This window comes from Laspinema palackyanum D2c (assembly GCF_025370875.1).
GTDB classification, from domain to species: Bacteria; Cyanobacteriota; Cyanobacteriia; order Cyanobacteriales; family Laspinemataceae; genus Laspinema; species Laspinema palackyanum.
The window spans coordinates 1-57,344 of record NZ_JAMXFD010000033.1 but is presented as its reverse complement, the minus strand read 5'-3'; the positions used below and the strand labels follow the sequence as shown (position 1 = coordinate 57,344).

Here is a 57,344-nt window from a genome sequence, read left to right as displayed (position 1 = left end):
ATGGATCCTTCAGTTCCTAGGGGCCTCCTGCCAGAAATATTATTTACTGACTTGATTCAACCTGCGGAATGTGGGATATATTCTCGGTCCGGTATGCTTAACCCTTCTAACCCATCCCGCGCTACTGTTCGGGTAACTTCCATCGGTGCATTTAACGCTAAAATTGGCAACTGATGTTCTTTAGCAAATCGCACAATCTCTGCATAATACTCCCAAGGAAATCCCCAGCGTTTCTCGTATTCCGTTTCTGCAATCAGTTCAGTTTCTGTGATTTCTCCCCGTAAATAACGGTCGAGAGCCCCTTGATAGGGACGCTGGAACATTTCCATCGCGATCGCCATATTGGGATTCTGCTGATGCAAGGCGCGGATAATCTCCAACTGCGCTTGATGATCCGCTTCACTATCGTGAGTTTCCCCTAAATAAACCACATGGGCTTTACCTAATTCGGGCAGCACCTGTTCTTGGGGTAATAGTCGAGAAAACAGACTATTAAGTTCAGGGATTCGAGGGGTGATTTCCACCCCTTGGACTGATAAAGTACAAGCTAAAATAATCCCCAACGAGCAAGTACCGAGTTTAATCAGGTCAGATTTTTTCATCAATTACTCAATTCTAGGAACATCGCGACTTTCTGCTGCAAAAAAGGGTTTTTGGTCAAACCCTGTCAAGCCCGCAATCAAAGAATTGGGGAAAGCCCGCACCTTTTGATTGTAGACTTGCACTGCTTGATTGTAACGCATTCGTTCCACAGCAATCCGATTTTCTGTGCCAGCGAGTTCATAACTGAGATTTTGGAATGCCTGAGAGGATTGTAATTGAGGGTTCATCCCGAGAGATTGATTAAATTGATTAATCGCTACATTGATTTCTGCGATCGCCGCCTGTTTTTCTGGTAAATTTTGGGCTTGGAGATAACTTTCTCGCGATCGCATCAACAAGGCGATCGTTTCTTGTTCAGCAGCAGTTTGTGCCTTCGCCACACTAATCAGATTCGGAATTAAATCCGCCCGCCGTTGGAGTTGATTTTCGACTTGTGCCCAACTTGCCTCCACATCAGAGGCGCTGCTTGACAGAGAATTATAGGTAAAAATTCCCCAGAGGGCGATCGCGACTGCCACCCCTGCTGCCACCTTTTTTATCGTTTTTTGCCTTTCCTGTGCCCCTTGTTGCGCCTGCGCCTCAATCCGGCGTTTTTCCCGTACCTCTTGAATCGCTTTATTTATCAACTCTGGTGGAATCTGGACATCGGAACCCGCCTGTTGCAACTGCTCCAAAGAATAACTATTTTGGGACCCAGAATAGTAGCGGGAAGCCAGTTCTAGCACTTCCTGGGCCATATCTTCAGGAATTTGAAAATTAGAATCCTTCATCGTTCCCCCTCTACCCAATTCATAACAAAATGTTAAATTCTCTTCTAATTTATCTCAATCAATGCCAGGATGTAGCGAGGTAATGTAACTCCCCCTCATGAGTCCAGGAGTGATGCAACAAGTCTCCTTGAGTGAGAGGAGGGCGAAGCCCCACTACTTTTTATCATTCCCGGCTAATGTTATGACTGATTTCTGGGGTCCCGAGTCAGGTTTAGTCTAAAAATCCTCTCCATTTTTCTGATTTATGAATTGACATCCTTTAATTTCAGGATATTCCCAGCCGTTGATAAAAATTTGAGGCTCGAAATTATGACCCCATTGCTCAGAATCATCCGGACAAATTTACGGATAAGAGTCACCCAAGGAAGAATGCTCTGGACTATTTTACTCGGCTTATCCCTGATTGGCTTTCCCCTCATCAGTCACGCTTTGTCCGTGCAAGATGTGTCCAATCCCCGGCAACAGTCTGGGGGATGGGTAACCGATATGGCGAATATCCTCAGCGAGAGTACAGAAACTCAACTTAATCAGATGATATCGGAATTGGAGGCAACCACGGGGGCAGAAATTGCCGTGGTAACGGTCCCCACAACCGCCCCCTCTCCCAGTCCGAAAGACTTTACTACGGAACTGTTTAATGAATGGGAAATTGGTAAAGAAGGCGTAGATAATGGCGTTTTGTTTTTAACTTCCGTCGGAGATAGAAGAGTTGAAATCGAAACGGGATATGGCGTAGAGGGACTCTTACCTGATGCCCAAGTGGGTAACATTATTACCAATCAAATCACTCCAAAACTGCGGGTAGGAGATTGGGATGGAGGCATATTAGCGGGAACGGAAGCGTTAGTCACCGAGTTATCGGGAAATCCCCCAGTAAAGGAGTTTTCAGAACCCTCCTCTCCCACGCCATTTTTGGGAATTACTTCTTTGGTTGCCTTTGTCTTCTCTTTCGGGGGCTATAAAAAAGTCCAATCCATGACACAGCAACCGCTATCCCTAAAACCCAAAGGGCGATCGCTGGTCATGGGTAAGTTCGACAACCGCCTCGAAACAGGATTTTCTGCGTGGATTTATTGTACTGTTTTTAGTCTCTCCTTCGGCTTAATTTTGCTTACCCTGATCGCTGATCCATCCGGGATGCTGTGGCGAGGATTCGCCATCATTTCCCTGGGAGGCGGTTCCCTATTTTTTGTAGTCAATTTCTGGCGGGCCATGTATCATCATGTCACCACTAATGTGCTGATAAGTACGCCATTTTTTAATTACAAAATAATTGCAATGGGGGTGACTTTTGTTTTTATAGGTTTCTGGTCGTTATTAATTATTCCTCTGGGAAAACCTATATTTTATGGAATCAGCCAGACTATTTTTCTGCCCTTGTCTAGTTTAACAGAAGTGACCGGATTATTCTTATTCATCTGGGTACTCGTTTCTAGTTTGATAACCTATGTCGTTTCTCCTTGGATTATCGCCTTATTTCGATTCAACCTGCCGGTGAAATGCCAGAAATGTGAAACTCCCTTAATTAAACTGAATCAAAACATTCTCTGCGATCGCTTCACTCCCCCGCAACAAGTCGCCCAACGATTAGGCAGTACCCGATTTGAAGGGTGGCACTGTTCCCAATGCTATCCCGATGATTCATCTACCTTTCATCTCAGGCGCTATCTGCTCAATCAGCATCGCTTTAGTGAATGTCCCCATTGTCAAGAATTCACGATGATTGTCGTAGAACAAAAAACCCTGCAACGAGCCACCTACGAAAAAGGGGGAATTCTCCAGATTATTTATGAATGTCAATCTTGCAATTATCGCGAGGATACTCAGCAAAAAATTCCCCGGTTAACGAACGACAGTAGTAGTGGTTATGGAGGGAGTTATGGCGGCGGTGGTAGTTTTGGTGGTGGAGGTGGTGGCGGAGGTGGTTTTGGCGGCGGCAGCAGTGGTGGTGGCGGTGCTGGAGGAGATTTTTAACGGGTATTATAGTCACCTATTCTCTTGATATTTTCCCCCTTATTTAGAAACGAATTGCCCTAAATTTAGCTTTGTAAACTGGAGTGAAATTAACCAATGTTTACCCGAACTACTGGAATTAAGCAAACATTTTGGGGAATCTTGTTCGGATTTTCCCTGATAATATTTCCCCTGCTCAGTCATGCCTTAACCGTCCAAGAGGTTCCGAATCCCCGACAACAATATGGGGGATGGGTGACGGATATGGCAAATATTCTCAGCAATGAGACTGAAAATCAACTGAATCAGATGATAGCAGAATTGGAGGCAACTACGGGGGCAGAAATTGCCGTGGTGACGGTGCCGACAACGGCTCCATCCTCCAGTTCCAAGGTATTTACAACGGAACTGTTTAATCACTGGAAAGTTGGCAAATCTGGAGCCGATAATGGGCTGTTATTTTTAACCGCTGTGGGTGAGCGACGGGTGGAAATTGAAACCGGATATGCAATGGAAAGCTTGCTGCCGGATGCTGAAGTTGGAAATATACTTAAAACTCAAGTGACACCTCGATTTCGAGAGGGTAATTTTGAGGGTGGAATTTTAGCCGGAACCCAGGCGTTAATCGCGGTAATCGCAGCGGATCCTCCCCCCTTAATCACTGAAATGGAAACAGAAGCTGTTCCCGGGGATTGGATACCTTGGTTGTTAGGGGGAGGGGGCGCATTAGCAACGATCGCCGGAGGAACAGTCTATCGGCAAAAACGGCGAATTTTCATCGAACCCACCGGAAGAACGCGCTCAAACCAGCTCTTTCAAAACCCGCAACGTCTTTATTGTAATCAGTGCAAACACCCTCTAAAACCCTTAGAAGAACCGGAAATAAACTCCCATTTAACTCCACCGGAACGAGTCGCCCAACAACTCGGAAGTGTTGAATTTAAGGGAGCATTCTGTGCAAGGTGCTATCCCAGTCATCCCATCGGTGGGGTTCAAATTCTCAGCTATGAAACTCAGTTATCTAATGTTACGAATTGTCCCACTTGTCAAGAATTAACCGTCACCCGCCAAGTGACAAAAATAGTGGAAGAACCCACCTGGAATCGAACCGGGAAACAGTGGATCACCGAGGATTGCCACTGTTGCGATCGCCACGAAGAACTCCTCGAAGATATACCCTGTCTGCAACCCCCCGTTAATGCCGTATTCCTACCACCCACCGGGCGATCGCGGGTTCAGGACCAACTGAGCTTTATGGGACCTCGGGAGTGCGATCGCCCTGCTCATTGTCTGGTTTGCCGCTATCCCCTCCACAAAATCCAGGGTTACCCCTTGCAATCCTTACTCACAACAGCGGAAACCACTGCTCAAACCCTCGGTAGCGTCAACTTTATCGGGTGGCAATGTACGAATTGTTACCCCCAATCTGGCAATCACCTGGTTCACATTCGCGGTTATATTCAAAACTCCGCCATTTTGGAATGTGCCATCTGCCAGGAATTCACCGTCACTCGCACCGAACAAGTCATCCAGCAACCGACAACCGATTGTACCGGCAGACAGGAAATTCACGATCGCTGCCACTGTTGCGGCAACGAAAGCACCCAATGCGTCATCCTTCCTGCCTTGCCTCCCCCGCCTCCCGTTTATAGTTACAGTAGCGATAGCAGTAGCGACAGTAGTAGCGATAGCAGTGATTTCGGGGGAGGGGAGAGTGGCGGTGGGGGTGCTGGGGAAGATTGGTAGACTGAAGTCCTGCCATCAGTCCCGACGAGAAACCGCCTGTTTTGAAGGTTGACCCAGAATCAGGGAATTGCCCTGAAGGGGTGCTATAATGAAGTGTTTAGCAAAGCAGTACACTCAGGGAATTAATGGGTACGGACAGCACTATCCTCGACGAAGCATGGCAGGTTCTGGAAAAATCGATTATTTATTACAACGGTCATCCCGTCGGTACCGTTGCCGCTTCAGATCCCAGTGCGGAAGCACTCAATTATGACCAGTGTTTTATCCGGGATTTTGTCTCCTGTGCACTGGTCTTTTTAATGAAAGGCCAAACCGAAATTGTTCGCAATTTTCTGGTCCAAACCTTAAAGTTACAAATCAAAGAAAGGCAACTGGATTTTCTGGAAGCGGGTCGAGGATTAATGCCCGCGAGTTTCAAAGTCGTCCACGGCAAACATGAAGAATATTTACTCGCGGACTTTGGCAATCACGCGATCGGGCGAGTCACGCCGGTTGATTCTTGTTTGTGGTGGATTTTCGTCTTACGGAATTATATCAACACCACCGGCGAATTGTCGATCGCCCATCAACCGGAGTTTCAAAAAGGCATCCGGTTAATTATGGAGTTGTGTTTGGTGGCTCGCTTCGATATGTACCCCACCATCTTAGTTCCCGATGGCGCTTGCATGATTGACCGACGGATGGGCATTGATGGTCATCCCTTGGAAATTCAATCTTTATTTTATTATGCATTGCGATCGGCTAAAGAACTCCTGCTCCAAAATGTAGAGAACTCCTACATTAATCAAGCAGTTGAAAAACGATTACAGTCGCTCAAAATTCATTTGCGACAACATTATTGGCTTGACCTCGATCGCGTCAATGCCATTTACCGCTACAAAGGCGAAGAATATGGGGAAACCGCCCTCAATCAATTTAATATTTACTCCGATTCGATTCCCTACGATCGCCTGAGTCGGTGGTTGCCCGAAGGTGGAGGCTATCTCGCCGGAAATCTCGGCCCTTCTCAACTGGATTGTCGGTTTTTTGCCTTGGGTAACTTAATGGCAATTTTATCCGGCTTAACCACCCCAGAACAATCCCTAGAAGTGATGACTTTGATTGAAAAGCGCTGGGAAAATCTAGTGGGACAAATGCCCATGAAAATTTGTTTTCCCGCCTTAGAAGGACGGGATTGGGAAATGATGACCGGATGCGACCCCAAAAATCGGGCTTGGTCCTATCATAATGGGGGAAATTGGCCGGTATTGTTGTGGATGTTAACCGCAGCGGCCCTGCATACGGGAAAACCAGAGATTGCCCGCAAAGCGATTCAAATTGCTGCAAAACGGTTACAAAAAGATGAGTGGCCGGAATATTATGATGGGACCACCGGCAGACTGATTGGGAAAGAAGCCAGAAAATATCAAACCTGGACGATCTCCGCCTTTTTATTGGCCCAAGAAATGATTGAACATCCCGAACATTTATCGATGATGGTCTTTTTAACGGGACAACATCCTGAGAGTCTTGAGGGGACGGGAAAGGATAATGCCTAGAGATTCCCTGGGGGGTCTGTACCCGGAAGATCCACAGGGGTGAAATCGCCCCTAACCCGAATTTCTAAGAAAATGTATCAAGAATACCCCCCAAACCCATAAAATAAGAACTCGGCAGTTTAACAAGCAGGTGTTTTCAAGCAGTGAAGCTCTTTGTCTACCATACTCCCGAACTGACCCCCACCGATAGCGTGCCGGATTGCGCGATCGCCGTGGACGTTTTACGCGCCACCAGCACGATCGCCACCGTACTCAATGCCGGTGCAGAAGCAGTGCAAGTGTTTAGTGATATGGATCAGCTCATGCAACTGAGCGCAGATTGGCCCGCTGAAAAACGCCTGCGTGCTGGGGAACGCGGGGGGGCCAAAGTCGAAGGGTGTGACCTAGGGAACTCCCCCTTGGATTGCACGCCTGAACGAGTCACAGACTGTCGTTTGTTTATCAGTACCACCAACGGGACAAGGGCGCTGCAACGGGTCCAAGCAGCCCCGTCGGTACTTGCAGCCGCGTTAATTAATCGCCAAGCGGTGGTCAATTATCTGCTAGAAACCAATCCAGAAACCGTTTGGATTGTCAGTTCCGGTTGGGAAGGCAGCTATTCCCTAGAAGATACCGTCTGTGCAGGGGCGATCGTGGATGGTTTACTCGCCAGTAGCAGTCTCTCACCCAAGGAACTCGCTGGAAATGACGAGGCGATCGCCGCTCTAGCCCTCTATCGTCACTGGCAAGACGATTTATTAGGCTTAATGCATCACGCCAGTCACGGCCAACGCCTGCTCCGTCTCAACTGTCATGAAGATCTAAAATACTGTGCTAAAACCGATATTTTAGAGGTCGTCCCCCGACAAAAAGAACCCGGGGTTTTGGTTAAATAAACTGTCCATTTTCAATAAATTAACAGGTAGGGTTGGCCTCGCCAACCTTACCTTTTTTAACCGAATCGGGGCGCTTTCAACGCCGTCATAGTAATTTTGGGATAAAACTTTAGGGACTCAATGGGAACCCCCATTCCGCATAAGCAAAAATATTTAGGGAACTCCATAGAATAAAATCTCCAAAAAAGGAGCGCGACTGACGGGTGGGGCTACACAGACTCAGCCCGAAAAGGGCGGGCTGATACCGTTTTGTTAGGTGCTTAACCCTCGAATTTGGATGATTTATTTGTGGGAATACCCTTATGCGGAATGTGGGCTGCAAAGGCGATCGCCTGAGATTAAAGCGATCGCCTACATTAGCTCAAACGCACCGATATCAATTGCCGCACCCAAAATGCGAGCATACCCCTCTCCCCGTTGGTCAAACGGTAGCGAGGAAATATAAGGAGAGGGAAACGTTGCATTCCCCGCATTAATAGCAGGACTACTCCCTTGCAATCGATGAGTTGCCGTGGTGCCGCCATAATTTGCCAGGAGATCTAGCATCGCATTGACATCCCGAATATCAGTTCCCTGCAAACCCATAACACCGGATGAGTTACCAATTAGGTTGTAACCCCCTGACGTCAGAACCCCAGCAAAATCGGGATAAGAAGGATTATCACCATTGTTGGCAATGATCGTGTTTTTCGCACGCACCGTACCGCCAGCAGCATTGGCGATTCCGCCTCCTCTCCCTTCTACGCCAGTAACCCCAGGCTCGGGAGTAACGTACACCGTGTAATTATTGGCAATGGTACTGTTGGAGAGCGTGACTGTACCTGACTCCGAGTTATAAATACCCGCCCCGCTAAGATTTCCGGCCTTAAAGGATGAACGGTTGCCAGAAATTGTGCTATTTGTGAGATTAACGGTACCTGTATTCCAGATGCCGCCCCCTTGACCCCCGACGTTATCAGGGTTCGGTTCGGCGGAATTGCCCGAGATCGTGCTATTGGTTACGTTAAGGATGCCCGCGTTGAAGACTCCACCTCCATTTGCACCATACACCTGGTTGTTTCTCACGATGCTATGGTTGAGGTTAACTGTACCGCGATTGTGGATACCACCGCCGTAATTGGCTCCTGGAGCTCCTGAAGGAAGGGTCAGATTGCCATTGGCGATCGCTAAGTTATTAAAGTTAGCTGTACTACCACTACTGACAGAGAACACTTGATGAGTGTTATTGCCACTGATGGTGAGCAGGTTGGCACCGGGGCCATTGAATGATATACTCATATTATTGTTTATCGGTGGTAGGGGTGAAGCCAAGGTAATGGTTCCCGTCACCGGGGTCAAATCAATCAGATGAGATCCCGGTTGCAGACTGGCATTCTTGAGGGCTTGTCGTAACGAACCATAACCGCTATCGTTGGTATTGAGTACCCGGCCATCATCATCGAGAATTGTAAAGGTCACGGCACCAGGCGTTCCGATCGCGTAGGCACCTGTTGCCAAAGTGAGTGTCACTTTTTCATCCTCTTCGATGGTCGTATCCGAAACCGGCGCGATCGATACAATGGCGGTATCCGAACCACCGGCAAAGGTTACAGTTCCGGTCGTTCCAAAAGTATCCGCACCCGTTGGATTGTAATCGGTGTTTAGTGTTGCCTCTCCTTCCACTATGAAATTCACGGTTAGCGGACTGCTTAACGGTACATTCACGCTATCGGTACGAGTGAAGGTGTATCCTCGGACGACGGTGGGCGATATTATATTATCATCCTCATAAACTGCCGTTGGAGACACCCCCAGAGTCACCGTCGGATCCAGAGGAAGGGGTGAGTTCACATTGAAATTGCCGAGGTGGGTGGCGGGAACGGCATTCCCTGTGGTATCGAGAACCTGAGATGTTTCTACCGCGATCGCATAACTGCCGTTATCCCCACTATCCCAAGTGCCACCGGGAGGGGTAATCTGATAGGTAGCAGTACGCGGTGTTCCATTCTCACTGGTATTAACGCCCACTAATCGGGCTAACTGGTTGAAACCATTGGCACCCGTGACGCGGATATCGGAACTATCCAAACTACTGAAAGCGATCGCCACATTATCGGTATAGTCCACCGTAAAACTATGAGGGGTGTCGCCACTGGTATCTACATCCGTAACGGTCAAATTATTGGCTGTTGGCGCCATCGCATCCACATCCACGGTAAACAGTCCCAGAGTCCCACTGGGGACGGCATTGCCACTGGTATCCCTCACTTGATTGTCTTGAAGCCGTACCGTATAAATCCCGTTATCTCCGATATCCCAAGTACCACCAGGCGCGGCCATCTGATAAGTCACCGTGCGCGGCGTCCCGCTTCCAGGGGGAGTCCCGCTGACAAAGGTAGCCGGAATTGCGGCCCCATTGGGATCGGTAACAACCACATCAGCATTATCCAATGTCCGGATATCGATCGCCACATTGTCCGCATAATCGATGGTAAAAGTGTGAACCGTATCCCCGCCAGAGATCACATTAGACGCCACAAAATTGGACGCGGTGGGGATGTTGATTCCACCATCATCATTGGTGAGGGTATAGAGGTTTGTCTGTTGCGTGCCCAACCTTGCGCCACCGCTGGGATTAACTAACTTTAACGGGATAGTTTCATTCGCCTCATTCAGCATATCCTCAACGATCGCGATCGCCACATCGCGATCGCCACTTTCCCCATCGGCAAAGGTCACCGAAATCGGAAAGGTTGTGGTATAGTCTTCCCCGGGCGTCGCCGTTCCTGCCGGATTATCTAACACCACCTGCACCGTAACTTCCCCATCACTGCCGCCACTGCGTCGGATTTTTCCGACAACTTTATCTACTGCGGTGCCACTGTTGCCTTCTAATCCACTGGAACTGGCACTGATAAATTCTAACTGTCCCGGTTCATGGTCTAATATTTCTAAAATTGCTGTCGAAACTCCCCCTAATACTGCCCCGTTAGAAGGATTAGAAAGGGCAATTTGCACCGCCTCCGTTCCCTCTACTACGTCATCATTTAAAATGGGAATCGTCAGGGTTTTTATAGTTTCTCCGGGATTAAAGGTCAGAGTTCCTTGGGTGGGAATATAATCCGCATCGGCGGTGGTAGCATTATTGCGATTGGGGGTTGAAGTCGCATACTCAACACTGACTGTCCCGATCGCATTGTCCCGGGTAACGGTAATCGTTGCACTACCCCCATCTTCCCGAATGCTGTAGGTAGCGGTGCTAAATTGGAGTTGCGAAGGGCGATCGTTATCGATAATAGCTAAAATTGCTGTATTTTGAACCCCTAATGATGCGCCTCCTGTGGGATTAAACAAGGTTAAATTAACCCCTTCATCCCCTTCTACTACCTCATCATCGACCATCGGAATTGTGACAATTTTCGGTTCATTGTCCCCATCAGCAAAGCTAACTGTAATGGGAGCATTATCATAGTCATCCGGTGCCGTTGCTGTCCCCTCCACAGGAATTACTTGAACCGTCACCGCACCTGTCGTACCACCCCCCCGAGTCACAGTCACTGCCCTCACCGGAGTACCCGCTTCATTCACGGTAAAATTAGCGGCACTAAATTGTAAAGTACCGGGAGTGGGTATTTCATTATCTAAAATGTCTAAATTAGCCGTTTTTTGAGTTCCTAAAATAGCACCACCTGTGGGGTTAATTAGGGTTAAACTAACTGTTCCCGTCCCTTCAATCTGAGGATCATCAATAATCGGAACCTCAATGGTTTTAGGGTTGGTATCCCCATCGGCAAAAGTGACTAAAATAGGTGTATTATCATAGTCATCGGGGGCAGTTGCCGTGCCATCAATGAGGGTAATGCTTGCACCCACTGTACCCGCACTTCCTTCTATCCGTTCTACGGTGATGCTCATGACGGCAGTCCCATCTTCGTTCACTGCAAAGTGACTCGCCGTAAATTGCAGTGTTCCTGGAATCGGATTATCAATGGGCGGATTATCAATGGGCGGATTATCAGTTGGCGGATTATCAGTTGGCGGATTATCAGTTGGCGGATTATCAGTTGGCGGATTATCAATGGGCGGATTATCAGTTGGCGGATTATCAGTTGGCGGATTATCAATGGGCGGATTATCAATGGGCGGATTATCAGTTGGCGGATTATCAGTTGGCGGATTATCAATGGGCGTTCCAGGTTGTGCAATCGGTGAAATGACAACGGAGGGAGTGGCAAATACAACGTTCGGTTGTTCCCTTGCCTCTTCTGCGGGGACTGCTATTTCTGTGGGGGGGATTTCCCCAGTCACCTCTTTGAGCAAGTTAGGGGTTGCCACATTCAGCAAAATCGCTAAATATCGGCCTGTATTCCGGTCCTGGATAATCGTATCTTTGGCATAAAATCCTGTTCCTTGAAAGATATTCAACCCTTCAAAGGTGATTCCCCCGGTGAGTTCCAGTTGATCTTCTAAGGGACTAAAATCCGTAATTATTGCTGCTTCTGCCAAGCTACCACCGCCTAGGGTGGGAAAGAGAATAAAGGTATCTTTGTCCTTGCCTCCGGTGACGGTATCTGCACCCCATTCCAGATAAAAGGTGTCGAATCCGGTATCACCAAACAGGCGATCGCCTCCCAATCCTCCGATTAAGATATCATCTCCGGCCCCGCCATAAAGAATGTCATTACCCGCCTCGCCATTTAAGACATCATTGCCTAGACCCCCGGCAAGTAAATCATTGCCTAGACTCCCAATTAGGGTATCCTCTCCTTGGTCCCCGTAGAGGATTTCGTCTCCTTCTACACCCTGTAGAAAATCGTTACCTTGCCACCCATAAACCACATCGGGATTTGCGGTTCCGAGTAAGGTATCATCGAACGGTGTGCCTTGAATGACTGCCATAGTGTTTGAGTTGCCCCTTTAGACTTGAGAAAGTGTGCTAGTCAATAAGTTGGCGATCGCCCGGATCAAGTTCCATCCCTGAAAGAAGGAAAATCCCACTCTGACTCCTACTTTCTCAGTTATGCCCGATCGCCCCCCTGAATGTCATCGGTATTGTTATCTATGACATGACTCTCGATCTAACGGGTAGGGATTTCGGCTTAAAAATTTCCCGGTATGCCGGTGGCGATCGCCTTGACTTTTTGAATCACTTATGGTTTTGATAGAAGGGATTGTTTTTGAGATGAGTTTTTGAAGCGGTCCAGGGTGGCGATCGCCATCAAAACCCATCCTCTCTCCTGGAGGGACTAGATGACAGTTGGCGCAGGACCAATCGTAATCATGCGGAGGATTTCATCAGTTTTTAACCCCACCGCCATCGGACGGCGCACCCCCGGTAAAACTGCCACGTCATACAACTCTTCAAACAAACTCCCTTCCAAGCGCAACCAGTGAAGGATATCCCCACTCCGCAAGTCTATAATCAGCAACCCGCAGCGTGCCTCTGCGCCTTTGTATTGCAAAGCTGCATCTAAGGGTAAACCGCTAAAGGTCTTATTGTGACGAGGTTTCGAGATGCCAACAACGGCGAAATCTTCGCAAAAGGCTAATCCCCGCAAGTATCCGGGACAAAAGGTAACAGGTTCAAATCGACCCGCTGCCCTATCCACATACCCGAAATACCCGGTTCCGGAATTGAGCAACCAAAGTTTATCCTGGTACAAACGCGGCGAGTGAGGCATAGAGAGATTGTCGAGGACAATGCGATCGCCCTTCACATCGATAACACAACCGCCATTGTGCCGTTTGTCGCGCCACCCATCTGCCACATCACTTTGACTGACTGCCGTCACATAGCTGGGCGTTCCGTTTTCCATTGCCAACCCATTCAGATGACAGCGATCTTCAGCCGCGAGTTTGGAGATAAACGGCGGTTGCCATAAGGGGATAAAACTGTGCGTGTGGCTGACAGTTGCCAAACAGCTAAACAAAGTATTGACAAAAATTGGGGTTTCGGTGCGATCGCAGGCCACATCGTGAATGTCTAAATCGCCAGTGGTGTAGGCGAGTTGGGGAACGTAAAGGCGATCGTATCCTTGATGCACCTGTCCCGGTTCCAGAGCATTTTCAAACCGCCACAACTGATAGAGCGAACTCACATATAACGCATTCGCCGACGCCGATAATCCCATTGCCCGATTGAACGTGCGCTCGAAAATCGATAAGCGCCCGTTGGGTTGCAATCCGATGAGAAACAGCTTCCCCGTTTGGTAGGTAGTAAAAGCCAGACTAACTTGGTGTTGATACAACCATTCCGGGAACTGGCGCGATCCCATAATTTCTAACGACATCGTAATCCCTCGCGAATTCAACGGTTTGGCGCAAATCTTAACACTTGAATTTGGAGCAACAACCGCTATTTCAGTCGGTTAAAAACCGACTCGCAGCTATTAGACGGGGATTTTAATCCCCGTCGGCTGTTGCTGGTGCAAAATCTCGGGAAGAACTAACTAATCACCGGAGTAATATCCGTATCTACCCACAACAGCGCACCATCCAGACTGTAAGTGTTGTAACTGTTCGTCCCAAAAACAGTTGTGCCACCAGCGACCCAGCCGCCCGCCGCACTCACCGAGTTTCCGGCTACCCCATCAACAATTAACCGAGTCAACCTGCCAGAAGTCACATCAGACAGCCCCTTCACATCAAAATGACTCAACCTTAACCCATTGTTATTGCCATTGAGATTAATAACTTCAATCCCGGATAACTTATTGTTAGCAATGGCGATTAAATCCAGATTGAACGCCCCATCCAACCGCAGGGTATCGGTTCCGCGACCCCCTTTAATCCGCTTAAATCCCGCATCGCCAATCCCAATTAAATCGTCTCCGATGCCACCATAAAGCACATCAGCAGCGCCACCGCCGATGAGGGTATCGTCTCCTTGCGCCCCCACCAACAAATCAGCCGCACCAGTTCCCGCCAACCATTCCGAGTTCGTCCCCCCCTGCTGGGTGACAGCGTTGGTAAAATTGCCACCCCAGATGATGTAGGATTCTCCGGCACCGCCGTTAGCACCGGGTGCCCCGACAATCGCATCATCGAAGCCATCACCATTCATATCTCCGGCACTGCTGACTGAGATACCAGAGTAGTAATCCGCCTCAATACCATTGATGATGAAACCTCCAGTCCCAGCAGCTATGTCACTCAAATTCACCGCAGTGCTATCGGTCTTACCAAATACCACGTATGATTCCCCGGCTTCGGCGTTACCCCCAGGGTCGGCATAGGGTGCGCCGACAATCAGATCGTCCAAACCATCACCATTCATGTCTCCGGCACTGCTGACTGAGAAACCAGACTGGTCATTCGCATCAATGCCATTGATAATGAATCCTCCAGTCCCCGCAGCGACATCACTCAAATTGACGGCAGTGCCATCGGTCTTGCCAAACACCACGTATGATTCCCCGGCCTCGGCGTTACCCCCAGGGTCGGCATAGGGTGCGCTGACAATCAGATCGTCCAAGCCATCACCATTCATGTCTCCGGCATTACTGACTGAGCGACCCGAGTTGTCATTCGCATCAATGCCATTAATGATGAACCCTCCCGTCCCCGCAGCTACTGCACTCAAATCAACGGCAGTGCCATCGGTCTTACCAAACACCACGTATGATTCCCCGGCCCCGGCGTTACCCCCAGGGTCGGGATGGAGTGCGCCGACAATCAGATCGTCTAAGCCATCGCCATTCACATCTCCGGCATTGCTGACGGAGGTACCAGACTGGTCATTCGCATCAATGCCATTGATAATGAATCCTCCAGTCCCCGCAGCCACATTACTCAAATTCACCGCAGTGTTATCGGCCTTGCCAAACACCACGTATGATTCCCCCGCCAAGCTGTTACCCCCGGGGCTGCCACCCCATGCCCCGACAATCACATCGTCCAAACCATCGCCATTGACGTCTCCGGCATTGCTGACTGAGCGACCCGAGGTGTCGGCCTCATCAATGCCATTGATGATAAATCCCCCAGTCCCGGCAGCGACATCACTCAAATTCACCGCACTGCTATCGGCCTTGCCAAACACCACGTAGGATTTCCCGGAACTTAAGTTATTCCCGATGGTGGCATAGGGTGCGCCGACAATTAGATCATCCAAGCCATCGCCATTGACGTCCCCCGCACTGCTGACTGAGAAACCAGAGCGGTTATTCATATCAGTGCCATTGATGATGAACCCTCCAGTCCCGGCAGCAACATCACTCAAATTCACCGCAGTGCCATCGGCTTTGCCAAACACCACGTATGATTCCCCGGCCTGGGTATTACCCCCGGGGTTGGCAAGGGGTGCGCCGACAATTAGATCGTCCAAGCCATCGCCATTGACGTCCCCCGCACTGCTGACTGAGAAACCAGCCAGATCCTCTGTATCAATGCCGCTATTCCCAAAGCCGCCAATCCCTGCCATCACGTCACTCAGTTGGATTCCGCCCGGTGGCAGGGGGATGGTGGCCCGATCGCTGGCAATATCATCTTCTGTGGGGATGAAGTTATTCGCCGTGGAATCGGGGTCCGGCTGATCTACTGCGGTGACTTGGGCGGTATTGGCGATCGTGCCGTAACTCTGCACAATGCCACTAATTGTGAGGGTGGCATTACCTGCACTAACTAAATTCGCCAGCGTCCAAATTCCGGTATTCGCGTCGTAGCTGCCACTAGAAGGAGTTGCCGTTATGCCATCCATTCCCCCAGGCAAAATATTGGTGACGGCGATGTTCGTGGCTCCCGCAGGGCCATTATTAATCAGTGCCACCGTAAAGGTGAGGGTTTCCCCGATCGCCGCTGTGGGATTGCTGACGGTATTGGTTAACTGCAAGTCCGCATTGGTATTCAGGGTGAGAGTGGTTGTGGCAATGGTACTCTGTACGCTACCATCATTCACCACAAACTGAATGCTGCGCGGAGTCGTGTTGGGCAGAGAATTGTTGTTATTGTAAGTAACGCTTCGCAGCACTTGCTGGTAGTTCGCCACCGTATCGGTCCCACTCAGGGTTAAAATTCCGCTCACCGAATTGTAACTGGCGGTAATATTCGTGCCTGTAGTCGTTGCCCCTAGGGATTCCGCACTGCCATCAAGCAGGTTGGTAATGGTTGCGGTAGCGGAACTTAATGAGGGATTATTAACATCGGTGACGGTTAAACTGCTGCTGTCTACCACTGCCACTGCACCCATCCCGGCGTTGAATGTCGCCGCATAATCAATGCCTGCTGCACCGCCATTGAGATCCACTGCTGGCGGCGTATTCGGGCCCATATTCAGGGTGGTGGTGGCAACGGGACTAGATGTGCTACCATCGGTGACGGTAAACTCGATGGTACGAGCCAAGGGATTGGGAGAAGCAGCAGTATTGTTATAGGTGAGGCTTCGCAGCACCTGTTGATAGTTAGCCCGGGTATCGGTGCCACTGAGGGTGAGGACGCCATTGCTATAACTGGCGGTGATATTGCCGACGGGGGTGGCACTGAGCACTTCATTGGCACCGTCGAGTAAATTGCGAATGGTAATGGTGGCCCCGGTCATTTCGGTGCTATCCACATCGGTCAAAGTGAGGGCAATTGGGTCTACAATGGGGACTGTCCCAGAATTGCTGATAAAGTTAGTGGAAAAGTTAATATTCCCATTCGGGTCATCGACAGTGCCATCTAGGTCTAAAATGGGGGGTTCCGGGGTATCATTAATGCTGATGATTAAGTCTTTAACAAAGGTCAAGCCTCCAGAATCCTTGCTCTGTACGGTAATGATATGGCTGGTGGCTGTCTCATAGTCTAATAAAGTGCGATCGGTGACGACTAGGCGATCTCCTTCAAGGGCAAAGCGTCCTCCAGCGGTGTTAATTAAGCTATAAGTGTGGGTATCTCCGCCATCGGGGTCAACGGGGGTTACATTTCCCACAACTGTCCCATTCGGGCTATTTTCATCAATACTGCTTTGAGAAAGGGTGATATCCGTGGGGGCTTCGTTAACGTCGGTGAGGCTCATGGTAAACGGTTTATCAAAGGTATTCCCGGCGGAGTCACGGGTTTGGACGATAATCCCATGACTCGCGGTCGTTTCAAAATCGAGTAAGGAGCCGTTACCCACTGCTAATTGATTGCCACTGAGGGTAAACCGTCCCCCCGCGTTATCGATTAAGGTATAAGTATGGGTATCTCCAGCATCACCATCTACCGTGGATAAGGCCGCAATAATTGCGCCGTTGGCACTGTTTTCGGCAATGCTGGTATTGGAGAGAATAATGTTAGTCGGGGACTGATTTCCCGGTAGGGTATCGTCCGGTTGATTTCCCGGTAGAGTATCGTCCGGTTGATTTCCTGGTAGGGTTATAGGGGCTCTTGCAGGTGGGGTTATCGGTGAAATTCCCGGTGAGGGACTGACAAAGGTGATCAACGGGGGTTCGGTTGCTGCTTCTGCGGGTACTGCTGTTGGGATGTCCTCAGTCGCCTCTTGCACCAAACTAGGGGTTGCCACATTCAGCAAAATCGCTAAATATCGCCCAGTATTCCGGTCCTGGATAATCGTATCATTGGCATAAAATCCCGTGCCTTGAAAAATATTTAACCTTTCAAAGGTGAGTCCCCCGGTGAGTTCGAGTTCATCTTCTAAGGGATTAAAATCGGTAATAATCGCGGCTTCTACTAAGGTATTTCCGCCTAGGGGGGGAAACAGAATAAAGGTATCTTGATCCTTGCCTCCGGTGACGGTATCTGCACCCGATTCCAGATAAAAGGTGTCGAATCCGCTATCTCCAAACAGGCGATCGCCTCCCAATCCTCCGATTAAGATATCATCCCCCTGTCCACCATAGAGGATATCATTGCCATCCCCGCCATCAAAGACATCATCGCCTTGACTGCCTGCGAGTAAGTCGTTGCCATTCCCCCCAGTTAGACTATCATTTCCTTCATCCCCGTAGAGAATATCATCCCCATCTGCACCCGTGAGGACATCATTGCCTTGCCATCCATAAATAAAATTGTTGCCCTGAGTTCCGAGCAAGGTATCATCGAACGGCGTACCCTGAATGACTGCCATAATTGGTTAGTTCTCCTAGCTAGAACAAAGCGTTTTAAAGATAGTTTTTGGGTGGCTGTCCTGGTCCCCACCCAACAGAGTCACGAAGGAATTCCCCGAAAGAGAGAAGTAGCTACAAGCCGACTCCAAATTCACCCTGGTTTGGTTATGCCCTCTGGGACGAATAAATGTCACCTCTTGTTCATAAATCTTAAAAAAAAAGGATTAAGGAATGGTGAGACTCCTTTTTGTCTCCAAAAGTTTCTGCTTGACAGATGAAACCAAATCGGCTTGAATTCAAATTTATTCAAGCCGATTTGGTGGAATGCCCAATCTCATTGAAGCGGCAGGCTATAGGGAATCCGTATAGCTTAACTGAGTTGTTTATGGCAAGAAAAAGACAAAAAGAGTCCGGTAAATCTAGGCCAGAAAAGAGAAGGCTATCTTTCCTTCTGTTATTTTTCACGATTAGGTTCCCTGATTTGAAACGATTTAACCCGGGTAAAGGCGGCTATAAAAGTTATAATCTAGTCATCCACAAACTGTGTTTCTGGACTCGGACTGTGGCAATATTTTTGTAGGGATAGGTAGAGATGCTCTTTCGGTCCCTAGAAAAAACTCAGGGTGTCAGCAGCTAGAGTGTTAGTTAAAAAGCGATCGCAAATTTTAGAGGGAATGGCGGCAATGGATCAGAAAACGGTGACCCCCCCCAACTCAGGCAAATCATCCCCAAAAGCACTCTCCATCGGGCTTTTGATACTACCCTTAGCGGTGTTTTTCTCGGCTTTGAGCGCCCAATCTCAACCGATTGTCCCAGCAACGGATGGGACGGGGACCCTGGTTACGCCGGAGGGAACCCGTTATGATATCACTGGGGGTCAGCGGTCCTCCGATGGGCGGAATCTGTTCCATAGTTTTACTGAATTTGGGCTGAATCCCGCTGAGATTGCTAATTTTATTTCTAATCCAGAAATTGTCAATATTTTAGGCCGAATTAATGGCAGCAATGCTTCTTATATTAATGGACTAATTCAGGTAACTGGCGGTGCGTCTCATCTCTATTTAATGAATCCTGCCGGGATGGTTTTTGGACCCAATGCCAGTCTGAATGTCCCGGGTTCGTTTCTGGCAACAACGGCAACGGGAATTGGATTTGATGACCGATGGTTTAATGCGGTGGGGGGGAATCTTTATGCAGATTTAGTGGGAACTCCTAATGCATTAGTTTTTGAGACGTTACAGCCCGGGGCTATCATTAATTCTGGGAATTTAACGGTGGTATCGGGTCAAAATTTAACCCTGATTGGGGGAACGATTTTGAATCGGGGGGCAGTTGCCTCACCCCAGGGAAGCATCACAATGGCGACGGTTCCCGGTTCGAGTTGGGTGCGCTTATCTCAACCGAATCATCTGCTGAGTTTGGACATTGCTGCGCCTTTTCCGATCGCACCTCTTGCGTTACCCGCCTTACTCACGGGAGGGGATTCTTCCCATGTGACGGATGTTCGCATCAACCCCGATGGAACGGTGGAATTAATCAGTTCCGGACTGGGAATCGCATCGGGAGATGTGGCAATGAGTCAGTCTCACTTATCGGGAAAGACGGTTTCCTTGTCGGCTCACCAAACTCTCACTTTAGGAGAAACAACCTTACAAACCACCGAGGATATGCAGTTGCGGGCTGGGGATACGGTGCGGGTGCGAGACAGCCTGGACCGGCCTTTTTTAGCCGATGCCGGGGGCAATTTAACCTTGCGAGGCGATCGCGCCATTGATATCTTAGCCTTGGATTCTATCCCTTCCGTGGATCCGGTTAAGTTTCAATTTGAACCCTTTCGCGCCGGGGGAGATATCACATTAGTGAGTGATGGTCCGATTTCCGGGGATTCTCACTTTGCCGCCGGGGGAAATTTTGCGATTCGCACCGGGTCGGGAGAACCGGGAACCCTGATCAGTCTGTTTGACCCGATTGTAACTTCCAATGGGGATGTGAGCTTTGGGGACTATACTGGCGCTTCCCTGAAAGTGGAGGCCGGGGGGAGCATTATCGGGGTGAGTATTAATATCACCCAACCGGACAGGACTCTGACGGGTTCCGATCCGGATATTCCCATTCTCACCAGCAGTCCCTCGGTGATTCTGCGCGCTGGGGAAGGGAGTTTGTCTAATGTCGCCAATGTTCCCCCGGATCAGGCGATCGCCGATACGGTGTTTTCCGGGAGTGAGAGTGCTACCCGAGGCAGCATTACAGTTAACAATATTACCACTGCTGCCGGTCCTATCATCCTCTCGGCGACGAGCGATATTATTACGGGAAATCTCACCAGCAATGGCGGGAATATTTCAGCCATCAGTCGCAGTGGAAATATTATTACCGCCGGGGAAGTGGTATCATTAGGAACAACAGTTAATGGCAATATTAACCTAGATGCGGGCAATACCCTCACTCTAGGAATTGTCAACAGTGGCAGTGGTAATATGACGCTGACGGGTAACGAAATTGATTTGAATGGTACGGTTACTGGGACTGGCATTTTAACCCTACAACCGAGAAATCTGAACCAAAATATTGTCTTATCCGGTGGCAGTGATAGTGGGAATACGGTTTTGGATTTGACGGTGGCGGATTTAGCGGCCCTAGAGGATGGGTTTAATTCGGTTATTATTGGTGCAGCAAATGGCAGTGGACTGATTACCATTGCGGGTGTTGTGGATTTCAGTGATCCGGTCACCCTGCGATCGCCCCAAGGACAAGGTGCGACGGATATCGCGGGAAATCTCACTCTCTCGGATAATGCCACCCTGAATATCGATACCGCAGGCGCAACCTTGGTGAGTGCGGATGTCATTACGGAAGGAGAACTCAGCTTTGGAAATATCTTTTTAAATGCCGATGTTACCTTTGCCGGGAGTAATATCACCTTTAATGGGACGATCAATGGGGAACGCCAGCTTAATGTCAGTTCGCCCTTGGGGACCGTAAGAGTGAACCAACCTGTTGGCAGTCAGGTTCCCCTCCGCAGTTTAGACATTGTGGCGGATGTCTTAACCCTATCGAGTGATATTGTGGCCCAAGGGAATATTATTCTGAATAGTGCGGTGATTCTCGGCAATGATATCCGCTTGAGTACCCTGACTCCGGGGAGTTTGATTACGTTTAATAATACTCTGAATAGTCGGGAAAATGCGACACAATCTCTCACTCTAAATACCCCGGGCCGTATTATCTGGGCGCGGGAAGTCGGGGGTGGGGAAGGGGGTGCATTAGGGGCGATCGCCATTGAAGAAACCACCGAAATTACTGCATCTGAGGGGATTACAGCCGATCGCCTGACGGTGAACAGTTCCGGAACGATCGCCCTGGAAGATGTGAACCTAGTAGAGGCAAACGCAAATCCCACGACCCCGCTTTTAGAACTGAATGCGACAGAGCAAATTACAGTCGGAAATGTCACCGCTAATCCGGCCCAAATGAATCTCACCAGTACCAACAGTTTTGTCACAACTGGGGATGTGATCTCACCGGGGGGAACCCTGGAAGTTACTGCTGGACGAGAAATTACTACCGGCATTCTGAATACCTCGACAACTTCGGGAAGTGGAGGCGACATTACCCTCACCAGTAACCGCGATCGCATTTTCACGGAAGAGATTAATACCTCGGGATTATTTGGCGGTGGCAGTCTCACAATTTCGGCCTGTGAGTCTTGCCAAGGCATTGCTGGAGAACCCTTGGCACCGGGAATCCAAACCGGCACAATCGCCACCAATGCTACAGAACAAGCAGCAGGGGATGTCACCTTAACGGCACCCGGGGATATAGAAGTCCAGTCCATTAGCGCTGAGGGGAGTACCGGGGGAACTGTCGAAATTACCACCGGGCGATTTTTTCGGGCAACAGATACCTTACTGGATGAAAATTCCCCCGATGCCAGCATTTCCACTGCCGGTGTAAGCGAAGAAGGGGAGATAAAAATTAGTCATGGCAGTGCGATCGCCCAAGCGCCATTTATTATCGGTGATGCTCAACTTAATGGCACTCTAGCGGCGATTATGACGGCTGGAAATAATATCATTGTGCCCGTGCAATCCTTTCCCTTTTCCTTTACTCAAGGGAATATTTCTTTGGTTTCTGCTGCGACAGAACCCTCAGTCATCCGCCCTCCGGCACCGATTCCTGAGTCTTCTCCCTCCCTCGCCTTACCGGAAACCCTATTACAAACTCAACTAGAAAAACCCCCAGAAGCGCAACCCCTGATTCAGATTGAAAGTCGCCAACTCGATAGCCGAATTTTACCCAATGATCGCGTTGCAACAGCCCGATTAGCCCTCGATGATTTGCTGACTCAAGGGAACGAAAATCTCCGGTCCACCATTGAGCAAATTGAAGGACTCCGACAATCTGAATTTGAAACCTATTTCAAAGAAGATTTGGAGGTAGAATCCCTATCCTTTGAAGAAATCGTCCAAAAATTACGAACAATAGCCCAAGAAACCGGCACAAATCCAGCGATTGTTTATGTTTTATCCCGGGGCGATCGCCTAGATTTAATCCTAATCACCCCCAAGGGTCAACCCATTCACCGGATCATTCCCGAAGCCAACCAAGAAGAACTATTATACACAGCCCGCAATTTATTGGCCCAAGTTACGGACCTCAAACGATTAAATACTCAAACCTATTTACCTCCGGCACAACAACTGTATCGATGGCTGATTGCCCCACTTGCTTCCGAATTAGAAGGGCAAGAAATTGACACCATTGCTTTTTCAATGGACCCGGGATTACGAACCCTTCCTATTGCTGCCTTGCACGATGGAGAGCAATTTCTAGTCGAAAAATATCGCTTGGGCTTAATTCCCAGTGTGAACTTAACCGATACTCGCTATGAGGATATCCGGAATTATCCTATTTTAGCAATGGGAGCCTCTACTTTTAATACCTTACCCGATCTGCCAGCCGTTCCTTTAGAATTAGAAGCGATTCTTCAGACTTTAGAGAAGGGACAATCCTTTTTAAATGAAGAATTTACCTTGGAAAACCTCAAATTTCAGCGCGCATCTCAACCGTTTAGGTTAGTCCATCTGGCCACTCACGGACAATTTAATCCCGGAGACCCCAGTGAATCTTATATCCAGCTTTGGGACGGACCCTTAAACTTGCAGGAAATGCGGGATTTAGAATGGAACAATCCGCCGGTGGATTTGTTGGTTTTAAGTGCCTGTCGCACGGCGATCGGCAGTTTAGAGGCTGAGTTAGGGTTTGCGGGATTAGCGGTGCGAATTGGGGCAAAAACTGCCATAGCGAGTTTGACTTACGTCAGCGATGAAGGAACCTTAGCCCTGATGACAGAGTTTTATCAAAGTCTAAAAACTGCACCGATTAAAGCAGAAGCCCTGCGACAGGCACAGATTGCCATGTTAGAGGGAAGAGTGCGCTTTGAAGGCGATCGCCTCTACTCGGAATCCACGAATTTTTCCCTGCGTTCTGAGGGCATCAATGACAATCAAACCCGGGATTTCAAACATCCCTATTTTTGGGCGGTGTTTACCCTGATTGGCAGCCCTTGGTAATTCTGGATTACAATACAATGGCAATCAAAGATTCAGGATTTTAAAACCATGGAATTCATCCAATTAGGAAACAATGGACCAACGGTCCCGACCCTCGGTATTGGTGCTTGGTCCTGGGGAGATACCCTCTTTTGGAACTATGGCAAAGATTACGGAGCCACGCAGGTTCAAGAAGCCTTTCATGCTGCTGTTGAGGCGGGAATTACTTTTTTTGATACCGCCGAAGTCTATGGATTAGGCAAATCTGAACAGCTTCTCGGTCAATTTATTGGAGAAACAGAAACCCCAATTCAAGTGGCGACAAAATACGGTCCTTTACCCTGGCGGTTTACGTCTGAATCGGTTGCTGAAGCGCTCACCGCTAGTCTCGATCGCCTGCAATTAACCCAAGTCACCCTCTATCAAGTGCATTGGCCTTTTACATTCTTAATGAGTCAAGAAACCTTGATGAATGCTTTAGCCGATGAAGTGGAAAAAGGCCGAATCCAAACCATTGGCGTTAGCAATTATTCCGCTGCCCAAATGCGGGAATCTCATGCTGTTTTGTCTAAACGGGGAATTCCGTTAGCCGTCAATCAGGTGCGTTATTCTTTATTATCTCGTGAGGTAGAAACCCAAGGAATTATCAAAACTGCCAGGGAATTAGGAATCACAATTTTGGCCTATAGTCCCCTCCAACAAGGATTACTCACGGGCAAATACAGCCCCGACAGTCCCCAACCCAGCGGACCGCGCCAGTGGGATTCCCGGTTCAACCCGGAGGGATTGCGGAAAATTGCTCCTGTCTTAGACTTGTTGCGCCAATTCGGTCAAAATTATGGCAAAACTCCCGCTCAAGTTGCCTTGAATTGGTTAATTGCTCAAGGGGGTATTATTCCCATTCCTGGGGCGAAAAATGCAGAACAGGCGCGACAAAATGCCGGTGCGGTGGGATGGCAATTAACGGCGAATGAAGTGGCGCAATTGGAGCAAGTCACTCGTCCTTGGTTATAAAGAAAAGCAACGTTTGTAGTGACTCCTTCAGGAGTCAAAAAGAGGTAACCCCTAAAAGGGTTACTACAAACGTGGGTCGTGACAAAGGTTCGTAGTCACTCCTTCTTTGAGTCAAGAAAATACAACTACTTTGACAGGGCGAGGGTTGAACCCTCGCCAGGTTGTGGAATTGGAGTGCTGTCCTAAATTTGATTGGGAGACTCAGAATTAGGCTCGATGGGGGCTATATTCAACCGAGGTAAGAGAGTGGATTCAAAGAAGTACACCCGATCGCAATAGCGATTTTGACTCGAACAAACGGTTTCAATGGCAACATGACTGACATTGGTGATGTTCAGGGATACAGCGACTTGCTCTCCGGGACTCAGGGTATATGATTCCTGTCGCACCCCATCTAAATAAATATTGACTGCATTCGGCGGACTCCCTCGGTCATTGTCACGCATTCCAAATTCTAATAAGAGGGATTCAAATTGACCTTCTTGTTCTCCAATCCGACAGGTTACTGAGACTTCTCGACTTCCCGGTCCTAAAAAGAAATAAGACCGATAGACTTTTCTCCCGACGGATATATCTAAGGTTTCTTGTTGCGATCGCCCAGGTCCATTGGTGACACATTGAGTATCAAATAAAAATAATGGAACAGGTTCGCGGGCTTTGACAACGGGTTGGATCCAAGGCGCGATCGCCACAGAGAGGATTCCCGCTGTCATCAGTTGATTGATGAAGTATCTATTTTGCATTGAGGGACAAACCACTAAGGGGTTTTGTATCTTATCATAGCCAATTTTGCCCCCGAATGTGGCACCGAGTCTCGGGATGTTGTTTCTCTGTTTTGGGTGCGACTCCATCGGGATTCTCTGCCCTTCCTATCGGGTTAATGGGAGTCACGATGCGATCGCATCGCTACTCCCTAGAGAGTTTCTGGGGTTTCGGGGATTTACCGCTTGGTCGTCCAGACTGTGGTAAACATCATCAACATCCCGCCCACAAAAATCCCGACGGCCAGCAGTCCAGCCACAACATTAAAAATCCCTTCTGCATTTTCCATAATGGTGCACTATCCTTTACAAGAATTTACAACTTTCTTATTTTTACCATACCTCACTTTTTGATAAATTTTATCTATCATTCGTCCCATATCAAAATCAATATGCTACAGTAAATCAATGCTAATTTTTTAGTTACACTTAGCACAAAACAATTTCATAAGTTTATAATGTTTGATCTGATTTGCGAATTTTCTCGAACCCACTGTATTGCAATTTGCGCGTTTTTGGTTCCGGCCAACTTACTCGCCACCTTACAAACTCTGATTTTTATGGGACTCGGAACCCAGAAACTACAGATTCGGGTGATGGCGGCGATCGCTAGTTTTTATGCCACCGTCATGATCTTGCACGTTGTCAGTTGGTTCCTGGTGGGGGTGGTCATGGCTCCTACCTATATCTTGCTTGCTCTGGCCAGTTTGTGTCTGAGCATCAATATCTGGGGAATTGTTCATTCTCCCAGGGTGATTCCGTTACTGCGGCGCATCTAAGGCAGGGATTGCCTGTGGAGTCCCATCAGGCAGCCCAAGTATGATATCCTAAGCCGTGGTATCTTAGCATTCACCGAACTGCGATCGCCGCAATGGGGTTAAATTTTTTAAAGGATTAGGACAAGCAAGCGCCCATGAAAGAAAAACTTTTAAATTGGCTGAACCTGTTTTTAGTTGCCGATGTATTTTTTGTATTGTTAAGCTTTGTTTGGTTTGCAGTCGCCGTGGTGGGACGCTCCACTGGGCTCAATCTCGGCCTAGATCTCTGGCATCAACTCTGGCAACCTGTTTTTAATCCAGCCATTGGTATTTTAATGGCTGGTGCGCTGTTGAGTGGATTAACCAGTTGGATTTCTAAACGATTAAATAAAGCCCATTAATGAGTAGGCGATCGCCCCCGAGAAATCACTAGATCCGCCCCTGCGCCTATGGGATGAGCTCAACCGACCCCGGGGCGATCGCTACTTGCATACCGGGCTTTCTTCAGTCCCCATCCTGTTAGCCGAGCCAGGGGTTTAACCTGTTTCAGTTTTTTTACGGAGTTGGTATTTTTTTGAAAAATCTGTTATAGTATTTCTAAGTAAATTCCCGGAGAGTTTCACCCCTTGATCGCTCTCCCCCTCATCCAGTTGAGCCTCGCCCATCTGCCCCATTCTGAACCTAGAAAATTAATCCAGGAACAGCCAATTTTGCCCGTCACCCTTTCTGCTTATGCAAAAATAGGACCGGCTCAGGGTTTCGCTGATTTAAAAAGGCAAAAGATAGACCCCCCTAAAACAAGGGACCGACCTTAACTTAAAATTAAGCCGATTTAAGCCCCGTTATGGAGATCCTAAAGATAAGCAGGCCACCGCTTCATGAGACTGCACCCTAGGAAACAATAAATTTCACCCAAAGTGGGTCGTGGGAACACCAGGGAATTTAGCAAGCCTTGAGATGAGATTGAAATCGCGTTTGGGGTCGTAAATCCGAGCGACTGGTCGAAGTTTCAGAAGACTTGCGTTTTTGTTGTTGTATCGGAATTTCAATGATAAATTCGGTGCCTTCATCGGGAGTGGAAATACATTGCAATTGGCCGCCATGTTTTTCCACCACGATGTGATAGGAAATCGACAAACCTAACCCAGTCCCTTTGCCGACAGGTTTGGTGGTAAAGAACGGATCAAACAATCGTTGCCGCACTTCCTCGCTCATCCCCGGACCGTTATCGGAAATTTTAATCACCAGACGGGTTTCATCGCGATCGCCATTCGCCGAACTCTTTTCCACCAATTCCGTTGCTATTTTAATTTGAGGCGATATTTTAGGAGACCCTGACCCTTCGTCGGTAGAGGCAGATAACTCAGAATGCAGCACTAAAAACTTAGAACTTTCTTCAATCGCATCAATGGAATTGCTGATAATATTCATAAACACTTGGTTGAGTTGTCCGGCATAGCATTCAATCGCCTCCAAGTCGCCGTACTCTTTAACCAATTCAATTCCGGGAAATGCCGATCGCGCTTTTAGACGATTTTGCAGAATCAGCAGGGTACTATCAATCCCTTCATGAATATTCACTCGTTTCATTTGCGCCTCATCCAACCGCGAAAAATTCCGCAAGCTCATCACAATTTCGCGGATGCGATCGGTTCCCAACTTCATGGAGGAGAGTAATTTGGGTAAATCTTGACTCAAAAATTCTAAATCAATTTCCTTTTGGTACTGAGTAATCTCTTCTACCGGATTGGGGTAGTGTTGTTCATACAGTTCCATCAATCCCATTAAATCTTCGATATAGCAACTGGCGTGATCGATATTTCCGTAAATAAAGTTAACCGGGTTGTTAATTTCATGAGCGACCCCGGCCACCATTTGACCCAAACTTGACATTTTTTCCGTTTGAATCAGTTGGGATTGAGTTTGCTTGAGTTGCTGAAGGGTCCTTTCCAGTTGTTGAGTCTGTTCCCTAAGCTGCGCCTCAGATTTTTGCAATGCTTCCAGTGCTCGCACTCGGGAGGTAATATCGCGCAGGGAAGCCATCAGCGCTTTTTCCCCTTCCCATTCCGTTTCCACAATTCGCATCTCAGCGATCGCATCTTCTTGTCCTTTGCGCAAAATTTCCACTTGCGTTTGCACCACTCTTGTGCTGTCGCGATCGCTATCTCCCACCCGCTGAATAATTTCCGTTCCGATTTGCCCCCCCTGGATTTCGAAGACTCGGGTCCCAAACACTTCTTTCCCCAGCAGAGCATCAGCTTGACATGACAGCAAACATTCGGCAGCGCGGTTAATAAAGCGCACCAGTCCTTTGCCATCAACGATGATAATGCCATCGGCCAATTTATCGATCACATTCCGAAACCGGATTTCACTGGCAGCAAGTTGTTGGTGGAGTTCCTGTACTTCCGCTGGTTCTTTATACTCGGATTTAAGTGCGGTTAACATAACGAATAACTTCCTCTAGTTAATATTTCTGGACAATTTCTTTTTTTTGCACCGGGCTTTACCTTAACCAATTTCTCTAATTAGCTTTGGCAGATTCAGGGTAGGGAATCGGTGAAGCATCTAACCTGTCCGGGCCTGACTGTGTTCATGAGGGCCTCCACCCTGGGGCGATGGGAAAATTCTCTGACACTGGGTTGCTGAAAACTGGGTTTTCTGGATATTTGTTTCGGTTCGTGAGTTCTCCTTCGGGACTCGACTGGGCATCAGTGGAGTGACAAGCGTTTCCTTTCTTCATTTCTTCAGCATCCCTTTAACAACTTGAGATCTGTGATTCGTGAATTTTGAGAAAGTTTTGACTTCGCCTACCTCTTGGGCAACCCGATTTAGATGTCTTCCTCCTTTGTAACTGATACTTGACTACATTTTTGTTTTATAGAACACTTTCTCAAGTTTTTAAGTATCTCTTAATACTTTTTCTTAAAACTGGGGCTATTGAATCGCAGCTAAACCCCACCGATCATAAAACTTAATACAAAAGTTACATTTTTTCATGGTTTGACCCGGGCTGATTCCTGAGTTTTAGGGGCTTTTAAACGAACCGCTGATTTTTCTGTAAAGAAGCGGTGGCAAGAGGGATGAAGTCTCAAGACGGTGATATCTTTTCTGGGGAAAACTGCTTACGCTGATTTACTCTGACCTCAGACAGCACCCAGGAGACCAGCGGTCCTCTAAATTTAATCCGGTATTATTCCTTCACTATAGAATAATACCTCGGTCTTCAACCTGAGAATTAACTCAGAAGCATAGGGGGAAAAAGTGACAATCTAAGCGATCAAGCATTCAATTTAGTTACAGGAGCGAAGCTTAAAATAAGTGCAACCCTCACGGGTTGCACCAAGGCACGAATACCACTTTTGGTAAAATTACTTCCCTTCTTCAGATGCCGAACAGATTACTCGGATTCAGTTAGCAAATCTTTTAATTCATCAGGGTGAGCCCCCCGGAACCATCAGGATAATCAGCCCGGGTGTAGAGTAGGAAACCCCTAGTCAACCTTTTGGGTATATCAGGCTGAAAACCGATGAGTTCGAGGATAGCGCAAAAGCTTAAAAGTTCCCCAAAGGAGGCAAGCAATGCAGTGGGAAGTCTGAAGGGACCGACTGGGAAACAGTAACGAGATGAGGATATTCTTCGGCTGAGGCAAGGGTGTGGAGCATTGCCGAATTCAGGAATTGGATTCCCCGATGGATGTAGAGGATTGGAGCCGAATGCCTTCAACAGAAGTGATCCCCACAGAATCCCCGCCCCAAGGGGTACTGTTCTGCATCCAAGGTTCCCCAACCTTAGGAAATTGTGACCGTTGCCTGGGGTTTTGGAATGAGGCTACAGATATTAGGGAAAGGGGCGGATTCATGTTCCTCTGCCTGGTGAAATGGCGTAAATAATGCCGGAAAAATAGTTTATGATGCCTTTACAAAGACTGGTTGTTTCTTCATCGTTTCTTTGCATTGAGATCAGGTCGGTTCACAACTCTCCGGTATGGGGTAAAAATTTAGGGGGATGATCAAAAACACAGGAGGGATTGTGTGGATTGGAAGATTTAAACCCCGGGGAGAAGCCCGTTCCACGGGGCTACCCAGGTCCGAAAAGAGGTTTTTAGGTTGATCGGACCGAGTGATCGAAGCCGGGGGCGATCGCCTGGAATTGGGTTCCCGCTTTATTCGTTAGGATTCCTTGACATAAAGGATTTTTTTTTGATATCATTAGATGTTTTAAACTGGGCTTTTCTTTGAGGACAAATTTAACGCACCGCTGCAACAGAGGAGTTGTCCTCTACCTTGATCCTTGATCCAGCCCGAGTGAGTTTCATCAAAAGTTAATTTTTATTAAATAGTTTAAAAAAAAGAAACAAAAAAGACATACTAGATGACAGGAGAGGATGAAAGGGGGAATAAAACGGTTGGCTAGAAGTATAGCGAGCGGAAAAATACCTTAACTAAAATTGACAACGATGGTTGCATCTGCGCTTTTTTAAAATTAATCCTTAATCCGCAATTTCCCCGTATCGAGTGGGGGTAAATTCCCGTAAAATAAACTCAGTACCGGGCCATCCCATCCATGATAAAAAGCTACCGTCCAGTCAGAAAGACTGGCCGTTTCTAATTTGGGGAGGGGTACCTTAAAATGAAAGGACCAGTGCCAAGTCAAAAACCCATCAAAAATAACGGGAGGGAGCAATTGTCAATCGGCTCTTCCAGGACCCTGGCCGGGAAGGATAGAGGAAAATGGGCCAATCAAACCAGCCATACTCCTCTGGCCGTCTATGTTTTGGTGCAGGGAAATCAAGCGGCATTCAGATTGATGCTGGGTTATTCATCCCGGGTAATTCCATCGGGTGAGTTAGGGGCGGGGTTCAAAAGCATTCGGGAGCTGTGGCGATCGCTTTCTTGGGATTGGGGCAGAATACCCGGGGATGGCAGCGGGGAATCGGGGTGTCGGAAGCGACGATCGGCTGAATGGCGATCGCCGGTGGAGAATTTTGGGTCCTGGGGTAGAACGCCTGTACTAAACATGGAATCGTCATGGATAAAACGACTAACACCAAGTCCTGTGATCCTCAAGCACTAGATGCCAAGATTGTCAGGACCTCTCACGAGACCTGTGCGATCGCTTTGGGGGAAGATCTAAAAAATGTCGGTTATTTTCGACTGGATCGCGAGTGGAATTTTACCGAAATCAACCCCCAGGCGGAAGAAATTTTAGGCAAACCCAGGCATCTTTTAGTAGGTAAAAATATTTGGGAAGAATTCAGCCAATGGAATCAGTCTAAATTGATAGAGGAGTACCGACGCGCCCTAGGTGAGGCACGGACGGTCACAAGTCAGGCATTTTATCTGGGACGGTGTTTAAAAATGCAAGCCTACCCAAACTCCGAAGGTTTATCCGTGTATTTCCAAAATGTGACCCCCCCAAACCAACTCGAAGACACTCCCCTGAATAGCAGCCGCCTCTATGGGTTCAGTGCTCAAATTGGACGACTCATCGCCAAAGGAGGACCCTTAGAAACCCTGTTCCCACCGATCATCAGAGCGATCGTGGAGCATTTAGAAGCCACCTCCGCCGCAGTTTGGACCTTAAATCCTGCCCTCAAAGAACTAGAGATGCGATCAACCGATGGGATTCCCCTGGACCAGGAACTGTTCCCCGATCGCATTCCCCTGGGACAAACCCAAATTGGCACCGTCGCTCAAACGCGCAAAACTTATACCGGCTGCTTGGTTCGCCAAAGAGAACGGGGCAAAAACGATACTTTAGAAAACTGTGAACTCCACCCGGATTGCTTACTGCAACCCTTAGTCATCGATGACCAGATTTGTGGCGTCATGGCCGTTGTCATCGAGAATGGGGTGAGCGAGTCCGTCCAAAACCTCTTAATCTGGGTTGCCAGCACATTAGCCCTAGCCATCGATCGCGAGCGCGCCCGGGAAGCCCTCCTCTCTCGTCGGGAAGGCTTGCTGTTTCGCCTTGCCAGTCAAATTCGCAACTCCCTCGACCTCGACACCATCCTCGAAACCGCCGTCACCGAAATTCACTCCCTCTTACAAATTGACCGCTGTCACTTCTTGTGGTACTTGCCGCATCCGCTTCAGCCTAGCCTCACCGTCACCCATGAATCGCGATCGCCCAACAAAAAAAACCTCCTGTGCGAATACCCCGCCTCCCTCAGCGGCCCCCTCACCCAGAAAATTCGCAACCTAGAATCCTTGCGAAGCGATCGCCTCGATACCAGCGCCGACTTAGACGACAAAACCCGCACCCTCTTCTCCGACATGGGTATTCTGTCCGTCCTCCTCCTCCCCTTAGAAACCCGTTCCGGTCAACTTGGGGCCGTCGTTTGTAGCCATAGCGAACCCCGCCCCTGGACCGATAGCGAAATCGAACTCCTCCAAGGCGTCGTCGATCAACTCGCCCTGGCGATCGACCAAGCCGAACTCTACGCCCAAACCCACGCCGCCGCCCTCGCCGCCCAAACCCAAGCCCAACAACTCAGCGTCGCCCTCCAAAACCTCAAACAAACCCAAGCCCAGCTAATCCAAACCGAGAAAATGTCCAGCTTGGGACAAATGGTCGCAGGCATCGCCCATGAAATCAACAACCCCGTTAACTTCATCACCGGCAACCTCGTCCATGCCAACAACTACACCCAAGACTTGCTGCACCTAATCGAAGTCTACCAATCCCTCTACCCCAATCCCGCCCCAGAAGTTCTCGAAGTCTCCGAAGATATCGACCTCGACTTTCTCCTCGAAGATCTCCCCAAAATCCTCGCCTCCATGCAGATGGGTGCCGATCGCATTCGTCAAATTGTCGTCTCCTTGCGAAACTTCTCTCGTCTCGATGAAGCCGAAATGAAGCCCGTAGATATTCATGAAGGCATTGATAACACCCTCCTGATTTTACATAACCGCTGGAAACCCAAAGGCAAAGACCCCGGAGTTGAACTCATCAAAGAATATGGGAAACTCCCCAAAGTGGAATGTTACGCCGGACAACTCAATCAAGTCTTTATGAACATTCTCACCAATGCAATGGACGCCCTGGAAAATCAAGGCGCACCCCATATTATTAAAATCAGCACCGACATCGCCAAAACCGATGCCCTCGGCAACCCCACCGAAGTCTCCATTCGCATTCGCGATAACGGGCCCGGTATGACCGAAGAAGTTAAAAAACGCTTATTTGACCCCTTCTTTACCACTAAACCCGTAGGCAAAGGGACCGGACTGGGCCTCTCGATTAGTTATAAAATTGTCGTCGATAAACATGGCGGTGTACTCAAATGTGACTCAGAACCCGGTCAGGGTACTGAGTTTTTAATTCAAATTCCCGCCAAACAACCTTATGTTAAAAGTCGCTGCGCGTAAGGGGAGACTGTTCAACGTCCCGACTGAAGTCGTTATCTTAGTTCAACGTCCCGACTTGCTGTCGTTTCCGGATTCGTTGGTAGTAACGACTTCAGTCGTTTCATGGCTGAAACCGTGACACTCAGCATCAGCAGATTAAGGGCCTGTTAAGAAACTGGAGGATCCGCACAGGGGTGCGTGACTTGCCTGACGCCCAGTCACGAGGTAACGACTAAAGTCGTTACTACGAAAATTTTCTCCATCTCCTCAAGACCCGTGAAAAAAAACTTTTCAAAAACAGTTGACAAAACCCGGTAGGTATCTGTTAGTATGTTTAAGGTCAGAGAAATGGGGCGTCGCCAAGCGGTAAGGCACCTGGTTTTGGTCCAGGCATCCGGAGGTTCGAATCCTTCCGCCCCAGTTGACTACAACTCTATCAAGCAGAGTGAAGTTCAGAAAATCACTGAATTAAGGCGTCTGCTATCAGTGTCAAAGCGTCTAAATAAAAGACCTACTTTTTAATAAGAAGTGGGTCTTTTGTTTTGGGATGCATTCGGATAGCCTGTCGCCATTTGTGGGAAAATTGGCAAGGAGATTCTCTACCCTCAAATCCGATTGTGTCTAAACTTCCGACAATTCTAGCCCTTGATTTTGATGGCGTCATTTGTGACGGATTAATTGAATATTTCCAAACCACTTGGCGATCGTATTGCCAAATCTGGCCGAATGCCGATCGCCTCCCCCCGGAAGAAATAGCGCCCTTGTTTTATCAACTCAGACCGGCGATCGAAACCGGATGGGAAATGCCGGTCCTCGTGCGATCGCTCCTTTTGGGAACTCACCCAGACCAAATATTAGAAAACTGGCCCGCAATTTGTTCGCAAATTGTCACCGATGAAGGATTAGACCCGACGGAGTTAGCGGCGATCGTTGATGGCATCCGGGATAAATGGATCGCAGAAGACCTCACCGACTGGTTGAGTTTGCATCGGTTTTATCCCGGTGTTATCGATCGCCTGCAACGCTACCTCACGGACGATCAGCAACTGGTGATCATCACTACCAAAGAAGAACGCTTCGTGCGATCGCTGCTAGAAGAACAAGGCATCCAACTCCCAGAAGACTGCGTATTTGGTAAAAATGTCAAGCGTCCCAAACACCAAATTCTCAGAGAATTGCTGGGAAAAATTACCCCAACCCCAACCATTTGGTTTGTAGAGGACCGCTTAAAAACCTTAGAATCCGTCCAAAAACAACTGGACCTGACCGGGGTGAAATTATATCTCGCAGACTGGGGATATAATACCCCTAGCGATCGCTCAGCAGCGCAGAACAATTCTGGGATAGAACTCTTGTCCTTGTCTAGCTTCTGCCAAGACTGTTCACTTTGGCCTTAAATCCGGGACCAACGCCTTGAAGGGTCCGGCCCTGGGCTATAAAATAAATACAGCAAAAGCAACAACGGGCTATTTGATACCCAGGGGGAACGGATGCTAGATCTGACCAAAATCGCAAGGCAAATGCAGGGAATCAGCGAACATCTTTCCAAAGAAGCGGAACAATCCCGTCAGCGGTTGGAAGTCGCCCAAAAATTGCGGAAAAAAGCTCACACAGAGCAAGAGCATTTGATCCAGGAACGAGAAATTTGGCGCGATCGCATGGGATTTCCCGTTGCTATCCCGGCAGAACCCCTGGACTTTACCCCCTACATCCCCACCCCCCCCAACGTGCAAACCGTCCTCGCTACGGATGGGTCCCAGATTGCACCGTCCCATCACGAAATTGCCTACTGTTACTTAATTAATGTCGGGCGAGTGATTCTCCATTATGGTCAAAGTCGCCTGCCACTCTTAGATAGTCTGCCGGAGGTGTTTTATAAACCCGAGGACCTATATATTTCTCGGCAATGGGGGATTAAAACCGAAGAATGGATGGGTTACAGAAGGGGGGTTTCCGAGGCGATCGCCCTGGCAGATTTAGCCATCGCCTTGCGAACCCCAGGAAGCGGTCAAATTGCTCATCCAGAAGCGCCTATTTTAGGCATGGTCGATGGAGCCTTGATTTACTGGTTTCTCGAACCCTTACCCACCGATGCGCGTCAGCTCATCCTTGGAGCCATTTTAGAAGCTTGGGAAAAAATGCGGCAAGTCAAGGTTCCAATTGTGGGGTATATCAGTGCTTCCCGCAGCAGCGAATCCCTCAGTTTCTTAAGATTAGCTGCCTGTCCCCATCCTCATCCCGACTGTTTTAGCCATTGTCCCATCGAGGCGGATTCTGTCCTGCGTCCCTACGACCAAAAAGCTCCCTGCCAAGTCTTTGATCCCTTGCGGGATACCACATTATGGGCTTCTGTACTTGAACCGGGTCAACGGAGTCCCCTCTGGCGCAGTTGTTCGCGGATTCTGGATTTATATCCCCCGGAACATCAAGTTTATTTCTGTTACCTTCATGTCGGGCCAGAAATTGCCCGAATTGATATGCCTGCCTGGGTGGCGCAAGATCCATCTCTGTTAGGGATGGCTTTAAGTATGGTTCTGTCCCAAGTGCAAAAAGGGTATGGCTATCCGGTGGTGTTAGCGGAGGCCCACAATCAAGCGGTGGTTCGGGGAGGCGATCGGGCTCGGTTCTTTGCCCTTCTCGAACAACAAATGATTAAAGCCGGATTGCAAAATGTCGGCACCTCCTACAAAGAAACCCGCAAACGCGGCAGTATTGCTTAACCCAGTCAAGGGGGTGGCAACGCCCTCAACCGTTTGTAGTCACCCCTTTAGGGGTTGCATCCAGATGACTCCTCAAGGAGTCACTACGAACGTTTGTAGTCACCTATTTAGGGGTTGCACCAAGATGGTTCCCCCTCATCGTTCAAAACTCAAAACTCACCTCATCGAGAGTTTCCAGTAATAAATTCACCTGTTGCTGTCGTTGAGAGAGGAACGATTCGCACTGTCGCAAATACTGAACTGCCGTCGTGAATTGGTCGAAAACCTCAGCTAATTCTAGTTCCCCCGATTCAACTCGTTCAACGATCGCCTCAATTTGAGCCACCGTTGCCTCATAGTTCCAGTCTGATTCGGGGGTAAAACCCTTGTTCTTAGAAATCGGAACCCGCCCTGAATTGCTCATCTTCTGTTCGTCTGAAGGGACTGTTAATAAAATCTGCTTAATTTTAATAGATCCCTGGATGAAGTGCGAGCCCGGAGCAAATTTTGTAGCCGTTGTTGGTGAATTTTCTCTCAACAATGGTCAATTGTGTAGTTATATATACTCAATTATCAAGTTTAAACAGCAGATTTCTTCCTTTGAATTGAGATTCGGCAATGCCTCGTGATTGTTGGGACCTCTTGACGATCCGGTTTGAGTAGGCTAGGCTGGAATTAAAAAAATTTATGCTAACTCTGCATGGAATTAACCCATGAAATCAAGGGAATGGGGCTGATAGCGAGAAACTTATACAAATGGCAAGAACTCTCAACCTAGAAATTAAGGAATCTTCAGAAGAACTGAAACATTTGCTGGAGAGGCAGACCAGTGTCCAAATGAAAGAAAGACTGCAAGCTTTGTACTTACTAAAAACGGGAACTCTCTCTACTTTGCAAGAGTTATCCTCAGTTTTAGTCAGAGACCCATCAACAATTTATCGCTGGTTTCAAAAGTACAAACAAGAGGGATTAGATGGATTACTCAAACCCTATAAAAGCCAGGGTAAAACTACGACTATTCCATCAGCAGCGATAAGAAAATTAAAGCAATATTTGGAGGACAATGAGGGATTTACCACTTATGGAGAGATTCAAACTTGGTTAAAAGAAGAATGTGGGGTTGAGGTGAGTTATCATGTAGTTTATAGAGCGGTGTATCAAAAACTGAATGCCAAAATAAAAGGGTCTAAACCCCAAAAAAGAATTAGAAAAAAGAGTGAAAGGTAGAAGCAAGCGACTTCACGGAGAAGTCAGCAGAAGTGGGTTGGGGATCTGAGGAACAGTCACCGCTTTCCAACCGTTGAGTGTTAATTCAAATGAATGGGGTGGGAGAACAGGAGTTTAAAGCTAATCATCAGGGGAGAGGGTTTTGCCGAGTCAGACCCCGGGGCTATTTTTTGGACAAACATGAAGCGATCGCCCCTTCTAAGTCCGGTTGACTTAATTCTGTGATGATAAAGACTTCTTGCACCGTTTTTCCCTGTCTGGCAATCACCTTATATCCGCCCAAAATAGGAACCGATATTTTTAACTTCATCTGGGGACAGTGACCTTTGGCGCGACCAATCACCCCGGGAGTAATGGTTTGAATGCCGAGGCAACCCGTTAACTTTTCCAGGATGGCGATTAAACCAGGAATATGGGTGGAGTGATTCAGAACCAAGCGACCGCTAGAAGGTTTTCCCATAAGATGTTTACCAAATAGAATAGTGTTTTCTTGATATTGGGGAACCAACCAAAGGCTGCTACAGCCTGGAAATCAGCTTGGATACCCTAGACGAGAAATTGCGCGTCTGTAGCTTACAGTATGCAACCTTCTGGTTCATCTTAAGGGTAAACCGTGAAACCCTCATCTTGAACCCTAAGCTGGGACGCCTGATTCTTTAACCGGATTAGGCTTTTTCTAAAGGAGCCATCGTCAATCCAGCGCGGCTGAGTTGCTGATGGTACAATTCGGCTTGCTCTAGTGGACCCACCCAGACTGTAGCTTGTCCTTCAAAGTGAACTTGATTGGTGAGTTCCCAAGCCAGATCGCTTGTCATGTTGGGAATGTACTTCATTAAGCAGGAGGAAACGTGCTGAAAGGTATTAAAATCATCGTTAAGCACGATTACCTTATAATTCGGATACGGTTGTCGGGTAACTTGACCCACTTGGTCCGGCGCAATAGTCGGCGCTGTCGCCATTGAGCGAATCTTTACTGAAAGTCCCCTAGTCATAGCCTTAGCCTTACCGAATTAAGTTAACAATAATAGTTCTGTACAGTGATTCTGTGGTTAGTTTAACAAGGAACTGTCCGATCATCAATCTATTGAGTCGGAAGGAGCCAGAAATTGTCAAGGGCTGGGCTAAATTTTTGGCGGGGGGGGTGAATCGGTTTAAGGGCCGATCGCCTCTCAACCTGTCAGAATCATTGCACTAATTTTAGGGAAACCGGGGACGGTACGGGATATTTGTTCAGGGGAACAAGTAGGGCGATCGCCGACTCCGGAGGTTTTCGTTGGGGAGGCGATCGCCCCTTGAGCAACCCTCCAGTTCGGGGCAATTCATGAATCACCCCTGCAACCGAGGGAGGTCAACAGCAGGAGCATCTCACCCTTGATCGCCCAGTCACCCTTCAGAGGAACCGAATGGATTCCGGTCTGGGTGGCACCGCTTTAAAACATAGAAAACCCCGAAGGGTTTGAAATAATTATCAGATTGAATTAAACTAAACAATAGGTTTTTTACCCATTAGGAGATAGGTCAACATTTCTCCTTTGCCTTTGACCTGAATCAGGCCCCGGTTTTCAAATAAAAAATCATCAGCCAGACATTCATAAGTCGAAGTTGTCACTTGAATCCGTCCAGGAATGCCGTGAGATTCCATTCTTGAAGCCGTATTGACCGTATCCCCCCATAGGTCATAACTAAACTTTTTAGTTCCAATGACTCCCGCTTCCACCGGGCCGGTACTGATGCCGATCCGCATGGCGATCGTTTCGCCATGATTTGTTTTTAATTGGGTCGTAGCGTCGAGCATATCGAGAGCCATTTGCGCGATCGCCTGGGCATGGTCCGGTCTAGGCATCGGTAATCCCCCGACCACCATATAGGCATCGCCAATAGTTTTAATTTTTTCCAACCCATATTTATCCGCCAACTCATCAAACAAGGAGAAAATATGGTTGAGAAACTCCACCAATTCCGGGGGAGATAAATGAGAAGAAAGCTGGGAAAAGCCGACAATATCGGCAAACAGAACCGTCACATCCGAAAAATTATCGGCGATCGTCCGTTCCCCGGCCTTAAGCCGTTCCGCAATCGGTTTGGGTAAAATATTCAGCAAGAGCAGTTCCGATTTAGCCTGTTCATCTTGTAACTTTTGTAAAACTGCTTGTTCTTGGTCTCGCAGGCGTTTTTTCTCCAAAGAAGCACCGATCCGAGCTTTTAACAGCACCGGATTAAAGGGTTTAGAGAGATAGTCTTCTGCGCCCAATTCAATGCATTTGACCACACTATCAATATCATCCACAGCGGAAATCATAATCACCGGGATATGGCGCAGACTGGAATCGGCCTTAATTTCCTCTAAGACTTGATAGCCATTAAGATGGGGCATCATAATATCGAGCAGCACGAGATCGAAGGGCTCCGCTCGGATTAATTCGAGTGCCTTCAGTCCATCTTCTGCAATTTTGACGTGGTAGCCTTGCCGCTTCAAGCGGCGGCAGAGGAGATCGCGGTTGGCTTCAACATCATCAACTACCAGCACCGAGGCTTGGTCAAGGTTCATGGCATCGACTCTTTAAAATCTAGCAGGCTCGAAATAGCAATCGGGCAGGGGTTTAATGGGGTTAACCCGTATCGGAAGTGGCGATCGCCTTTAGGAGACGATAGGGGTAACCTTAGCCGTGGGATCCTAGAGATCCGGCAGGAGGTAGAACGTCTTGATACCAAATCCGGGGGTCAAAGTTCTATTTTGAGGTTAGCTCTTTTCATAGAGGCTTTGTCTGCGTAGCTGCACCCGACTGGGTGTAGGGGTTTTCAAACGACTCAGAACCGCATGGAGTAGGAGAGGAGTTTTGGGCGATCGCATCATGGCATTAGTGTCCGCATAGCTGGGTTTACTGAGATTAAAGGAGCAAATCAACCCCTGATGGCGTTTGCTCTGTGGCCGTAGTGCAAGTGATTCGGCGAAATCCCATTTAAAGAGGGAAACTTCCTAGGATTCTACCTATTTCTTGAAGGTTCTATCCGACGGCCAGAGAATTTCCCCTGGAAAATGCCTCATTTGAGCATTAGGAGTCAGGCTGAACTGGGACAGTCCGGAGACGGACTGTAAAAGTGGACCCCACTCCCACTTGACTGCTCACGGAGATTTCACCTCCCATCATCTCGCAGAATCGCTGAGAAATGGCTAATCCTAAACCTGTGCCGCCATACTTGCGCGTCGTAGAAGGGTCCGCTTGGGTAAAGGCGTTAAAAATTTGATTCATTTGTTCGGGACTCATGCCAATCCCCGTATCCGTCACCCGAAAGATAATACAGGGAGACGGAGGCCCCAAAGGGTCACCGTTGACAGGGGGGGTAGAATCTGTCCCCCTCGGTTCCCCCGACTCCCCGAGAGATGAATTCAAAGGGGTCTGAGGAATCCACATCAGGTCGCGAGAAACCTCAAAGGTAATGGTTCCCTCGGTGGTGAATTTAGCGGCATTACTCAATAGGTTTAATAACACTTGCCGGATTTTTGTCAAGTCTGCATATAAGGTTCCGATATCAGGGGGACAGATTGATTCTAAGGTATTGTTATTTTTTTGAATCAAGGGTTTGGCGGTGGCCAGGACATTTTCAACCAGAGTCTGGATCTCGAAGGTTTCTAAATAGAGTTCCATCTTACCCGCTTCGATTTTGGAAATATCCAAAATATCGTTAATCAGGGAGAGTAAGTGTCTTCCGGCAACTTGGATTTTTTGCAAATCCGGGATGAATTCTTCCGACCCTAAATCTTCAGATTCTTCGAGGAGAATTTCGCTGTAGCCGATAATCGCATTGAGGGGGGTTCGCAGTTCGTGACTCATGTTGGCAAGAAAGGCACTTTTAGCGCGGTTTGCTGCTTCGGCGGCGGCTTTGGCTTCTTGCAATTGCTGGGAGACTTTCTTGCGATCGCTGATATCGTTGAGAGTCCCGGCAAGGCCGATGATTGTCCCCTCGGCAGAGAGTCTCAGCCTCGCATAAACGTCGATCCAGCGGCGATCGCCCCTCTTGGTCAGATAACACACCTCATGGTGGCAATAGTCAATCTGTCCTTGCACCAATTTCTGGAATTTTTGTTGAGTCTCCAGGTGATTCTCGGGATGAATATAGTTTAAAAATGGCGTCCCCAGACTTTCTTGGATACTATATCCTGAGATTTCCGTCCAAGCCGGGTTCAGGAAAGTCCAGCATCCATTGGGGTCGGTTTGAAAAATGACTTCTTGAACCGTATTCACCACGGACCGATATTTTTCTTCACTTTCTTGCAAAGAGGCGATTAATTGCAGTTTTTCCGCTTCCGAGCGCTTGCGGGCGGTAATATCTCGGACGATCGCCAAGGCTTCCTGCTCTCCACTTGCCACCACCCGGCTTTCATAACTAAATATTTCTTCGTTAATAGTTAAGTCATATTCAAATATTTCAATTTCATGACTTTGTAAAGTTTTTTCTAAAGCATTAATACAATCGGCGACCACTTCATCGGATAATAATTCACTTAATTTTTTACCTAAAAATTGGCCGCTTAAGTTACCAAAATCGATGCCATTGACAGGTTTAAAGTCCAAAATCGTTTGTTTGCGATCAAAGCGGAACATTAAATCAGGCATGGCATTGAGCAAGGCGCGATTTTTGGCTTCGCTTTTGCTCAATAAAGACATAGCGTGTAACATTTGGAACTCGGACCGCTTGCGATCGCTAATATCCTGCACCGAACCGAGCACCTTCTTTCTCGGTTCTTCCCCGGGGTTATCAACCGTTCGGGCGGAATCGCGCAACCAACAAATTTCACCGGATTTGGTAAAAATTCGGTATTCTAAAACCGCCCCCTGTTCCCCGAGCATTTCTCGCTCAAATTGCCGAAACTTGGGCAAATCCTCGGGATGAATCACCCGATGCCAGCCGCCTTTTTGATTGATTTCCTCTCGGGTATAGCCCGTGATCCGTTTAAAGGATTCAGTCACCCATTCGGCGATCGGTTCACCCTGCTCATTGAGGGTCATGGAATAGACAAAATCCGAAGCTAGTTCAGAAATAGCCCGATAGCGGGCTTCACTCTGACGCAGAGCTTCTACGGATTTGGTGCGTTCGGTGATATCAGTTAGGTAACCTTCTAGGGCAAATAATTCTCCCGTAACTGAAAAAATCCCGCGTCCTTGTTCCCAAATCCATTTGGTTTCTCCACTGCGAGTGATGATGCGGTAAGCCGATTCAAAGGGCTGTTGGTTTTGTAAACTGGATTGGACCTTTGCCCAGAGTTGGTCTTGATCGTCAGGATGGATGATTTTGCCAAAAGAAACCCGGCGATTCCCGATGAGATCTTCGGAATTATATCCGGTTAATTCGACACATCCATCGCTGACAAATTCCATTGTCCAGCTTTGGTCATTTTTACAGCGATAAACCATGCCCGGAAGGTTGCTCATCAGGGTGGCTAGGGTTCGTTGATTTTCAGTCACCGTGGCGATGAGCAATTTTTCCAGGTCTTGGGAGCGTTTGCGATCGCTAATGTCTCGCACCGCTGCCACCCGGACTCTTTCACCGGAATTTAAAATTTCTTTCCCCTGAATTTCTACGACCCCAATTGTGCCGTCTTTTTTTAAAACCTCTACCTCGTAAGGGGTTGCATCGCCTAATTTAATCCGGGTTAAAGCGATTCTTTTAGAGTGGGGGGTTAAATAATCGAAGGCATTTTTGCCAATCAACTCGGCTTCCGAGTAGCCGCTCATTTTTACGAGGGCTTGATTAACATCGATAATTTTTCCTCGGATATGAATGATGATCCCTTCAAAGGTGGCTTCCGAGAGTCGGCGCAATCGGGCTTCGCTATCGCGCAAAGCGGTTTCGATTTGCACCTGCTGAGTAATTTCGCAAACTAAAGCGGCGACTCCGATGAGTTCACGGGACTGATTGAGGAGGGGAAGGACATTCCATTCACAAGTTAGGGTTCTGCCGTCTCGGGTGCGATTTTCTAACCGCCAACGCTGTTTACAGGGGTGGGTTAAGAAGTGATTCCAGTGGTTTTGGAAATCAGAACGGGCATTTTCTGGGATGATAGCCGTGACTAAAGGGGTGGCGATCGCTTCGCTGGCGTGATAGCCAAAGAGAGTTTCGGCAGTGGGATTCCAGGTTTGAATCTCACCGTTGAGGTTGAATTCAATCACGGCGATCGGGAGATGATTCAGGTAAAGTGCCAGTTGGTCTGCGGTGGGGGTCCCCAGGGATGGGATGCCAACCCTGTCGCTTTGGACCGGACTAAAATGCAAAGACGTGGGATAGGTGGTTTTCTGGGCAATTTTTAATTGTCCCCAGGTCCACCCCATCCAGCCGAAGAATAGGGGGTTAAGGTCTAGAATCCAGTGGAGTGGATTGGTGAGATGGACCTGGGCGATCGCCCCTAAAGACCAGTCCACCTCTCGCATCACCATGTCCAGAATCCATGCAAAGACTGGGATCATGCAACCCAAGAGGATTCCCACCCGGGTATAAGTTTGAATCAGCCCCCCCTGCTGATTTTCGGGGTTACAATTCACATCTGCATTGGGCTTCAACTTCTGGGCCGGTAAATTATTAGACATCTTGATGAGATCTCTTTGGCGAAGAGGGTGGGTTTGACTTGAACCGTCATTTTTAGAGTTCCTGTCTTGTCATCAACGGGATATGAGCCCCTGCTTTCCTAACCGCTATTTTTGAGTTCCGATCCTGGACGATCTCAAGAAAGTGAAGCGCTGACTAAAATTTCAGACAATCATTGGCCGTTAAATTCCCATTTATGATCACAGAAATTGCTGCCCAAATCGGCAGGTGCTTGGCACCATTGATTCACCTCCTTTTTCTCCTCGGTGCTCTGGTTATTTCACCCATCACGGCTATGGACTAATAGTAGGGTTGAGATTAAACCAGAAAATCAGGAAATAACCCAGATTGGCGGCAAGGGATGAATGCTTGGGAAAATCTAGGTTTGACCGATGAGGGCGGCTGCCCTGTGATTCCGATCTCCGGATTTTAAAATTGACCCAGAATCCTCCTTCATTAAAAATCCGCAGTTTGCGCCTGGAGAACTCCGAATCCTTAAAAATATCACTCAAAACTTCTGTGGACTGATGGAAATCCCTTTCATTGCTGTTCAAGAGTGAAGAAATTAACCCCGTGGCGATCGCACCCCTTAAATTTTCCTCATCGATTCTCCCCATTCAGCATCTGAGTGCAAGCGGCATCTTAAACAGTCGGTTGCTTGGAAATATGTAACTGAATTTTCTCTAACAACCGAGGAAACTCCACGGGTTTGGTGTCATAATCATCGCATCCTGCCGCCAGACATTTCTCGCGATCGCCAGACATGGCATGAGCAGTTAATGCAATAATCGGGATCCACTGAGTATCCGGTGCCGCTTTAATCCGCTTGGTTGCTTCCCACCCATCTAATACCGGCAAACTCATATCCATCAAAATCAAGTCAGGTGTTTCGGCATGGGCCATTGTGACGCCTTGTCCGCCATCGACGGCTACGATGACCTCATAGCCCCGACGCTTCAGACGACGCAATAGCATATCCCGATTCATCTCATTATCTTCTACCAACAGGATCTTATGCATTGCTTTCGGGTTCCCTTTGCTCCCCTTACTGTATGCCTTCCTTAAGGCTTTCTACCATAACGCTCATTTCCACGCCTCGATATTATTGCCCAGTTTCAACGCCAAGGTTGCTTGAAGGCGCGAATGGCTTAAAATCTGAGCGGGGTCAGTCTGAATGCCCGGTTTGGCATGGAGCGTTGTGTTTTGTTCTTCCCCTAGCGATCGGTCCTTAGATTTCGGCAGCGATCTCCAGCCTAGGAGCCATTTTCTATAAACTTACAAACCTATCTCTGTGTGCAACAATGTTGCCGTAATTTATTTTGCCGTCACAACGCTCGACTCCTCCTGCAGTGTCTTTCTTAATTTACTTTACTCGATCGCCACTCTTCCACAAGCCACATCATGGAACTGACTCAAGGGTTCGATTACAGGACCGCCCCCAGAACCCCCCTTGCCCTCCGGACGGAAATTCTCCCCCACCCCTGCCCTCGATCCACCGATCCATTGATTTATGTCCTTACCCAACCCCCCTGTTAACGATTCAGTTGTAGAATTTTGGGATGTCACCTTTCGGGTGAATCAGCGCAATTTAGTCTCCAATTTGAATTTTAAAGTCAATCGTGGTGAAGCGTTAGTGCTCATCGGACGCAGTGGCAGCGGCAAAAGTACCACGATCGCCCTGATGGATGCTCTAAAAATTCCCACTCATGGCGAGGTCCTCGTTGAGGGCAAACCCACCACTCAATGGGACCCGATTCAGTTGCGGCGACGGATGGGCTATGTCATTCAGGACATTGGTTTATTTCCTCATTTCACCGTAGCTAAAAATGTCGGTCTCGTCCCGTCACTTCAGGGATGGGACCGCGATCGCATCCAGAACCGAGTCACCGAACTCCTCGAACTCGTCGGATTAGAACCTCAACATTTCCTCCACCGCTACCCTCACCAACTCTCCGGGGGTCAACGCCAGCGCGTCGGCGTCGCCCGTGCCCTCGCGGCCGATCCCCCCGTCTTGCTCATGGATGAACCCTTTGGGGCGGTGGACCCCATTACCCGCCTGGAACTCCAACGGGAATTTAAACACCTGCAACAGCAACTCGGCAAAACCGTAATATTTGTCACCCATGACATTCACGAAGCTTTACGCTTGGCAACCCGCATCGGCTTGATGCAAGATGGCAAACTGGTCATGTTAGGCACTCCCCCGGAATTTTTGCAATCCGAACATCCCGAAGCTCAAGCCTTTATCCGCTGCCTCCCCACTCCCACCTTCGATGAAACCGCTGATTTCTAGGCGTTTCTGGTCCTCCGAAACGCAGTTTCTTGACCAAATCTTGGCTATGGAGTCACCCATCGGGGCCAGAAACCCGGTTTCTCACCCATTGCCCTATCAATCCACCCTTGTCTACTCTATCAGCCTGAATAATGGATGAGTTTTTTCTGATTCGATATAGTGAAGAAATTTTGCGTCGGAGTGGTGAACATTTATTTTTAGTGGCGATCGCCATTACCATTGCCACAACAGTCGGGATTCCCCTCGGCATTCTCATCACCCGCAAACCGCACCTCTCCCAGAGCATTCTGGGCGTTGCCAATATCCTGCAAACTGTTCCCAGTTTAGCCCTCTTTGGCTTTTTAATTTCCGTACCCATCATTGGCGGAATTGGGGCAGTCCCCGCCATATTTGCCCTAACTTTATATGCCTTATTACCGATTATTCGCAATACTTACACCGGCATTGTTGGGGTAGATCCAGCCATTCGTGAGGCGGGAAGGGGTATGGGGATGACGGATTGGCAATTGCTCTGTCAAGTTGAGATTCCCTTGGCAATGGGGGTGATTTTGGCTGGGGTGCGAGTCTCCACGGCTATCTCCGTGGGAACGGCGACGATTGCTGCGGCGATCGGGGCCGGTGGACTGGGGGCGTTGATTTTTCAAGGCATTTCGATGGTGAACAATCAACTGATTTTAGCCGGGGCAGTTCCGGCAGCGGCGATCGCCTTAATTGCCGATGGGGCGATCGGCTGGCTTGAACATCAATTAACGGTCAAAAAATGAACGCCAAACAACTTTTATTCTTAGCCCTTTGTACCCTCACTCTCGGGACAGTCACCGGATGCCAAACGGACAACTCCCGCCCTAGGGGAAGGGCCGATATTGTAATTTGCTCTAAAAATTTCACTGAGCAAAATATCCTCGGTGAACTCCTCGCCCAACAAATAGAATCTCAAACCGATTTAACGGTCGATCGCCAGTTAAATTTAGGCGGAACCTTCCTCTGTCATGATGGCCTCCGAACCGGCCAAATTGATGCTTATGTTGAATATACCGGCACGGCTTTTACCGCCATTTTAAACCAGCCCCCCATCTCCGACGCTCAAACCGTTTACCAGAACGTCAAACAAGCCTATCAAGACCAATTTAACTTAACCGTCATGCCTCCATTAGGTTTTAATAATACCTTTGCCATCATGGTCCGAGGAGAAGATGCACGGAATTTAAACTTAAAAACTCTCTCCGATGCGGCTGAACATACCCCCCAATGGACAGCCGGATTTGGCTATGAATTTATGAGCCGGGAAGATGGCTTTCCGGGCTTGGCTGCAACCTATCAACTAACCTTTGCCCGCCCTCCAGAAGTCATGGATTTAGGATTAATGTATCGGGCCTTAGTTTATAAAAAAGTGGATTTAATTGCCGGAGATTCTACCAATGGATTGATTGATAAATTGGGATTGGTTGTGCTAGAAGATGATAAAAATTATTTTCCCCCTTATCAAGCGGTTCCTATTGTTCGGCAGGAAACCTTAGAAAAATATCCAGAACTAGAAGCGGCAATTACCCAACTGGCGGGATTAATTTCTGAAGCAGAAATGCAACAAATGAACTATCAAGTTGATGGAGAATTTCGTCGATATGAGGAAGTAGTGCGGGAGTTTTTGGCCTCGAAACAGTCACAGCAATCCGGGAATGAATCAGAATAGACTGGGGAAATAATCAGTTAATCCGGTTTCTCTATTTTTGGAGAATCATGTTCGGCATTTTCCCGATCCAAAATAACCGAGTTGCAGTTACACCCATCAAGATGGCACCTGTGATGAAACAAGCACTATATCCATAAGAAACAGCCATCATTCCGCCTACCAAACTGCCAACAATTGTGGCAATACCTATCAGGGAATTATAGGAACCCATTGCGATCGCTTCCTGACCTTTGGGGGCAAGTTTGGCAACGATGGTGGTGCTAGAAATGCTAATTGCAGCCCAAGTTAAGCCGGTTAAGAGGTGGGCGATGCCAACAATGGGCAAACTCAGGGGATGGACAGGCATCACCGCCACTAGAGTGAAAATCAGGAATACGGCAATTCGGATGGCAGTTGCCCAAGCTTGTAGCTGAACCCCTTTGCGTTTTTGGACAAAACGGGCCATTGGCAGGTAAAAGAACGCCTCGATCGCCGCTTTACCCATGCTAATCAGTAAAATTTGAGTATTGGTTGCCCCTAAATGGGTGCTCAGAAAAATCGGAAAGGGAACAAAGACGACATTGACCGCGAAGAAAAAGACTGCTGCACAACCATAGTAAAGCAGCAGGGGACGGGAGAGGTTATGAAGCAGGTTAACCGGCCATGACGGATGCAGGATAAAATACAGCATTCGCGAGGAATAAAACATTGCCCGTCTTTCGATGACTGCTACAGAGATCACGTCATGTAACTCGGGCTGATACTGGCGGTGTTCTAAACTTTTGCGCGGTTCTTTTACCCATTTCACGCACAGAATCAAGCTGAGTGTAGCGGCACCACTGGCTACGAGTAACAGCGATCGCAGTCCCATACTCGTCCAATGGATGGGAATGAAGGCTAACCAACTGGCCCCCAACAAAACGCCCCCGACAAAACTCCAGCCAGAAATCTGATAAAATCGACCAAAGGCACTGGCCCATCGGTCTTCGGGGTTGCCATCGATGACCAGGGCGGAGGCAACGGGGGTAATGGCGGCCATGAAAAATGCGCCTAGGGTACAGAATATCATGACTTGCTCGATTCCCTGGGCGATCGCCGTGAGTGCGGTACAGAGGGCAAACCCACAAAATCCGAGGATCAGGAAGGGACGGCGCAGTTTGAGGCGATCGGAAAGGTTGCCCCAAACAATAAAGGCTATGACACCGGCGAGGGAAGTCAGGGAATGGACTCGTCCGACATCGGTTACACTGCCATCGACGGTTTGAACGATAAATAATGGCAGTAGGGTGATTAATAACGCTTCGCCTAATTTATACGGCACAAAGCCAAAAAACCACAGCGGTACCGTGAGGCGCGATAACCGGAAAGGGTTGATTAAGAAAAGATTCATCGGGTCGGTATGGGTTGTAGGGTTAGAAAAAAAAGAGCCAACTGCACCGCTGAAAAGTTGCAAATAAAAAATAAACTTAATGTAAATTTAGTCTGATTACCTACTTTAATTCGACGCAGTTATTGGGCTTAAAGTGCCTGTGGATGAGGTATCCGCAAAAATACTGACTATTGGGGATCGCGTTTTTAATCTTTTGTTGATTCTTAATACCTGCAATCTTCTGTGGACTCCATCCGGGCCGATCGCCTCATTTTTGCCTGGAACTCCCCTCGCGATCGCTGCCATAAAAAAACCCGCCTTCGCGGGTTGGATGAGGTCTATAAAAACCCGCACCCTCAAGGGTGGGGCTACAGGGACGAAGCCCGAGAAGCGCGGGCTCAAGAGTATTGTTAGATCTTTGACAATCGGATTTGGAATTAGATCAGCTTGACGGCACGCAATCCAAACATCAGGACCACGGCACTGACGAAGGCTCCACCGACAATCAAAGCGTAAGCAAGGATTCCAGACATTGAGAAGTATCTCCATTTAAAATCGCTACCCACCATTGAATCATGGCTTGCGATACAATACAGCCCTCTAGTTTTAGTGAATGGGTTGTTTACCATGCCGTCTGATATCCGCGTCAATCTGCCCCAGGACTCTTACAATATTGCGATCGCCCCTCAATCCTTAGATCAACTCGGAGGGCAAATGCAGCCCCTGAAGTTGGGGAAAAAAGTCTTAATGGTGTCCAACCCAGTGGTAGATCGACGGTATGGCGACTGCCTCCGGTCCTCCTTAACTGCCGCAGGATTTGACGTATCTACCTGCATCCTGACGGCAGGGGAACAATACAAAACCCTGCGATCGATTCAAAAAATTTACGATGCGGCCCTAGAACAGCGCCTAGAACGGTCCTCCACAATGGTCGCTTTAGGCGGTGGGGTCGTCGGAGATATGACCGGATTTGCGGCAGCGACTTGGTTGCGCGGGATTAATTTTGTTCAAGTTCCCACCACCCTGTTAGCAATGGTGGATGCGTCGATTGGGGGCAAAACCGGGGTGAATCATCCCCAGGGGAAAAATCTGATAGGGGCATTTTATCAACCGAAGTTAGTGGCGATCGACCCCGAGGTTCTAAAAACGCTCCCAGCCCGGGAATTTAGAGCCGGAATGGCCGAGGTCATTAAATATGGGGTGATTTGGGATGCAGAATTATTCACCCAGATGGAACAGGCAAAACGGTTGGATCAGTTGCGCTATGTAAATGCGGGATTTTTGGAAGAAATTCTCGCCCGTTCTTGCCAAAGTAAAGCGGATGTTGTGGGTAAAGATGAAAAAGAAGCCGGATTGCGGGCGATTCTGAATTATGGTCACACGATCGGTCATGCGGTGGAAAGTTTGACCCACTATAAGGGGACGAATCACGGCGAAGCGGTGGCGATCGGGATGGTGGCGGCATCGCGGTTAGCGGTGGCATTGGGACTCTGGGATGAGGAGTGCGATCGCCGTCAGTTTGCCTTGATTGAAAAAGCCGGGTTGCCGACAAAATTACCCGAGGGGTTAAACATTGAAGAAATTATTGACACCCTGCAAACCGATAAGAAGGTGAAAGATGGAAAAGTGCGGTTTGTGTTACCCACCCAAATCGGTGCGGCAACTGTCAGCGATCGCGTGACGTCAGATTTGATTCGCCAGATATTGCCTGGAATGCAGTAACGCCGGTTCACCTGGGAGAGTCCGAAAAAGGGGGATGCCATGAGCAAATATGACAAACTGTTCCAAACTTACGCGAAATCAACGGAAAAACTCACGCCTGTCGAAGCGTTGTTTGCCATTACGTTGATTGTGGTTTATGCCGATGGTCAAATGTCTGAACAACAATCGGAGTTACTCCATGAGTTGATGGCAAGTGGGGCGATGAGAGGGTATGTGGAAGAAGATATCTCCAAAATTTCGGCCAAAGTTGATAGAATTTGGGACCGTCAAGGGACTGCAGCCTTGTTTAATGCTGCCATTGAAGCCCTCCCGGATGATATGGTCGAAGATGCCTTTGCCGTAGCCGCTACCTTTGCCATTGTTGATGGGAAGGTGACGCCACAAGAATCCCATTATTTGGATAAACTGGCCCAAGCGCTGAAAATTCCCGCAGAAACGGCACCCCGACTGATCACAGAAGCTTGGGACAATTACCGGCGATCAGAATAAAAACCCGGTTTGGGTCCTGTACCCAGAAATAGGCAAGGGTAGAGGACCCATTGGACCGGAAGAACGACAGAGGCGATCGCCAATTCAACGCGATCGCCTCTAAATTTTTAACCAAAAATTCCCTAACCTGGGCTTGCTGAAGCCACAAGAAGGCGGGAGACTTGACTATCCAACCATACTCTCTATACTCAGAGGTACCATATCGCCCCCGGTGGTTAAGCCTAATAACATGGGTTCTTGCGGTCGAATCACTTTGCCGGTGAGGACACACCGTTCCTCTCGTTGGGCCGTCGCATCTAAACTGGCGCGAATATCGTCTCGGGAAAATGAAGGTCGATACTCTCCTGATTTTTGCTGGACATAATTCCAGAGCACGTCTCGAATCAAGGCTTGATAGCCTTGATTGCCAGAAATGGCTTTGAGGCTTTCTTTCAGAGATCTCTCTAAGCGGATGCTGGTGACTTCCATTTCGGTGGTGGAGGTTCGAGTAATCGCGGACATAACTTTTTTCCTCTGAAGGGTTTACATTCTCTGTAATATTAGTGTAGTATGTTTGGTGGAGAATTCAAGTCCTTGCTTTCAAAAAATCTAAACGTGAACTTTTTACCCCTCCTTCCTACAATCACCGGACAGTATGCCAATGGCTTGGGCCGTGATGTTGATGCAGGCGATCGCCTCGTGACATCGGCTATCGCTTTGGTGTCCATCGGGCAGGTTGAGTATCATAGGAATGCGGACCGAGATTTCGAGATGAGTGAGGATTTTAAATCCGAGTTAGGTCAGCTATCAGCATGGCCAAATATTCATAGCAGAAGCGGGAGGGATAGGCATCAAGTGCCTTACCCATCTAGGACGAGAAGACCCTAATAATAAGAGTTTTTTCAGCCCCCGCTTCCCCTGAATCAGGAAGTGGGGGCTGTTTTTTTAAGGAGTCGAGTCGTGAATAGCATAACGAATGTGTTAACAAAATCGGTGGTGGTGTTTTCTAAAAACTACTTACCGATTAGCCGAGTCAACATTAAACGAGCAATTGTCCTGTTAATTGCAGGCAAGGCAGAACCGTTAGAGTTAAGCGATGGCAGCAATAGCGACGACTTTGACTTGGAGTTCCCTCAAATGTATGAGGTGCGATCGCCCTCTCAGGTGGTGATGGTTCCTCCCCATATCCGCCTCACCATTACGGGGACTGAACGGATTTGGAAGGTGCCTCCGGTCAACCGTCGGGAAGTCCTCAAACGGGACCACCATGCCTGTCAATACTGCGGCAGTACGAAACATTTAACCCTGGATCATGTCTTGCCTAAATCCCGAGGCGGGAGTCATAGTTGGGATAATGTCGTAACCGCCTGTATGAGTTGCAATTCTCGCAAGGGCGATCGCACTCCGATGGAAGCCGGAATGTCCCTCAAAAGCAAACTCAAGGCCCCTATCCACCCGGCGATCTCGTTTGCAGAACAATTCTGGAGCGATTTGAAGGGGAACGAGTGAGAGCAACCCGGGATTTGATGTACAATTTCTGCACACTCTTTGGAGAAAAGCTCAAGGGAAGAAGTTAGACGGAGTGAATCTGAGATTGGGAATTGCCAATCGTTCAATAAATTTTTGATGTTTCACAATTCTATAAGCAGATATCCGCTCTTTGTTGTGAATCACATAAGTTCGGGCAACTCAGACTCTCACTCAAGGGCGAAGCAAGAATAACTCACAAAGACGAGAGATCACTGGCAATGCTGAAGTTCATTTATACTGAAACCGGCTTTAACCTAGAGCGTCTGCCTGACTCCATTGAGGAAGTCGTGGCGACCCGTGCAGTCGTGGCGATGCGAGTGGGTGAAAGCATCGCGATCGCCCCCTCTAGCGCGTCGTTTTTGCTGCCTACAGATTTGCCCGGACTGAAATTTCTGGAAGCGGAGGCATTAAACGATCCAGGGGATATGATTTCCATCTGCGTTGCCGATAGCGAGTATGTGGAAGTCAGCCTACGCGGGACTTGGATCTCTACGGATTCTCAGAACGATTTTGGGGTTTTTGTCACCGCCTTGAGCGATCGGGCTGAGTTCTATATCCTCAAATGTTCTGAGGAAGCGAATGCCGGGGTTTCCTTACTCAATGAAGTAGATTGATCTAAAAAAATGAACCCAGAGACACTGGAAGTATCTGGGTTCATTCGGGGTTGAACTCTATTTCTTCTGAAATCCACTCAGGCGATCGCCCTCCTATTTATCCTACTGATTAATTCGCGAGCACAACCCTGGACCGCCCTCGACCACCATATTATCCACACAATTGGCATATTCCATCGCCGGAGTATTTCCCGGTTGAAACGTAATAGTAGAACGATTACCTGCTGCATCCGCATATTGCACCCGCAAGTTTTCTTCTACAAAACTCAAGGACGTAATATCCCCTAAACCATAAGTCGAAAACTCATTCGGAAAAGGTCTCGGTCCCGGGACTTGGGCACGATAAATCCCATAGCCTCCCGGTTGCGGATCAATGACGAAAATGCCACTGGTGGTGACGGCAGCAAAATAATCCAGGACAACTCCTACTACAATATGTCCCGTCAATGGATTAACCGCGACTTCGGCAAATAAATCTCCACTCCGTTCGCGATCGACCAGATTTCCTGTTTCTTTATCGTAGGTATCCAGAACCAACACATTCAGTTCATCCACATCAATGGTATAAGTATTTCCTCCCCACTCCCCTCGGAGTTGTTTCCGGTCCGAAGTAATCTCGACTTCTGGAGAAAACCTAGGGCTGTCTGTTTGCTTTCTCCAGGTTCGTACAAATGCCGAATCATCGCTTAACCACTCGGGATGAGTCGCTTCTATTTTTTCTTGGAGGATAGTCAGCGCTTGCTTTTGATGCGGTAGTTGTTTGTAGTAGTGGGCAACATTGATTAAAGAAATGCTCATGAATATCATTCAGTCCTCTTGTGGCTTTACAGTGGTTAAATTATAACCATTGGGTGAAAAAACTGCCGGAATTTACTGGCGCTGAGAGAGCAAAATTTTCATTTGGGTTTGAAATTCTGTAATTTGTTTTTTGGTGGGTTGGGTTTGTTGCCAACTCTCACGGTTCATCAGGCGATCGCACCAATCCTTCAACTGAGGATAATCTTCCAGGGGTAATCCCATACTCGGCAAAAACGGAATCGCAGTTCCGGCAACAATATCGGCCAAGGTTAGCTGTTGGTCTCCAAAATAGGGGCGATCGGCTAATTTACTTTCAAAAAAGCCTAAAACCTGAGCAATATTCTGTTTTGCCTCTTGCAACTTGTCCGGACTTTCTTGCGAAAACCCCATCCAATTCATCATCAAGGGCCGCATCGGGGGCATCATTTGAGTTAACGTCAAAAGCTCAATCATTTTCACCGTTCCTAACATCTGCGGATCCGCAGGCAGTAAAGAAGGAGTCGGATATTTTGCCTCTAAGTAATCCAAAATTGCCAAAGACTCCACGACTACAAATCCCCCATCTTCCAAAACCGGAACTTGGTGAAACGGATTGAGTGCCAGAAACTCCCCTTGAAACTGATCACCATCGAGTTTCATCGGGACCAATTCAAACGGGAGACCTTTTTCTAATAAGGAGATCCAGACCCGGCGAGAGTTCAAAGAAATGAGATTGTAGTATAGCTTCAACATGGCTTGATTTTTTAAGATACCCTACTGATTTTAACCAGCTTTCGGTCCAAAACTAGAACCGGGTCAGCGCTACTCCATCGAAGAGAGTCAGCACCCTCTGTCTGGGCCTATTGGGATCCAGCCCATACTTCAGTCTTTTCTCATTGTAGTATGTTAATTTACTGCAGTTTTCTCAGATTGCTTGTCAGGCAAAACCCTTGTTAAACAAGCATTTCAATGAAATTTCAAAAAAAACTCAAAAATTTTTCCAAAACCCCTTGACAGTTTTGTAGTATGTATGTAGTATATAAATATGAGGCGAGAGAGACAGAGCAAAACGCTCTACCCAAACGCCCACATCGAACCTTGAAAACTGAATAATCAAAGGGCCATTTAATGAAAACGGAAACAATGGCGGACTCAATGGGTGGGAATCATTCCCTTGAATCATTCCCACCCCATCAACCGCCAAACTTTTCCAAATTCCATGTAATCTAAGGCTGATTTCATGGGGGTGTAGCTCAGTTAGCGTAGAGCACTTGTCTGTCGAACAAGTCGTCGCGGGTTCAAGTCCCGTCACTCCCGTTCAGCCCAGATTAAATTTGGAAAAACCAAGAAAAAAATTCGGTTGAAATGGATCTGGCCTCATCGTCTAATGGTTAGGATATAGCTCTTTCAAGGCTGGGATACGGGTTCAATTCCCGTTGAGGCTACCAAATCAATATCGCAGTATAACTTAATGGTAAAGTACCCAGCTCATAACTGGGTTGATGCAGGTTCAAATCCTGCTGCTGCGACCAAACGTGGGGATAGTGTAACGGCTAACATGACGGTCTCCAAAACCGTTGATCTGAGTTCAAATCTCAGTCCCCTCGCCAACCTGGTGCCGTAGGCAAATTGGTAAAGCCACTGACCTTTCAAGTCAGCGTTTGCTTTCTTCAAATCCCGTCGGCACTGCCACATTGTATGGGCTGGTATCCAAATTGGTGAAGGAGCTTGACTGTAAATCAAGTGCTATTGTGCTGAACATGGGGGTTCGAGTCCCTCCCGGCCCATTCTGGAGAGGTGGCCGAGTGGCTTAAGGCGCTTTCCTGCTAAGAAAGAGCGGTTTAACGACCGTCGAGGGTTCAAATCCCTCCCTCTCCGCCTTTTTTGTATAACTTGGGTGAAATTCACCCAACCTGGAGAGATGGCCGAGAGGCTGATGGCGCGGTCTTGGAAAGACCGATCGGGTTGAATAAATCCGACGAGGGTTCAAATCCCTCTCTCTCCTTTATCCCCCGGTAGCTCAGTTGGTAGTAGCGCCTGTCTGAAGAACAGGAGGTCGTCGGATCGAAACCGACCTGGGGGACTGGTATTGCCTGGTGGACGATTGGCAAGTCGCTGTGAATCTGACTCACAGAGAGGTTGGTTCGACCCCAACCCAGGCATCCATATCACAATGCCCTGTGGTGTAATTAGGTAACATTTCTGGATTTGACCCAGAAGAGTCCAGGTTCGATCCCTGGCGGGGCATCCAATTTTTGCTCCTGTGGCGTAATTGGAAAACGCGATCGCCTCAAAAGCGATTCATTGTGAGTTCGAGTCTCACCGGGAGTACCTTTGTTCTCTCGCTCCTGTGGCGGAATCGGTAGACGCGGCAGACTTAAAATTCTGTTGGCTCTTTAGGACTTGTGGTGATAAATTTATCTAATGAATTTCCAAAATCTTCAATGTTCTTGAGTGGTTAAATCT

41 protein-coding genes and 13 tRNA genes are annotated in these 57,344 nt (G+C 48.2%); 33 read left to right on the top strand and 21 right to left on the bottom strand.

All coding sequences use genetic code 11. The features are described from left to right. Window positions 1–56 precede the first annotated feature (56 nt). Window positions 57–602, bottom strand: coding sequence for a ChaN family lipoprotein (locus NG795_RS25180; RefSeq protein ID WP_367291351.1), 546 nt, complete (start codon window positions 600–602; stop codon window positions 57–59). Window positions 603–605: 3 nt separating this feature from the next. Then, complete coding sequence (locus tag NG795_RS25175; protein WP_367291350.1) at window positions 606–1,373, bottom strand: LemA family protein; 768 nt, start codon at window positions 1,371–1,373, stop codon at window positions 606–608. A 369-nt stretch (window positions 1,374–1,742) separates the two neighbouring features. On the opposite strand from NG795_RS25175, the gene NG795_RS25170 reads away from it, so the two are divergent. The 4 genes from NG795_RS25170 to NG795_RS25155 all read left to right on the top strand — a co-directional run bounded on the left by NG795_RS25170 (window position 1,743) and on the right by NG795_RS25155 (window position 7,485). After that, window positions 1,743–3,347, top strand: coding sequence for a TPM domain-containing protein (locus tag NG795_RS25170; protein WP_367291349.1), 1,605 nt, complete (start codon window positions 1,743–1,745; stop codon window positions 3,345–3,347). A 96-nt stretch (window positions 3,348–3,443) separates the two neighbouring features. After that, window positions 3,444–5,072, top strand: a complete 1,629-nt coding sequence (locus tag NG795_RS25165; protein ID WP_367291348.1) for a TPM domain-containing protein — start codon at window positions 3,444–3,446, stop codon at window positions 5,070–5,072. 125 nt (window positions 5,073–5,197) lie between these two features. Continuing rightward, window positions 5,198–6,610, top strand: coding sequence for a glycoside hydrolase 100 family protein (locus NG795_RS25160; RefSeq protein WP_367291347.1), 1,413 nt, complete (start codon window positions 5,198–5,200; stop codon window positions 6,608–6,610). A gap of 143 nt (window positions 6,611–6,753) precedes the next feature. Next, the gene (locus NG795_RS25155) at window positions 6,754–7,485 is read left to right on the top strand and encodes a 2-phosphosulfolactate phosphatase family protein (protein ID WP_367291346.1); all 732 of its coding nucleotides are present in this window, start codon (window positions 6,754–6,756) and stop codon (window positions 7,483–7,485) included. Between the two features lie 351 nt (window positions 7,486–7,836). Here NG795_RS25155 and NG795_RS25150 read toward each other — a convergent pair whose 3' ends face one another. The 3 genes from NG795_RS25150 to NG795_RS25140 form a co-directional block, all read right to left on the bottom strand. Further along, window positions 7,837–12,363: a Calx-beta domain-containing protein gene (locus NG795_RS25150; RefSeq protein ID WP_367291345.1), complete on the bottom strand. Its 4,527-nt coding sequence runs from the start codon at window positions 12,361–12,363 to the stop codon at window positions 7,837–7,839. A gap of 347 nt (window positions 12,364–12,710) precedes the next feature. Then, entirely contained in the window at window positions 12,711–13,754 is a 1,044-nt protein-coding gene (locus NG795_RS25145) for a TIGR03032 family protein (protein ID WP_367291344.1), read from the bottom strand. 155 nt (window positions 13,755–13,909) lie between these two features. Continuing rightward, the gene (locus NG795_RS25140; protein ID WP_367291343.1) at window positions 13,910–18,511 is read right to left on the bottom strand and encodes a hypothetical protein; all 4,602 of its coding nucleotides are present in this window, start codon (window positions 18,509–18,511) and stop codon (window positions 13,910–13,912) included. A gap of 603 nt (window positions 18,512–19,114) precedes the next feature. Here NG795_RS25140 and NG795_RS25135 point away from each other — a divergent pair. Next, complete coding sequence (locus NG795_RS25135) at window positions 19,115–24,064, top strand: CHAT domain-containing protein (RefSeq protein ID WP_367291342.1); 4,950 nt, start codon at window positions 19,115–19,117, stop codon at window positions 24,062–24,064. A 48-nt stretch (window positions 24,065–24,112) separates the two neighbouring features. After that, a complete protein-coding gene (locus NG795_RS25130) occupies window positions 24,113–25,057 on the top strand; it encodes an aldo/keto reductase (protein ID WP_367291341.1) in 945 nt (314 codons plus the stop codon). Window positions 25,058–25,239: 182 nt separating this feature from the next. On the opposite strand, the gene NG795_RS25125 is transcribed toward NG795_RS25130, so the two are convergent. Continuing rightward, window positions 25,240–25,908, bottom strand: a complete 669-nt coding sequence (locus NG795_RS25125) for a hypothetical protein (RefSeq protein WP_367291340.1) — start codon at window positions 25,906–25,908, stop codon at window positions 25,240–25,242. Window positions 25,909–26,276: 368 nt separating this feature from the next. Between NG795_RS25125 and NG795_RS25120 the strand changes: the two genes are divergently transcribed. After that, window positions 26,277–26,597 carry a hypothetical protein gene (locus NG795_RS25120; protein ID WP_367291339.1) on the top strand — a complete coding sequence of 107 codons (321 nt, stop codon included), beginning with the start codon at window positions 26,277–26,279 and terminating at the stop codon, window positions 26,595–26,597. A gap of 134 nt (window positions 26,598–26,731) precedes the next feature. Beyond that, complete coding sequence (locus NG795_RS25115; protein WP_367291338.1) at window positions 26,732–26,977, top strand: DUF8620 family protein; 246 nt, start codon at window positions 26,732–26,734, stop codon at window positions 26,975–26,977. 541 nt (window positions 26,978–27,518) lie between these two features. Here NG795_RS25115 and NG795_RS25110 read toward each other — a convergent pair. Together NG795_RS25110 and NG795_RS25105 are read right to left on the bottom strand one after the other, a co-directional pair. Then, complete coding sequence (locus NG795_RS25110; RefSeq protein ID WP_367291337.1) at window positions 27,519–29,024, bottom strand: PAS domain-containing sensor histidine kinase; 1,506 nt, start codon at window positions 29,022–29,024, stop codon at window positions 27,519–27,521. A gap of 2,413 nt (window positions 29,025–31,437) precedes the next feature. Further along, window positions 31,438–31,608 (bottom strand): hypothetical protein, encoded by a 171-nt coding sequence (locus NG795_RS25105; RefSeq protein ID WP_367291336.1) that lies wholly within the window; start codon window positions 31,606–31,608, stop codon window positions 31,438–31,440. Here NG795_RS25105 and NG795_RS25100 point away from each other — a divergent pair. The 4 genes from NG795_RS25100 to NG795_RS25085 all read left to right on the top strand — a co-directional run bounded on the left by NG795_RS25100 (window position 31,607) and on the right by NG795_RS25085 (window position 36,648). Next, entirely contained in the window at window positions 31,607–33,949 is a 2,343-nt protein-coding gene (locus tag NG795_RS25100; protein ID WP_367291335.1) for an ATP-binding protein, read from the top strand. The two genes, NG795_RS25105 and NG795_RS25100, sit on opposite strands and share 2 nt — an antisense overlap. A 328-nt stretch (window positions 33,950–34,277) precedes the next feature. Next, window positions 34,278–34,349, top strand: a tRNA-Gln gene (locus NG795_RS25095). Window positions 34,350–34,545: 196 nt separating this feature from the next. Next, a complete protein-coding gene (locus tag NG795_RS25090) occupies window positions 34,546–35,325 on the top strand; it encodes an HAD family hydrolase (RefSeq protein ID WP_436836088.1) in 780 nt (259 codons plus the stop codon). 93 nt (window positions 35,326–35,418) lie between these two features. Further along, a complete protein-coding gene (locus tag NG795_RS25085; protein ID WP_367291334.1) occupies window positions 35,419–36,648 on the top strand; it encodes a DNA double-strand break repair nuclease NurA in 1,230 nt (409 codons plus the stop codon). Between the two features lie 142 nt (window positions 36,649–36,790). On the opposite strand, the gene xseB is transcribed toward NG795_RS25085, so the two are convergent. Beyond that, window positions 36,791–37,051: an exodeoxyribonuclease VII small subunit gene (gene xseB / locus NG795_RS25080; protein ID WP_367291333.1), complete on the bottom strand. Its 261-nt coding sequence runs from the start codon at window positions 37,049–37,051 to the stop codon at window positions 36,791–36,793. Between the two features lie 332 nt (window positions 37,052–37,383). Here xseB and NG795_RS25075 point away from each other — a divergent pair, with 332 nt between their 5' ends. Then, complete coding sequence (locus NG795_RS25075) at window positions 37,384–37,854, top strand: helix-turn-helix domain-containing protein (RefSeq protein WP_367291332.1); 471 nt, start codon at window positions 37,384–37,386, stop codon at window positions 37,852–37,854. A 163-nt stretch (window positions 37,855–38,017) separates the two neighbouring features. On the opposite strand, the gene NG795_RS25070 is transcribed toward NG795_RS25075, so the two are convergent. The 6 genes from NG795_RS25070 to NG795_RS25045 form a co-directional block, all read right to left on the bottom strand. Next, window positions 38,018–38,314 carry a DUF2103 domain-containing protein gene (locus NG795_RS25070; RefSeq protein ID WP_367291331.1) on the bottom strand — a complete coding sequence of 99 codons (297 nt, stop codon included), beginning with the start codon at window positions 38,312–38,314 and terminating at the stop codon, window positions 38,018–38,020. A 205-nt stretch (window positions 38,315–38,519) separates the two neighbouring features. Beyond that, the gene (gene clpS, locus NG795_RS25065; protein ID WP_156824050.1) at window positions 38,520–38,813 is read right to left on the bottom strand and encodes an ATP-dependent Clp protease adapter ClpS; all 294 of its coding nucleotides are present in this window, start codon (window positions 38,811–38,813) and stop codon (window positions 38,520–38,522) included. Window positions 38,814–39,037: 224 nt separating this feature from the next. Further along, window positions 39,038–39,172 carry a hypothetical protein gene (locus NG795_RS25060; protein ID WP_367291330.1) on the bottom strand — a complete coding sequence of 45 codons (135 nt, stop codon included), beginning with the start codon at window positions 39,170–39,172 and terminating at the stop codon, window positions 39,038–39,040. A gap of 165 nt (window positions 39,173–39,337) precedes the next feature. Next, window positions 39,338–40,402: an adenylate/guanylate cyclase domain-containing protein gene (locus NG795_RS25055; RefSeq protein ID WP_367291329.1), complete on the bottom strand. Its 1,065-nt coding sequence runs from the start codon at window positions 40,400–40,402 to the stop codon at window positions 39,338–39,340. 505 nt (window positions 40,403–40,907) lie between these two features. Continuing rightward, entirely contained in the window at window positions 40,908–44,438 is a 3,531-nt protein-coding gene (locus NG795_RS25050; RefSeq protein WP_367291328.1) for a PAS domain-containing sensor histidine kinase, read from the bottom strand. 640 nt (window positions 44,439–45,078) lie between these two features. Continuing rightward, a complete protein-coding gene (locus NG795_RS25045) occupies window positions 45,079–45,456 on the bottom strand; it encodes a response regulator (protein WP_367291327.1) in 378 nt (125 codons plus the stop codon). 490 nt (window positions 45,457–45,946) lie between these two features. Here NG795_RS25045 and NG795_RS25040 point away from each other — a divergent pair, with 490 nt between their 5' ends. The 3 genes from NG795_RS25040 to NG795_RS25030 all read left to right on the top strand — a co-directional run bounded on the left by NG795_RS25040 (window position 45,947) and on the right by NG795_RS25030 (window position 48,419). Continuing rightward, window positions 45,947–46,729, top strand: coding sequence for an ATP-binding cassette domain-containing protein (locus NG795_RS25040; protein WP_367291326.1), 783 nt, complete (start codon window positions 45,947–45,949; stop codon window positions 46,727–46,729). Window positions 46,730–46,860: 131 nt separating this feature from the next. Next, the gene (locus NG795_RS25035; RefSeq protein WP_367291325.1) at window positions 46,861–47,493 is read left to right on the top strand and encodes an ABC transporter permease; all 633 of its coding nucleotides are present in this window, start codon (window positions 46,861–46,863) and stop codon (window positions 47,491–47,493) included. Then, complete coding sequence (locus NG795_RS25030) at window positions 47,490–48,419, top strand: glycine betaine ABC transporter substrate-binding protein (RefSeq protein WP_367291324.1); 930 nt, start codon at window positions 47,490–47,492, stop codon at window positions 48,417–48,419. Before NG795_RS25035 ends, NG795_RS25030 begins: the two co-directional genes overlap by 4 nt. Before the next feature lie 31 nt (window positions 48,420–48,450). On the opposite strand, the gene NG795_RS25025 is transcribed toward NG795_RS25030, so the two are convergent. After that, window positions 48,451–49,788, bottom strand: coding sequence for an MFS transporter (locus tag NG795_RS25025; protein WP_367291323.1), 1,338 nt, complete (start codon window positions 49,786–49,788; stop codon window positions 48,451–48,453). A gap of 222 nt (window positions 49,789–50,010) precedes the next feature. Between NG795_RS25025 and NG795_RS25020 the strand changes: the two genes are divergently transcribed. After that, window positions 50,011–50,181, top strand: coding sequence for a hypothetical protein (locus NG795_RS25020; protein WP_367291322.1), 171 nt, complete (start codon window positions 50,011–50,013; stop codon window positions 50,179–50,181). Between the two features lie 23 nt (window positions 50,182–50,204). Here the strand turns inward: NG795_RS25020 and petL are convergent, their stop codons facing one another. Then, window positions 50,205–50,300: a cytochrome b6-f complex subunit PetL gene (gene petL / locus NG795_RS25015; RefSeq protein WP_015148453.1), complete on the bottom strand. Its 96-nt coding sequence runs from the start codon at window positions 50,298–50,300 to the stop codon at window positions 50,205–50,207. Window positions 50,301–50,394: 94 nt separating this feature from the next. Here petL and aroB point away from each other — a divergent pair, with 94 nt between their 5' ends. Both aroB and NG795_RS25005 read left to right on the top strand, forming a co-directional pair. Then, a complete protein-coding gene (aroB, locus tag NG795_RS25010; RefSeq protein ID WP_367291321.1) occupies window positions 50,395–51,489 on the top strand; it encodes a 3-dehydroquinate synthase in 1,095 nt (364 codons plus the stop codon). 39 nt (window positions 51,490–51,528) lie between these two features. After that, window positions 51,529–51,978, top strand: a complete 450-nt coding sequence (locus NG795_RS25005) for a tellurite resistance TerB family protein (RefSeq protein WP_367291320.1) — start codon at window positions 51,529–51,531, stop codon at window positions 51,976–51,978. 165 nt (window positions 51,979–52,143) lie between these two features. Here NG795_RS25005 and NG795_RS25000 read toward each other — a convergent pair whose 3' ends face one another. After that, window positions 52,144–52,479 carry a hypothetical protein gene (locus tag NG795_RS25000; protein WP_367291319.1) on the bottom strand — a complete coding sequence of 112 codons (336 nt, stop codon included), beginning with the start codon at window positions 52,477–52,479 and terminating at the stop codon, window positions 52,144–52,146. A gap of 102 nt (window positions 52,480–52,581) precedes the next feature. Further along, a complete protein-coding gene (locus tag NG795_RS24995; RefSeq protein ID WP_367291318.1) occupies window positions 52,582–52,704 on the bottom strand; it encodes a hypothetical protein in 123 nt (40 codons plus the stop codon). A gap of 213 nt (window positions 52,705–52,917) precedes the next feature. Between NG795_RS24995 and NG795_RS24990 the strand changes: the two genes are divergently transcribed. Together NG795_RS24990 and NG795_RS24985 are read left to right on the top strand one after the other, a co-directional pair. Next, window positions 52,918–53,466 carry an HNH endonuclease gene (locus tag NG795_RS24990; RefSeq protein ID WP_367291317.1) on the top strand — a complete coding sequence of 183 codons (549 nt, stop codon included), beginning with the start codon at window positions 52,918–52,920 and terminating at the stop codon, window positions 53,464–53,466. Between the two features lie 239 nt (window positions 53,467–53,705). Then, window positions 53,706–54,101: an alr0857 family protein gene (locus NG795_RS24985; RefSeq protein ID WP_367291316.1), complete on the top strand. Its 396-nt coding sequence runs from the start codon at window positions 53,706–53,708 to the stop codon at window positions 54,099–54,101. Window positions 54,102–54,203: 102 nt separating this feature from the next. On the opposite strand, the gene NG795_RS24980 is transcribed toward NG795_RS24985, so the two are convergent. Together NG795_RS24980 and NG795_RS24975 are read right to left on the bottom strand one after the other, a co-directional pair. After that, a complete protein-coding gene (locus NG795_RS24980; protein WP_367291315.1) occupies window positions 54,204–54,899 on the bottom strand; it encodes a hypothetical protein in 696 nt (231 codons plus the stop codon). A gap of 72 nt (window positions 54,900–54,971) precedes the next feature. After that, window positions 54,972–55,631, bottom strand: coding sequence for a glutathione S-transferase family protein (locus NG795_RS24975; RefSeq protein WP_367291314.1), 660 nt, complete (start codon window positions 55,629–55,631; stop codon window positions 54,972–54,974). 489 nt (window positions 55,632–56,120) lie between these two features. Between NG795_RS24975 and NG795_RS24970 the strand changes: the two genes are divergently transcribed. The 12 genes from NG795_RS24970 to NG795_RS24915 all read left to right on the top strand — a co-directional run bounded on the left by NG795_RS24970 (window position 56,121) and on the right by NG795_RS24915 (window position 57,209). After that, a tRNA-Asp gene (locus NG795_RS24970) sits at window positions 56,121–56,195 on the top strand. A 56-nt stretch (window positions 56,196–56,251) separates the two neighbouring features. Further along, window positions 56,252–56,326, top strand: a tRNA-Glu gene (locus tag NG795_RS24965). 9 nt (window positions 56,327–56,335) lie between these two features. Beyond that, window positions 56,336–56,410 (top strand) — tRNA-Ile (locus NG795_RS24960). Window positions 56,411–56,413: 3 nt separating this feature from the next. Further along, window positions 56,414–56,488: transfer RNA gene (locus tag NG795_RS24955), tRNA-Trp, on the top strand. A gap of 4 nt (window positions 56,489–56,492) precedes the next feature. Next, window positions 56,493–56,570: transfer RNA gene (locus NG795_RS24950), tRNA-Glu, on the top strand. A gap of 8 nt (window positions 56,571–56,578) precedes the next feature. Continuing rightward, window positions 56,579–56,665: transfer RNA gene (locus tag NG795_RS24945), tRNA-Tyr, on the top strand. A gap of 4 nt (window positions 56,666–56,669) precedes the next feature. Further along, window positions 56,670–56,756 (top strand) — tRNA-Ser (locus NG795_RS24940). A gap of 37 nt (window positions 56,757–56,793) precedes the next feature. Further along, a tRNA-Ser gene (locus NG795_RS24935) sits at window positions 56,794–56,883 on the top strand. Window positions 56,884–56,887: 4 nt separating this feature from the next. Continuing rightward, window positions 56,888–56,961 (top strand) — tRNA-Phe (locus tag NG795_RS24930). A gap of 7 nt (window positions 56,962–56,968) precedes the next feature. Continuing rightward, a tRNA-Gln gene (locus tag NG795_RS24925) sits at window positions 56,969–57,044 on the top strand. An 8-nt stretch (window positions 57,045–57,052) separates the two neighbouring features. Further along, window positions 57,053–57,129, top strand: a tRNA-Gln gene (locus NG795_RS24920). Window positions 57,130–57,135: 6 nt separating this feature from the next. After that, window positions 57,136–57,209, top strand: a tRNA-Leu gene (locus NG795_RS24915). Window positions 57,210–57,344: the final 135 nt, after the last annotated feature.

Excerpts from the sequence above, each read along its gene's own strand:
- NG795_RS25150 (WP_367291345.1), bottom strand. The coding sequence starts at position 12,363 with ATGGCAGTCATTCAAGGCACACCGTTCGATGATACCTTACTCGGAACC.
- NG795_RS25005 (WP_367291320.1), top strand. The coding sequence starts at position 51,529 with ATGAGCAAATATGACAAACTGTTCCAAACTTACGCGAAATCAACGGAA.
- NG795_RS24980 (WP_367291315.1), bottom strand. The coding sequence starts at position 54,899 with ATGAGCATTTCTTTAATCAATGTTGCCCACTACTACAAACAACTACCG.
- NG795_RS25160 (WP_367291347.1), top strand. The coding sequence starts at position 5,198 with ATGGGTACGGACAGCACTATCCTCGACGAAGCATGGCAGGTTCTGGAA.
- NG795_RS25050 (WP_367291328.1), bottom strand. The coding sequence starts at position 44,438 with ATGTCTAATAATTTACCGGCCCAGAAGTTGAAGCCCAATGCAGATGTG.
- clpS (WP_156824050.1), bottom strand. The coding sequence starts at position 38,813 with ATGGCGACAGCGCCGACTATTGCGCCGGACCAAGTGGGTCAAGTTACC.
- NG795_RS24985 (WP_367291316.1), top strand. The coding sequence starts at position 53,706 with ATGCTGAAGTTCATTTATACTGAAACCGGCTTTAACCTAGAGCGTCTG.
- NG795_RS25100 (WP_367291335.1), top strand. The coding sequence starts at position 31,607 with ATGGATAAAACGACTAACACCAAGTCCTGTGATCCTCAAGCACTAGAT.
- NG795_RS25170 (WP_367291349.1), top strand. The coding sequence starts at position 1,743 with ATGCTCTGGACTATTTTACTCGGCTTATCCCTGATTGGCTTTCCCCTC.
- NG795_RS25085 (WP_367291334.1), top strand. The coding sequence starts at position 35,419 with ATGCTAGATCTGACCAAAATCGCAAGGCAAATGCAGGGAATCAGCGAA.
- NG795_RS25110 (WP_367291337.1), bottom strand. The coding sequence starts at position 29,024 with ATGTTAACCGCACTTAAATCCGAGTATAAAGAACCAGCGGAAGTACAG.
- aroB (WP_367291321.1), top strand. The coding sequence starts at position 50,395 with ATGCCGTCTGATATCCGCGTCAATCTGCCCCAGGACTCTTACAATATT.
- NG795_RS24975 (WP_367291314.1), bottom strand. The coding sequence starts at position 55,631 with ATGTTGAAGCTATACTACAATCTCATTTCTTTGAACTCTCGCCGGGTC.
- NG795_RS25025 (WP_367291323.1), bottom strand. The coding sequence starts at position 49,788 with ATGAATCTTTTCTTAATCAACCCTTTCCGGTTATCGCGCCTCACGGTA.
- NG795_RS25180 (WP_367291351.1), bottom strand. The coding sequence starts at position 602 with ATGAAAAAATCTGACCTGATTAAACTCGGTACTTGCTCGTTGGGGATT.
- NG795_RS25120 (WP_367291339.1), top strand. The coding sequence starts at position 26,277 with ATGTTTGATCTGATTTGCGAATTTTCTCGAACCCACTGTATTGCAATT.
- NG795_RS25075 (WP_367291332.1), top strand. The coding sequence starts at position 37,384 with ATGGCAAGAACTCTCAACCTAGAAATTAAGGAATCTTCAGAAGAACTG.
- NG795_RS25035 (WP_367291325.1), top strand. The coding sequence starts at position 46,861 with ATGGATGAGTTTTTTCTGATTCGATATAGTGAAGAAATTTTGCGTCGG.
- NG795_RS25030 (WP_367291324.1), top strand. The coding sequence starts at position 47,490 with ATGAACGCCAAACAACTTTTATTCTTAGCCCTTTGTACCCTCACTCTC.
- NG795_RS25000 (WP_367291319.1), bottom strand. The coding sequence starts at position 52,479 with ATGTCCGCGATTACTCGAACCTCCACCACCGAAATGGAAGTCACCAGC.
- NG795_RS25045 (WP_367291327.1), bottom strand. The coding sequence starts at position 45,456 with ATGCATAAGATCCTGTTGGTAGAAGATAATGAGATGAATCGGGATATG.
- xseB (WP_367291333.1), bottom strand. The coding sequence starts at position 37,051 with ATGAGCAATTCAGGGCGGGTTCCGATTTCTAAGAACAAGGGTTTTACC.
- NG795_RS25070 (WP_367291331.1), bottom strand. The coding sequence starts at position 38,314 with ATGGGAAAACCTTCTAGCGGTCGCTTGGTTCTGAATCACTCCACCCAT.
- NG795_RS25125 (WP_367291340.1), bottom strand. The coding sequence starts at position 25,908 with ATGGAGTCGCACCCAAAACAGAGAAACAACATCCCGAGACTCGGTGCC.
- petL (WP_015148453.1), bottom strand. The coding sequence starts at position 50,300 with ATGTCTGGAATCCTTGCTTACGCTTTGATTGTCGGTGGAGCCTTCGTC.
- NG795_RS25175 (WP_367291350.1), bottom strand. The coding sequence starts at position 1,373 with ATGAAGGATTCTAATTTTCAAATTCCTGAAGATATGGCCCAGGAAGTG.
- NG795_RS25040 (WP_367291326.1), top strand. The coding sequence starts at position 45,947 with ATGTCCTTACCCAACCCCCCTGTTAACGATTCAGTTGTAGAATTTTGG.
- NG795_RS25145 (WP_367291344.1), bottom strand. The coding sequence starts at position 13,754 with ATGTCGTTAGAAATTATGGGATCGCGCCAGTTCCCGGAATGGTTGTAT.
- NG795_RS25165 (WP_367291348.1), top strand. The coding sequence starts at position 3,444 with ATGTTTACCCGAACTACTGGAATTAAGCAAACATTTTGGGGAATCTTG.
- NG795_RS25140 (WP_367291343.1), bottom strand. The coding sequence starts at position 18,511 with ATGGCAGTCATTCAGGGTACGCCGTTCGATGATACCTTGCTCGGAACT.
- NG795_RS25055 (WP_367291329.1), bottom strand. The coding sequence starts at position 40,402 with ATGAACCTTGACCAAGCCTCGGTGCTGGTAGTTGATGATGTTGAAGCC.
- NG795_RS25130 (WP_367291341.1), top strand. The coding sequence starts at position 24,113 with ATGGAATTCATCCAATTAGGAAACAATGGACCAACGGTCCCGACCCTC.
- NG795_RS25115 (WP_367291338.1), top strand. The coding sequence starts at position 26,732 with ATGAAAGAAAAACTTTTAAATTGGCTGAACCTGTTTTTAGTTGCCGAT.
- NG795_RS25105 (WP_367291336.1), bottom strand. The coding sequence starts at position 31,608 with ATGACGATTCCATGTTTAGTACAGGCGTTCTACCCCAGGACCCAAAAT.
- NG795_RS24995 (WP_367291318.1), bottom strand. The coding sequence starts at position 52,704 with ATGATACTCAACCTGCCCGATGGACACCAAAGCGATAGCCGATGTCAC.